The following is a 57671-nucleotide window of genomic DNA, read 5'->3' as shown; positions in this document are numbered from 1 at the left end:
AACTTGCGATCAGCCAATAAGCGATTGACCCACAGATTAGCAACTTTGATGGTTAATTTGTTTTTACCCGCTTGTACAAAGTTAGAAATATCAATTCTATAAGGTGCATGCCAAGCGCTACCTGCTAATTTGTCATTAAGGTAAACATTAGCTGCGACCTTAACTTTACCAAGGTCTAAGAATATTTGTTTGTTGTCAGCTAACAACTCGGCTGGTACATCAATGGTTTTTTGATATGTTGCTGTGCCGGAGTAATCTTGAATGGTTTGTTCTGGATGTAATTTCCAATCAATTAGTTGCTCAAAGGTAAAGCTTTTGTCTAAGCCATAAAACTTATCAAACTCAACCTGCCAAGCGCCTGTAATTTCAATCGCTTCATGAGTGGTTTTAATCACTTTTGGTTGCTGTTGTGCATCTAATACAACGTCTAGTTCAGGTTGTGACAAAACAAACTCAGGCTTTAGCGCGGTAACGGCTTTTGATGATTTTTCAAATACCACAAACACCGAATCATAAGCGCCGAGTTTTAGTGGAACACGGGTAATTTGCCCATTGTCTGAAAAAGCGCCTAACTGGGTGATATTTCCGGTGTCGGCATCCCAAAGCTCTGGTATTTTGCCGCTGATGTTAAATCGAGCATCAAATACTTGCGCTTGTGCTGAGTCATTGAAGATAAAATAAATATCATATTGTGCAGAGCGGCGATGGGTGAAATAGAATTTGTCTGCGTTTTTTATGGCTAAATCTAACGGCCAGTTTTGTTCGTTGTAAATCTTTTGCCAATCAATTTTACTGGTTTTTGCGATTTCATGAGTTGGAAATACACCCGTATGACCATGACTGGTTTTGGCTTTGGTCGAAATATTATAAGTGGTTGGTTGCGACCAAATATAATCGACCATCATTTTCAGTTCTTGCCTTTGTTGTTCTGAAACAAATCGTCCTGCTAACTGCTCTACAGGCGTGCCAACAATTACTGCCCCTTGTTGAGCTAGTTGATAAATTTTCTTCAGTGATTTAAGCGTTAAGGTTTGATGGTTGTTTAAAACCAATATTTTATATTGGCTACCGTGTGGTAATGTTACTTTGCCATCTTCAACACTAAGCCGTTGTAAAACTTCGCTATTTAAACAGTCGTAATTAATATTTAGTGGCAGCACAGCACTGATGGGGTCTTTTTCAGGGCAGGTGGTCGGTGTCGCATCACCTAAAAACCACAGTACATCAGCAACGTTATGACCTGTGCGCAATAATTGTTGTCCGCGGGCGACATATTTAAACCAAGGTTTGCCAGCAACTGTCCACCAAGTTTGCGTTCTATCCATGTGTGCGCCCCAGCGGTTCATGGTCATACCTGGCATTACATGAGTATTCGCTTGGTGGGCAAAACGATGAAATACATGCTGATTTACACCGAGCGCCCAGCTTTTATCACTGTCTGCTTTGCCTTCGGCTGGATGAAATAACCAGTTATTGCGTGGAAATTGGGTAAAAGCTTCGGCTGCAACAATGGGTTTGTTATAAATATGCGCGGCAGATGCTGAGGCTGAAAGTCTAAAGTTATTGTTATCAAGCCAGAATTCACCCATAGGTAAATCAGCTTTGCTGGCAACGTCTAGCTCATTAAATGGCCCTGAGCCGTATGGTTCTAAATAGGTTTTAATGCCATCTTGGTGTGCTAGTTCGCGAAAATAACCATAATAATTTTCTGTGATTAATTTATTGTTTAAATCACGAGTGTCCCATAAAACGGCTTCTGCTACGGTTGGCGATTCGACAAATTTACCTGCAAATAATGGTAAAAATGGTACCAGATCATAACCAAATTGCGCTTGGAATAGCTGTTCGTAATTGTGTGTCCAGTTTTGCGCACCCACTTCATAACTGTCAATTTCGATAGAATATAAAGCGTTTGGCGCAACAACTTTTAGTTTATCAATCACGTTAGTGATATAGGCATCGTAATGGCTTTTAAACGCAGCTTTACTGAATTTATCGACTTCTAACCCTGTGCCTTCTCGTGAAGCTGGAATGTTAACTGCACCCGTTGAGGTATAACCGAAACGCATAATAGTCCATTTGCCTGCGGGTAAGGTCGTGATTAGTTGCCCTTCAGAATTTAAACTAGCGGTTAAATTAATGACTGATTCTGGATCTATTACTAATTCAGCCGAGGGCTTTCCAATATCTTCAAATTCTTGGTAATCACTACGGCTTGCTGCGGTGCGGCCTGAAAAATTATCTAGCGATGGCGTCGACGATAAACGCAGTTCCTTAATGTGCATAACTTTGTTGCTGACTAAACGAAAATGTTTGGCGGTGTAACCAGCAAAAGCTTCATCAAACGCGTAAGTTGATTTACCTGGACGTCTTAAGGTTAGATTATCAACTTGTTTGAAATTTTTCCCATCATCAGAAATGTGCAGTGAAACATTCAATCCGCGGCCGCTGTGCAGCAGCATATCTATCAACCTAAGTGTATAGGGTTGTTGATAAGAAAATTGTAGCCATCCAGGTTGTTCGTTACTTGGGGTAATGCTGCTGTAATCGGTTAAATTATTGTTTTGCACAATTTGCGCATCAAAATTAGCATCAGATGCGGTTATCTTGGGTTTGACGGTGAAATCGGTTATTTCAGTTGCCAGCGAGGGGTAGGCTATCACGGCAATATCTTGATAATAATCTAGCATAGTCGCGGGTTGCGCCAACTTGATGTTGACATTACCACCGTCAACAATGGTTTCATTGTAGGTGATTTGTTTCATCGAGTGCTCAGGTGTGACCCAAGGGCCACCACTTGATGTCCAACCATCACAGTTGTGCATACCAAATGACAAACCTAATCTTTGTGATTCAGCTGCTAAATGCCCAATTAAATCAATATGTTCAGTAGAATTAAATTTTACCTTACCAAGCGGAATACCTTGGGTGACATTAAAGAGCATAGTGCCACCCAGGCCAGCTTCAGCAATTGCTTCTAAATCTTTGGTTAAACCGGCTTTGGACATATTGCCGCTCATAGCGTGTAACCAAGTCAGAGGTTTGGCTTCATGTGGCGGGTGTTTAAAGCTTGTCGCTAAACTTGTTTGTGCCTCTTGTTCGACTGGTGATGGTTCAGCCTCTACATTTTGCAGCTGCGCAATATCTTGCTCAGCACAAGCGGTTATACCTCCTAAGGTAAGGCCCGACAGTAGTATAATACTGGTGAATTTTAGTTGTTTTTGCCAGTACTGCATGTTTGTTTCCTTGGGTATATATCTTATAAAGTAGAGTCGCTAAATTCGGAAATTGATACCCTAAAGTGACAAAAAACCTTGGCCTTTTATCTCCAACGCACTTGATACTTTTGCACTGTAAATGAAGGTAGTTGATTATATATTTTTATCAACGAGCCTTTTCCTGAACCAGCTTGAAGTTTTGCATTTACTTGCGATTCTGCACTTACTTGCGTTGTTGCTTCTTGCCATTCACTCCACTTTAGCTGGTTGATCTTGCCGTATTTAGCTTTTGTTAGTTGAAACACTTTTAAGCCAGTTTTATTCAGTGCATGAGTTATTGAGGCGGTTGGGTGAGCATCGTCTTTACGCCAACCGCCTTGGCTTTGTGGTATGTTCGCTTTAGGAAACTCAGCCATAAACAGTTGATCTAGGTTGCTGGTTTGGTCGATTTGCGCGACACGATAGCTAAATTGGCTGCCTGCTGGTTTGTTTGTTGTTAACTCAAGTGCTATTGGCTCCGGTTTTTGGTAGCTCATGTTTTCTTTATTAAAGTTAAAGGTGAGTATGTCAAAACCTGATTTATCTGCTTTTTGGCTAAAAATGCCATCAATAATGTTGCCCTCAATATTGGGCGCACCGCTTATCGCATTTTTATATAGTTTATTTCCGACCATGCGGTGTAGCGCTAGTTGAGTCATGGCTTCTGGGCTATACGAACCTGCACGCATATTGCCCCATTGAAATACTTCTTGGATGTTATTTTCTAACATCATTTTTGACAGCATGGCGAAAAATGCAGAGTTGTGTGATGTGGCAACACTGACAAAACCCGCACGAAGCATTTTCACAATAAATTTGTATTCGTGAATTTCAAAACTTGCATTTGGGTTGTAATCAGGGTGTTCCAATATTGGCGCTATTTGTGTTTGATAAACTTGCTGCATATCCATTTCGTGCGGGTGGGTGATATGCGGGTAGTAAGATATGGCTAAAAAGTCGTATGGCACTTGGTTCTGTTTTGCCCATTCTACAAAATAAGGCGCGTATGCATCTTCTTTGTTGCCCGTGTAATCCACGTATTGGCTTTTATGTGTTGCTTCACGAAAGTGGGCGCCAACTGTGGCGTTTGGCAATACGGCTTTGACTGCGTTTACCGTGTTTTTGTAGTGGTCAAAAAACGCTTGTCGCGTCGCGGCCCAATGTTGCGGTCGGGTGTCTATTTCTGAGCCAATGCGAAAGCGCCAAGATAATACGGTTTCTTTACCGTATTTAGTCACTAAATGTTGAATAAATGCTTGAATGTATTGATTCCAAGCTTGTGCATCTTTTGGTGGTAACCCATTGCCATAAACGCCTACGCGGTCTTTGGCTAGGTAATGTTTACCGTCTGGTTCAGTCACAAATTTATAGCCACGTTGAAATGCCCAAGGTGGGTTGTCTAAAACAATTTGAAAAATATCCCAATCATTGTCGAGCCAAGCATCTATGCGTTTGGTTGCGGCTGCAAAGTTATAAATATATTTTTCGCCATCCCATTGGTAGGTATCACCAGATATATCTTGGTTATACCAACCGCCTAACATACGCACTGTATTCACTTTAGCTTTGCGGCCAAAAGTAGCAGGTTTGCCTTTCGGATTGCCGCGTTCAGTTCGCACCGCGACATCAAAAAAGTCGTAAATAGTACCAATTTGCGCTTGTTTGCTAGTGAAATCAGCAAACAGTTGTGTCGACGCTTGGGCGCTTTGGCTGTTATCTGCTTTTGGTTGAAAGGGGGCTGTGCTGCACCCGGCTGCAAGTAACAGCAGGGGCAGTAACATTTTATGTAGTAGTTTTAAGTTTGCTATCTTCATTGATTTAACAACTGATTATTTTTAATTTGGCGTTTTTGATAGAACGAGGGTGCATTCAATGGAAACTTTGCATGCAACAAAGTTTTCAGCTTATGTTCAATTGTGCGGTATTGCGAATGGCCTGATACATTGGCTTTGGCAACATCACTGTTAACGTGGTCGTATAGTTCGGTGAACTTAACTTGTTGGGTGGCGGCATCTCGCCACTCAGTATAACGCCACTCTCCGTCAGTCACAGTGACCCCCATGGTTTTTCCGCGGGTAAATAAGCTATAGGCTGCTTCTTTCCATGGCATGTGGGGATTATCGAGCAAGGGGATTAAGCTTTTTCCTTCTACCTTTGGCATGGGTAGGCCAGTTGCTTCAACAATCGTTGAAAAGATATCGACATTTTCAACTAATGCGTTTGAAGTGACACCAGCTTGTCTATTTTTATATGACAATTCTCGGCTGATAATCATAGGGACTCGAGTGTCTAATTCCATATTGGTATGTTTGTTCCACGCGCCATATTCGCCAAGTTTGTAACCATGGTCGCTAATAAACACCACCATGGTATTTTCTCTAAGGCCGGTTTCTTCTAAGGCTTGCATCACTCGGCCTACTTGTGCATCCATATAGCTAACGGTTGCGTAGTAAGCATGAATCAGCGTTTTAGTCAGTTCGTCATCCACGTCCCCTTCTTTTGGAATACCGCCATACATACGAAGCTCACCCCATTTGGTAAGGGCGAGTCGGTACATGTCATTTGGTTTTTTGCGACTCGGTACGGCAAATTGCTCTCTGTCGTACAGATCCCAGTACTTTTTCGGTGCGTTAAAAGGCAAATGGGGTTTGCTAAAACCAACGAACATTAAAAATGGATCGTCTTCTAGCTGTTTTAAAGTATTGATTGCATCTGTGGCAACCTTGCCATCTTTATAGAAATTGTCGTCAACATCACCTGCTTCGTAGGCAAATCTTTTTTCTTTATTGCCAGGTATCGAATAAAAGTTATCGAGCTTTTTTATGTGCGTGGTCCAGCTTTCTTGATCATCGGTAACGTGATGGTAAACCTTGCCAATACTAATGGTTTGGTAGCCATTGGCTTTAAATAATTGTGGCATGGAGACCACATCGGGTTGGTTAAGGCGTAAGCGACCATTTTTAAAAATGGTATATAAACCTGTTGTTTCAGGTCTTAACCCTGTCATTATGCTCACCCGAGAAGGTCCACAAATAGCTTGCTGGGCATACGCATGGTTAAATTTTACTCCTTCGGCTGCGAGTTTATCTATATTTGGACTAATCACACCTGGGTGACCGTAGGTGCCTAAATCAGCTCTTAAATCGTCAATGAAAAACACCAATACATTTGGAGGTGTTTTTGTTTGCTGTTTAGTTACTTGAGTTGATTGGTTGCTACTAATATGTGATTGAGTGCAGCCTGTAAAGAGTGCTGCTATTAGCATGAGTGGTACTACTTTCATAAATGTCATAAATTGAAATTTCATATAAAAATCTATTGTTAATAAGTTAGCTTAAACGACGAATGTCTATAGCTAAAATGGCGGCTAACTTTTCAAGTTTGTCAGCAATATGGCCAACACCAATGGCACAATGATGTGATGGGCCGCCGCGTGACCATTCATTCATAAATTCGCGCGCACCCATAGGGAATTTGTAGCGGCTGTTGGTATTGCCGATATGTAAAACAGGGCCTGCAACTGACTCACCTTCACACACTTGCAAAAACACACTGCCATCGCGCCGTGTGACCACAGATAAAACCGTTACTGGGCCATGTTTAACAGTCATTTGAATAGACAAACCTTTGCCGGGTTTGCCGTGATAAACTGGCAGTGGCACTAAGCCAACACGACCTTCGGCTATTGCAAAGTGGGCTGGGCCGTCATGGCCGAGGTAAACGACATCGTCTTTAAAATCAGCTAAGTAGAACTCAGAGAACGAGCCACCAACACCAAATAAGTCCATAATTTTCATCGCTTGCACGTTTTTAATTTCGCACTCACCGGCTATCGGCGTATTATCTCCAGTTAAAAGCGTGTTACCTGCGATTACTGAGGTAACGATATTTTCATACTCGCCTGAGCCTTCGTAGTAATAGGCCATTGAGCCGAGTTTATGTTTGGCGATTAGCTTATCCAGCGCAACTGAAGTTTGTGCTGCACGCTCAAGCTCTGATTGCTCACATTCGTCAGATACATCAAATTTCTCATGGAATTGGTTAATTTTGGCAGCGATTTCTTCGGCAGTTACTGCTTGGCGCAAATCAAACAGTTCGCACATTTCTAATATTTCGAAATGGTTACCAAAAGCGGCAGCTTGTTGAGTTAAGTCGCTATAAACATCTAACATGCCATTGTAATAATGGCCTAAAATACCAACGCGGTTTTGGCGCATACCCATCGAAACTTTTGCTGCATCTACCCAGTCGTTAATTTCTTGCCATACGTAGTCTTCTTGCATATAGCCAGACACTACATGGTAATCAACCCCTGCGCGGTTAAATACGCAAGCAAGTTCGGGTAATGAACACGACTGACAATGTTCTAACCACACGCCTGTCATTTTGCCGCGATCGCCCATGGCGTTGAATTTTTCATAGTCTAGCTGAGCTACAGGCTGAATATTGAGCATTACAATTGGTACTTTAGCTTTTTGCACTACAGGTAAAACTGTCGATGACAAAGCATAGGTAGAGATAAACAAAAAGATGATTTCTACATCTTCAGTTTTAAATAATTTTGCCGCATCTTGCGCTTTTTCTGGGGTATCCACCATGCCAGCATCCACTAGATCGGCGCCCATGCCTTTTATTTGCTCACTGATGTGATTGTGGTAACCATTTAAGTTATCTAATAAGCCGTCAAATTGCGGCCAGTAGGTGTCTAAACCTATTGAAAATAAACCTGTTTTCATATTTAACCCTTTATCTTGTTTGTTGTTTTATTTGAACGAGAATTTTGGTTCGAAATCGAGGCACAAGCGCGGAGTTTGTATGTACAAATGAGCACTTCCAACAAAGAGTTCGAAACAAAAGGCCGTTCAGGTTTAGTGAGCGGCAGCTGATCCTGCTAGTGTGTTCCCCCAACCAATCACGACCATGCTTAAAATAAGCACGGCTAATCCGGCTAAATTCCAACGCTGTGTCGCCGCACTAACGCCTTGCCATTCTTTTAATGCTAAGCCCCATAGTGTGCTAAAAACTATGATGCTGGCCATATGCAGCGTCCAACTTGAGAATTCGTATTCGCCCATCATGGTGGTGCCCATGCCATAAAAGAAAAACTGCATATACCAAGTGACACCCGCGAGCGCACAAAATAAAATATTGACTAGTCTTGGGTTGTGAACCGTTGCAGAAGATAATTGTGACCACGCTTTATTTTTAGTGGCTAAATAGGCGCACCAAATAAAGTTAGTTACAAAACCGCCCGCTAAAATAACAATTAATACTGGTAAGTTTTGCCATAAACTCGGTGAACCTTGAGCAACTGCAATATCAGCAATGGGTTTACCAGCGGCAAAGGCGTATGCCATAAACGAGCTCATTACGCCTGAAAAAAGTGCTAACGCTAAACCTTTGCCAAAATGAAATTCACTAACACTTTGTTTTTTGTCCTCATCGGATAATTCATTTTGTTTATTGGTACCCGCTTTACCGCCTAGCGCAATGCCCGCTAAACAAATAAACACCCCGAGTAACATCACTTGGCCGGATTGAGTCGCAGCAATAGATAACAACTTGCCTTCAAACAAAGGCGGCACCAGTGTGCCGATAACTGCGCTTATGCCCAGTGCAATTGAATACCCTAGCGCTATGCCCAAATAACGCATGGTTAAACCAAAAGTGAGACCACCCACACCCCAGAGCAATCCAAAACTAAAGGTCCAAACTAAACTGGAGGTTGACGCTTGCGCGAGTATTTGTGGGGTTTGTGGCAAAATCAGCATAGCCAAAGCCCAAGGGGCGATAATCCAGCTAAAAAAGCCGCCTATCATCCAATAAATTTCCCACGACCAAGCTTTGACTTTTTTATACGGAATATAAAAACTCGCCGCCGCTAAACCACCAACGGCGTGAAACAATACGCCGGTAAATGGGTTTTCTTGTACTTGAAATAAATCAAACATCTGGTTACCTGTTATTTGTGTTGTGTGTTTTCGAGCTTAATAAGGTTTGCTCTATGTACGGAATCAGCTTTACCGGACCTATTAATCCTGATGGCTGGAGCGGATCGTTTATCTGGTATGGGTGATAAGTACTAAAGGTGGTGCGGCCTGTTTCTGGCACTGGTTCACCGTTTAACAACCAGTCAGGAAAACCTTTTGAGCCGCCCATAGGTGTGCGTTCAAATAAATCAGGATAGGCGGCATCGCCTATCATGCGGTTGATCCAAAGGTTGGTTACGCGCACTTCTAGCTGGTTTTTTCCTGGTTTTAAAACCTCGGATACATCCACGCGATACGGTGGTTTCCACAAGGTCGCTAGTTCAACGCCATTAACTATTACTTCGGCAATCACTTGCACATTACCTAAATCAAGCAAGTGTTTTTGCTCTTTGGAAAATGAGTCGATTGTAAATGTGGTGGTGTAAACGCCTGTACCTGAAAAATATTTAACTTTGTTATCGTTAAATTCAGGCCATGATTTTAGTGTTTTAACCGTCTGGGTTTGTGGTAACTGTTGTTTGTAGGCGAATTGGTTAGGGAAGGACAATTGCCAAGGTGTATTGATATTAATTGGTGCTGGCACTTTTGCATTGATAGTTGTACTGACAGGTGTTTGTTGCTGGCCTTCTGCCAAATTAATTTGGTATGAGCCCGACTTGAATATTTGAGCCGTCACAGAAGTTTTATGATCAGTACCTTTAATAATGGTTTTGATGCCTGTTTGTGGTTGCACACTGACCACAGGTGGTTTTTCACCGCCCTGAGCATGGGCAATTTTGTGGTTATGTTTAGGAAAAACCACAAAAATAGAACCGCTTGGTTCTAAGTCAAAAAACACTGTGGTTGTGCCGTTGTCATTGGCGCGCCATTTTGCAGGTTTAACTATGTCACCTGTGTACGCATCCCAAAATTCTGGTTGGCGGCCACTGATACGAAATGTGGCTTCAACTCCTTTTGCTTGTGCTTTAAACAAACTTAAAAAGTACACGTCCGCATCTTTAGTTTGGCGGTGCAGCCATTCAATATTTTGTCCGGCTTGGTTAAATGCGACATCTGGGGTTAAGTTAAGTTGCTGAATAACTTGGCTTATGTCTGTATGCCAAAACACTTTGCCTTTACCGTAAGTATTAGATCCAGCTTGGCCTTGTTGGTAATTTGCCCAAAGTTTATTTGCAATGTTTTGTACATTTACATCAGATTGCGGGTAGTTAACTAAGGTGGGTGAACCTTGCGGTTTTTCACCCAAAATAACAGCGCCTTGTTTAACCAGCTCTGCCAGTTTTTTAATGGTTTTTTCTGTCATCACTGAGCTATTTTTAAGCACCAACAACTTATATTGCATGCCAGTTGGCAACACTAATTGGCCATCTTTAAACTGCAGTTGACGAATAATTTCTTGATTGAGGTAATCGTAGTTATAACCTTTAACTTTGACCTTGTCGTGAAACGAGGCGATATCGTATGGGGCTGATTCGCCAACAAACACCGCATAGTCCGCTTGAAATTGACCACTTTGTAATAATGCTTGTGACCGGCTTAAATAAGTTAACCAAGCTTTACTTTGTTCAAACCAAGTTAAGGTGCGCTCGTAATTAAAGCCATAAGGGCCAAAGGTTATGCCTGGCCAGCGATCTGTCCAAGGTTGCATTGCCCAACGATGGAAGACTAATCGGTTGGTGCCGCGGGCAAACATGCGATCGCCCAAGCCTTTTAAAGTGTATGGATGATTACTCCAGCTGGCACTAAATGGCACAGCTGTGAAAGCTTCAGCGGCAACAATTTTTTTGCCATAAGTATGGGCAGCTGATGCCGCTTGACGCGCACTATAACCAGGTTTTTCGTAACCATCGTCGGTTGTCCAAAACTCGTTCATTGGAATGTCAGTACGGCCAGCCGCTTGCAGGCTATCAAGTGGCCCATATAAATAGGCTTCTGATGACAATTGCATACCATGCTCAGCGGCTAATGTGCGCATTTTCCCATAGTAGTTATCTGCGACTACGTCCGCCATCACGCGGCGTAAATCCCATAAAAACCGTTCGGTTATTTCTTCGCTTTTAACGATATGACCGACTGTGGCTGGTAAAAACGGTATCATGTCGTAGCCAGTGCGCTGTTTAAATTCAGCTGGCAGGGTGTCATCCCAGTTATCAAACTTAACTTCCCAACTATCTATGTGAGTGCCCATTAGTGTGTCACCAGCCAGCGGACCGACATCTTTAACTAATTTTCCTATCAGATTGTCGAAATGAAATTTAAGTTTTTGTGGGTTGAGTTTGCTAATTTCTAACCCTTCACCAGCTTTGGGTGGTGGATTATTTTTTTGTCCGCTTGAGGTATGGCCAATACGCAAAATATTCCAATAGCCTTTAGGTAAGCTAACCTGTAAACGGCCATCTTGGGTTAGGTGTTGGGTTATATTTATAAATTCAGGCGCTTTGTTTGTTTGACCAAATTCAGGTGCTTTGGCATTGGAGTAGACAAACAGCGCCTTTTCATCCCATGAGTCTAATCTTGGCGTATTGTGAAAGAGAATTTCAGAAATATGTAGATGCACTTCTGGGAAATCTTCAACTTTCCAAAAGTTAAATTTGGGCTTTTTCGGTTGGGGATCTAACCCTTGACCACGTAAGTTAATTCGAAAGTAGCGTGCGGTAACAGGTGCAAAAGTTAACGCTTCGCGCTCACTTTTATGCGCGATATAAAAGTCTTTTACTTTGGTAAAATTTTTATTGTCGTTCGACACTAATAGTTCACCAAATACTTCGCCACGGCTTTGTATTTTCGGCACTATGGTCATGGCTTGAATTTCGACTGGCTGTTTGTAATCAAACAAAATCCAATGTTTTTTGGTTTTAATGTCGTTTGCAGTAACGGCTTTTGCAAACTTATTATCGATTAAGCTAGCGCCAGGGTAGGTTATACCACTGGTGGTAATTTCTAACAGCTTGGTTGGTAAAGCCGGTTTGGCTGGTACTGCAAAAACCGCAATGTCTTGATAGTGATTTAAATTGTGTGGCGGCATCGGCAAACTTAAATCAAATTTGCCACCTCCTTCTACAACCATTTCGCTAAAGGTGAGCTGTTGCATCGATTTGTCTGGCGTAACCCAAGGGCCGCCGCTGCCTGTCCAACCTGCATCATTGTTTTTGATTATTTTTAGCTTTAGGCGTTTGGCTTCACTCATGGCAAATTTGAATAGCTCGCGCCATTCATCGCTTAAATAAGCGTATTTGCCTGCGGGGGTGCGAAAATTCACTTCCATTATCAAGGCACCACCAATGCCAACTCGGCTCATGGCTTCTAAATCGGCGGTTATGCCTTCTTTAGATAAATTGCCGTTCATCCAAAACCAATAGACCCAAGGTTTAGCTTGATCAGCTGGGTTTTTAAAGGCTTGCTCTAGCTCAGTCGCACCACTTTGGTTTTGCGCCATTGCCACACTAGGTACAGTATTTAATAAACCCGCGATAGCCGTGGATATGATTAAAGATTTGAACTTTTTCATTGTTATTTCCCTCATTCGCGCGTCAATATTTGTACTGGGCCAATCAGGCCTGATGGCATTAATGGGTCGTCTTTGTCCCAGTGTTTCCAAGTCGCAAACGTGTTGCGCTCACCTGGTTGTTGTGGTGTTGCGCCTGTTAACCAGTTAGGAAATTCAAGCAGTTGCCAGCCTTGATAACCATTTTGTTTCCATTTAGCTGAATCAGAATATTGGCGCTCATCACCAATTAAACGGTTTGGCCAAAGGTTGGTGACTTCTACTATTAGTTGATTTGTTCCGGTTGTTAGGTATTGGCTGATATCAAACTGATACGGTGCCCACATTTGCACGCCTAGGTTGTAGCCGTTGATATATACGCGGGCAAACTGATGAGCTTGACCTAAATCTAAGAAATATTGTGCTTGTGGATTAACACTACCTTTAAAAGTGAATTCGGTTTGGTAGCGAGCTGTACCGGCAAAGTATTTAACATCGTCAGTTGGATGCTCGGTTAAGTCGATAAGTTGCTTTAACACAACTGATTCGGGCTGCTGCGCACCTTTGATAAAGTCTAACTGCCAAGGTGTTTGAATATTCTGAACTGGTGCGAGCGGCGCTTGCTGATATGTTTCAATGGTGCTTGCTGTGTCGCTAAACACGACAAAAAATGATTGTGCTTGTTCAAAAGTAAACTCAATTTGCGTGCGGCCATTGCTAACGGAATAATCAGTTAAACGTTGGCGTTTACCCGACATGGCATCCCACAATTCAACCACTTTACCTGTTGTTCTAAAGTCTAGCTTGGCTGTGGTTTTTGATTGCTCAAGATTGCTGACAAAATAGAAATGGCTGTTCTGCTCTTTAAGCTGATGATGGCGCCAAATAATGCGATTATCTGTGCCTGTTATACGCACGTCTGGCTGAATGTTTAACTGGGCAAAAGCCTCTGGTAGGCTGGCAAATACTTGCTGGTTATATTGACCACCCCAAATTTGGTTGGCGAGTTGCTTAACTTGTTGGTCTGCTTGCTGTGCATTGGCTAAGCTGGGTGAAAATTGCGGTGCTTTACCAACAATAACTGCGCCTTGCTCAAGCAACTGTTTAAGTTTTAGTAACACTTGTGGGCGCATGCTGATGTCATCAGCTAACGACAATATTTGATATTCTCGACCTGTGGCGAAGCTCAATTTTTTATTGTTGTTAACGTACAACACATTCAACAACCCATGAGTCGAAATAAACTCAAAGTCGTGGCCTTTAGGGAGGGTGTTATAAACAAACTCGCGGTCGAATTTAGTGGAAGAGTCATCACCTAATAAATGCAGCACATCAAACACAGGTTGGCCTTGGCTTAATAGTGCTTGGCTGCGCTGTACATAGCTATTCCAAGCATTAATTTCATGCCACCAAGTTTGGGTACGTTCAAAATGCAATCCCCAATAGCCTAAGGTCATGCCAGGTTGTAAATTGGTCCAAGGTTGATGGGTAAATAAATGGTGAGTAACTAAAGTGACGCCACCCACAAAGTCGGTGTCGGCTTGTGATTTATAGGTGAGTGGATGACTTAACCAGCGGTTGGCTTCTGGCAAAGAGGTAAAGGATTCAGAGCGTACAGGTTTGCCATAAATTGAGCCAGCTGATGCGGTCATTTTGGCAGTTAAATAAGCAAACTCTTGGTTTTTAATATTGTCTTTTGGATTAAGCGATCTAAATGCACTGTTGGCATAAATGATGTCGGCTTGGCCAAGCGCATATAGGTTATCAATAAAAGGTTTCATCGATTGCGCTGAAAATTTAATGCCCATCGCATTGGCGCGTTTAGTCATACCGCCATAAAAACGCTCGGCAATTAAGTCTGCCATGGTTTTGCGCATGTCCCATAAAAAACGCTCGCTGGTTTGTTCGCCAGCTTGTGAGCTGGTTATTTGGTAACCCAAAGTCGCTGGTAAATATTTAATCGGCGAATACCCACGTTTTTGGCTAAACTCGTTGGCAAAATTTTGTGTCCAGTTTTGTCGGCCAACTTCCCAACTATCGGCATGGGTGCTGGCAAATGCTTTACCTACTTGATCGCCTGCTAGTTTTTTGGCGGTTGCTAAGTAGTTAGCAAAATGCACATCAAGCGCGCGCTCATCCATTTTGTCTACTTCTAAACCTTCACCACCTTTTGAGCCTGGACGGTTGATTGCCTCGGTGGATGACATGCCAAAACGCACAATTGTCCAGTTGTCTACTTTCTCTGAATTAGCAGAGCTAGTTGGTGGTGTCCAATTAAGTTTGCCATCCGCGGTTAAATATTCACTGACATCAATGATTGAGTTGAAATCTATACTGCTGTTGTTATTGCCGTGCTTTTTGCTGAGATTAGCGAGTGTTGGTTGTGCAATTTGTCTTTCAGCTTCAGGCATAAAAAATGGAAACGCATGCGCGGCTTTTTGGCACCAATTATCAATACGTGGGCGGTTGTCTAGGGCTATTTCGCGTACCGACACCTTAACTTTGGGCATGGCGGTATATAACAATTTATTGTCAGTTGGTTTAAAAACAATTTTGGCATGGCGGGTGGTAACAGGCTCAAATTGAAAACAGCTAATATCATCGTAAATTTGACCACGTTTACTAAACGCCACTTCGCGATAGTTTTCGCCATCGTCCGATACCATTAAGTAATTGCGCCCCATCATGCCGTAGGCGGCAAACTTCACAAATGCGTTGCTGAAGGTGTAGTCTTGTTTGAAATCTAGCTTGATAAAAGTTTCGCCTGTGTCGGCATCTACAGTTGGCTTAACATCCGTATTCCAGTCGCCATCAATCACTTTGTCGGTTTGGCTAAATTGATACCATTTTTCGCCAGAAACCGTCACTTTATTCACTAAATCGACAAAGTTGGGCTCAATAAAACCTTTGGGGGTTGGGAAAGCTAGAGTGGCAATATCTTGATAAAAGCCAAGTGGTGCATGCGGTTTAGGAAATTGAATGCGCTTGGTGTTTGCTGTGATATTCAACTCGCTCCACGCTAGTTCTTTCATGCCAAGCTCTGGTGTTATCCAAGGGCCGCCCGCAACCGACCAACCTTCACCATTGTATAAATTAACTTGTAAACCCAGCTCTGCGGCGGTTTCAAAGGTGAGTTTTAACAAAGCTTGATATTCGTCGGATAAAAAACGTACAGGCCCTGCGGGTATCACTTCATGTTCGTTAATGTGCATTAGCAACACACCGCCTAAACCTGCATCGGCCATGGCTTGTAGGTCAGCTTTTATGCCTTCAGCTGTGACATTGCCATTTATCCAATACCAAAATACCCAAGGTTTATGTTGTGCACTGGGCTGCTCAAATTGCTGTTGCAATGAGTTTGCGGCAACTGCGTACGAGCATATACACAACAAAAAAATAATTAGGCGTTTTATTAACACATCAACTCCGCTTTTAACGTTTCTATCGGTTTTGCTAAGAAAAGGCTGATGAGTAAAAGATTGATACCTAAAATTTATTAAGTTGCGGAGGCTGAGATTTAGGGCGTTGGTATCTATTAGCTGAATATAAATTGATCTATATTGTAGGGTGGCCTTACCTGTGTTTGTTTTTTACTTGCTTAAACCTTCATTTTAAATTTTTTCTAATCACATTGTTGCTTTAGTAGTTCATTATTTTCTTTTTTTTAATTTTAATGTTGTTATATGTTGTTTATTTGTTATATTGGTAAGGCCACCTGCCATTAAGTGGGTAATTAACAACACAGGTACTACACATGAACGAAGCAATTAAATTTTCCAAACAAAAATTTATCAGCAAAAAAACAGTGCTTGCGAGCATGTTAAGCATGTTGCTGACACCCGTTGCGGTGGCAGCTGAGAGCGAGCAAACAGAAGAAATTGAAACTATCTCTGTGAGCGGTATCGCTCAGTCTTATCGTAATGCAATTAACGAAAAACGTGCTGCACCAACAATTGTCGATTCTTTATCAACCGCAGACATCGGAGCCTTGCCTGATTTATCGGTTGCCGAAACACTTGAGCGTATTACCGGGGTTACCGGCGATCGTTTTAAAGGTAACGCCAGTGAAATTTCAATTCGTGGTTTAGGTCCATTTTTAGGGATGTCAACGGTTAATGGCCGTGCAATTTCTTCAGGTAGCGGCAATCGCTCGGTTGCGTTTAGCCAATTCCCATCAGAGTTGGTCAACGGTGTAACAGTGTATAAAGCACAAACTGCTGATTTATTAGAGGGCGGTGTATCTGGCTTAATTGATTTAGCGACTATTAAACCGTTAGATTATGGTAAAGACAGATTACAAGCTGAAATTAAACTGAACTACAATCCTTACCAAGCAAAATTTAACGATGATAATGGCATTGGCCAACGTAATTCCATTTCATACACCAAAAATTTTGAAGGTACGAGTTTAGGTAATTTTGGTTTTGCAATTGGTTATGCAGGTGCACGAACAAGTTCGCCAGAAGAAAGCTATAACACTAGCTCAACCTTACGTAACTGTAACTCTGATTATTTAAAAGATGGTGGAAGTAACTGTTCTTTTAAAGATAGCAATGCAGCGGCCAATGGCGGCGCAGCGGTTGATGGCGACTACTATTTTATCCCAAATTTATTCTATTATCGTCAAATGGAGTCTGAAGAAAAACGTGATGCGGCCATTGTTGCATTGCAGTGGCAGCCGAATGACTCGTTAGATATTAATGTTGATGGCCAATGGTCTGATCGAAATTACTACGAAGACAGACATGATTTGTACTTTGATGATGGTCGTCGTCGAATTCACGATTGGCAAACAAACGACCAACATGCATTAACCCAATATAGTGGTGAGTCGCGGATTAGCAGTTATGGTGATTATCGAGTTCGTGATGAACAGTATAAAGGTGCGGGCATTAATGTTGAATGGCAAGCTACAGACAATTTAAAAGTTATTGCCGATGCTGCTTATTCAGGTACGCACAGATGGCAAACTATGCACTTTGTGCGTTTTAGAAGCGATAGACATTTCTTTCAATGGCAAGTGATGGGTAGCGAAGCTTTCCCTGATATTGCGCGTGTTTACACTGATAAAGACGACCCTGAAGGTAGTCAGGTTGACTGGTTAAGTGAAATCCAAGATTTGAGCTTCTTTGACGCAAACTATGAAGCTAGAACTGAACGCTACGACATTAAAGACTCTATTAACAGCCATAGGTTAGACGGTATCTATACCTTTGATGAAGGCTTCTTTACCTCGGTGAAGTTCGGTTTAGCAGGTTCAAGTCACAAGCATAAAAACTATGCAGCACATAGAGTTACGCACAAGAATGCGCTGAATACAGACACGCCGATTTTGGAGCAAGTTAAAGCGTCATGCCAAACTGATTGGGCGCAAAAAGATTATGGTGATGACGCTAATAGTCCAGTCACTTCGTGGGCAACGTTTGATACCCATTGTGCACATGCTCTATTTGATACAAGCACTCAACCAGATCCACAAGCACCGGATGCGGCTGATATTAACTTGACTGAGGATATCCGTTCAATTTACGCGCTTGCAAATTTCGCAACAGAATTAGGTGATAAATATTTAACTGGTAATGTTGGTTTGCGTCATGTTAAGACTGATGTGAGTTCACTTGGTATTAGCAATGGCTACAATGTTGTGACCGATCCAGTAACTGGCTTTGTTTCGTTTGAATCAAACGATAACCTTGAATACACCCCTTACACAAACTCTTATAGCAATGTGCTACCTAGCTTAAATTTATCATTAGAGTTAGCTGATGATTTAATTTTACGCGGTGCGGCTTTTGTTGGTATATCAAGACCTGACATGTGGTACATGGGGGCAGGGCGAGATATTGGTAGTGCAAGTAGCGAAGAAGAGTTCACTACGGTTGAGCAAGCATTAGAAAATAAAGTCAAAGCAAAAGGTAATCCGTACATTGAAGCGATTGAGTCAAACAACTACGATATTAACTTAAGTTGGTATCATGAATCTGACACTATGCTCTCAGCCGCTTTATATTACAAAACCTTCAATGCGAAATTTGGTAACAAGGCAGAAGAAGAAACCATTACGGTTGATGGTCAGCAATACAATACTTTGGTACAAGGTATTCCTGAAGTACAAAGCGAAGAATCGTCTATCAAGGGGGTTGAGCTAACCGTGATGCATAAGTTTGATTTCGGTTTCGGTTTATCAACAACTTATAACTATGCAGATTCTGATTTTGAAACACCTGAGTCTGGATCTAACGTTACACAAGATGTCCGTGATAATACAGTACCTGCAAACTTAGCTGGCTTGTCTAAGCACAACTTTACCAACCAGTTTTATTGGGAAAATGACGATATTTCAGTTCGTTTATCTTATAAATATCGTTCTGAGTACTTAAAACCATTTGGTAATAATTTGGCGCAAACTAATCGTATAGTCGATGACACGAAATCGGTTGATTTAAGTGCATCATACAAAATTAACAAGAACTTTAAACTGAAGTTTCAAGCGTTAAATTTAACCAACGAACCATATGTTGAACAACGTGTGGTAAGTGAAGCGTATAACCGAATTGAATATTCGGGCACGCGATATTTCGTTGGTGTGCAATACAGAATGTAAGTAAGTGTGTCCCTGTGCCAAAGCCTCTAGCTATATGCTAGGGGCTTTATTGTTTCTGCCCCACTCAAAATTATGGGTAGGGTTAAATAACATATGTTAGGTATAATAAATCATACTCAGTCATTTGTATTCATAACTGTACAAAATTGTTTATGTTCGATATTATTTAGCATCTTCTTAACATATGGGATATTCACAATGAAGTTGTCTAAAAAATTTTTAGGACTTTCAATTGCCGCAGTTTTAGCGGGTTGTAACTCCGAAACTAAAGTCGAGTCTCAACAGCCAGTGGCGTCTGAACAAGCATCAGAAACCATCATTCCAGCGCAAACAGGTAGTTTTGGTGATCAAGGTGATGGTACCTATATAAACCCAATTTTAAATGCCGATTATCCAGATTCAGATATCGAGCAAGTGGGTGATACTTATTACATGATCACGTCTAAACAACATATGTCGCCAGGCATGCCAATATTAAAATCAAAAGATATGGTTAACTGGGAAAATGTTGGTCATGCATTCCCCAAATTATCTTGGGCACCTGAATACGACTGGGATCGTATGAATGGCTATTCTTTTGGTACCTGGGCGGGTGATCTCGTTTATCATGAAGGTAAATGGTACGTTTATCAAATTGATTACCAAAATGGTTTGATGGTGACCATGGCTGACAACATTGAAGGCCCATGGAGCGAGCCAATTATGATGTTGCCGCATGAAGAAGTATTAGATGATCCAGGTGTGTATTTTGACTATGACACCAAAAAAGCTTATGTGATCATCAACACGGGTTTAAAGCATAAGAGCCCAGAAAATAAAATTGAAGGTAATGAAAACTATATTTATGAAATGAGCTGGGACGGTACTAAGATCCTAGATGAAGGTAAATTAGTTTACACAGGTATGGGTGCCGAAGCGGCTAAAATATACAAGATTGATGGCACTTGGTATATCACTATGGCGCAATGGACTATGGGTGATTATTCAACCAAACCTGGTGTTAAAAACCCGAAAAATGACCGAAAACAGTTAATACTTCGTTCAAAAGAAAGTATATATGGCCCTTACGAAGTAAAAACCATAATGGAAAAAGGCAAAGAGTTTGGCCATCGTAGTGCTAGCCAAGGTGGCTTTATGACTGCGCCTGATGGCTCTTGGTGGTATATGCATCAGCTGATTCAAAATGACGATATTCCATTCCAAGGACGCCCACAAAACTTACAACCTGTTACTTGGGTTGATGGTTGGCCAATTATAGGATTTGACGAAGATGGTGATGGCATAGGTGAACCTGTTAAGCGTCATAGAAAGCCAATTGATGGTTACCCAATAACAGCACCATCGTCAGACGATGATTTTTCTTCTGACAAGTTAGGTGCGCAGTGGGAGTGGAATCATAACCCACGTGATACGCACTGGTCGTTAACAGAGCGCCCAGGTTGGTTGCGTTTGAAGGCTAGCAAGGTTTTACCAAACAACAATAACCATGGTCCAAAAATTAATGAATGGACTAATAACGATGGTTCAGATTCAGATTTCTGGCGCGCGCCAAATACCTTAAGCCAACGTATGATGGGTATTACCACAGGTACAGCCATAGCCAAGTTTGATATCTCAGGTATGAAACCAAATCAGTTAGCTGGTTTTGTTCGCTACGGTGGTGTTTTCAACCTACTCGGCGTGGAAATGAAAGAAGACGGTAGCAAACACTTATTCTACATGGATAAGATGAGCAACAAGACCATGGGACCTGAATTAAACGGTAATGATTTGTATGTGCGTACTTCAAATGCTCGTAACAAAGCAACTTATGAGTATAGCTTTGATGGTAAAAACTATTATGCATTTGGCCCTGTATTTACAATTGCCTTCGGTAAATGGACTGGTGACCGTTTAGGTTTCTTCAGTTGGAATGAAAAAACCGATGAAGATGCGGGTTACATAGATGTTGATTGGTTTACTTACGATTATGATGGCCCAAAAGCGGCACGAGTTGTAAAAAATTAATCAATAGCTTATACAAAGCATTATGTATACTTACTGTTATTTGAAGATACATATTCAAATAGCTTAGGTGAAAAGCCTTGAATTGGACATGTTTCATTCAAGGCTTTTTTGCAGAGCAAAATAACCAAATGACGGTATGTAGCAATTATTTACATTAGTTGTTATAAATACTGAAGTTGTCGATTAATAGATGCAGTGATGAATAAACCCGCGTTATGTTCAACACAAATTGCCGAAAACAATAATGGCACAGAGCTAGTGGATAACTCTGCTCAGTTTTTAGCCTTGTTTGAAGCTGAGCGCAAACGTATTTATGCCTACATTTATGCTTTTGTTGGCGACAAAGCTGCTGCTGATGATATTTTTCAAGAAACCAGCACTATATTGTGGCGTGAATTTGACAAGTTTACCCTTGGCACTAGCTTTACCAAATGGTCAAACGCAATTGTATTTAATTGCGTACGTACTTATAGACGCAATAATAAATCATTAGTCGGGTTGAGTGATGAGGTGTTAAACGAGCTTGTTGCCAATGCAGACTATTCACAAAGTTCAGAACAAAGATGGAATGTACTACAAAGCTGTCGTGCCCAGTTATCAGAGTCAGATCAGCGTTTGTATCAAGGTTTTTATGTTGAAAACCAAAATGCGCAACAAATAGCAGACAACACTGGTCGGTCTATTTTTGGTGTGCGAAAATCAATTCATAAATTACGTAAAAAACTGTTTGATTGTGTTGATCGCAAAAAGCGTGAGGGAATGTTTTGAATAGAACCGATGAATTTTCTGATATACGCGACATAGCAGACAGTGTTTGTAATCAAAGTGCTACGCCAGAGCAAATGGCAAAACTAGATGTATTACTAAAAGGTAATCCACAGGCACAGCGCTTTTATCAAGAATACATCGAACTACATGTGCAAATGTCGTCCGAAGTTGTCCCTAATTTTGAAGTCGTTCGGCGACGCATGATGGTCGATGAAGTTATCGTGCGTCCAACCAATAGTGGCGCACAACCACCACTTGAGAATAGTCCGGCTAGTACAAATCAACCAACGGCATTCAATCAATCATCAAGCAGTAAATCAGATAACAGTATATGGCCCATTATTATTGCGGCGCTTATTATTATCCCTTTATCCGTTGTTGTTTTGCTGCAGTTTCTAAAAAACGACAACTATAATAATGCCCCAGCGCATATTTTATCTGGCCAGTTACAAATTAATGGGTTAGGCAAAATAGAAAACGGCCATCTTGCACCTGGCGATTATCAAAATATTCAAGCAACCCAAGTAAAGTTGTTGTCTGGCGACATTTTACACTTTGCAGAGCAATCAAGTTTTAAGCTTTACAATGCAACTGAAATTGAATTAAAAGCGGGCAGTGTTGTTATAGAAGCTAATTCCAAAAATAATATTATTGTGCTTGCTGATGGTTTTACCATTCATAGTAACGGCGATAATGTGGAAATAGACTTGGCAAACTACCAGCCAACTATTCAGGCGCAAGGCAGGGCTGTATTGATACCAAAACGCTGGCGACCAAAACATTATTGGTCATTTGACGGTAGTAATGACAGAGCGATCGATTTTTCTGGTGACGCAACGGGGATCGTCAGCAAGGGCGCAAAACGAATTAAAGGCTTAGTTGGTGCGGGCGCATTTGAGTTTGACAATAGTAAAGATGCACGGATAAACGTAGGTAGCGGCGGCGGTACTGTGCCAGCTTCGGGCAGTTTTGCAGTAACGGATGGCGTAACCATTGAAGCACTGATTATCCCTGAATATAGCGGCGAAGGGCCGAAAAATGGCCGTTTTGGTGAAATGGACGAGATATTTCGTAAAGACCAAACTGACAAAGACCACAGAATGCTGTTGAGTTTTCAAAACGATCACGGCAAAACTAATTTAAGACCAGCAGGGGAGTTTGATGAGTCACTTAGTTTTGGTTTGTATATTCTTGGCCAGGGCTATCACGAACTTAAATTGCCGCTGGATGGGGTAGATGGCAGGCCAACTTTAGCCCAGCTTAAAGACGGAAAAATGCATCACGTAGTTGCAACATATGATGTTAAATCGGGCCTGAAAGCCATATATTTAGATGGAAAAATGTTAGCCAGCTACCAGTATCCAGCTGGTTCGAAAATGCTTAGTGGTGGCTCAGGATTAGCCAATATTGGTAACTCACCTAACCAACCAAATAGTGCAAAGGAGGCTTATGCAGGTGTGATTGACGAAGTTGCTTTTTACGATTTTGCGTTGCCTGCCAAACGGGTTTATCAACATTATCAAAATACAAAAAAAGGCCGAAACTATTTTGGCTTAACACCAAGTGCTCAGCCTCTGCCAGAAACAATTCAAATTCGGCTTCTATCGGAGCAGATAATTAAACTAGATCCTTCCACAGGGTTGCCTGTTGACTAATGGGCTACGCAAAGCAGTTGCGGCTCTGCGTAGCTCAACACTAATTAAATGAGATAGTGACTGATTCTATGTCAACCCAACCTGACTCGCCAGTTTGGTCGTTTAAATCATCTTGATAAACACTTGCTGTAAAATCTGCATAACCCTCGCTTGGGTAGCTATCCGTATGTTTTATGCTTGACTCTGCCCATAACCAAGGGCCTTCATCTTGCATTGTCATATTTGGATACGGTGTTCTTTCCGGTGATGGGTAATCCAAGCTTGCTGTTACTTTGAAAGGTGTCGTCGTAGACAAGTACTGCAATAAAGCCGCTTGTTTTGTATTTGCTTGTAAAGACAATCGATTGCCGGAAATTAACGCGGGGATAGCATTGTTAGGGGTAGAGCGGCTGGATAAGCGGTCCGAAAATTCATTTACAATAGAAACGGTAGCGCTTAAGTCACTTGGAACTTGTAAATAAGTACTAGTTGAACGGGACGATGAACGCTTGACAAAAATTAGGTTAAAATCACCTACATCAAATTTATCATTTCGATTTACATCAAAAAAGACCACTATCCTGTATGTCGTATCTGAGTTACGAATGGATTGTGGTAAGGCTCTAAAGTCAATATCTACCAACACCGAATTTGTATTTGAACAGCCAATCATGCCATGTGGGATAGCTGAAACAGATGAGTAAGTTTGCGTCCCTGCACCCGGCAGTTCGGCTAATATAGATGCACCGTCTAGGGCAAAAGCTGCTGAGCTTACAGTATCATCTACAACTGATTCAAGTGACAATTGTCCTGATTGATTCGCCAAAACATTGTATGGCTTTGCTTGGTAACATCCGCCAATGTCTACATATTCGACTAGAGAGGAATTACCGACAACTAGATATCTGTCCCGCGTTTCATTTTGCCAATAACCGAATAAATTGGGTTCGATAACATCAGTTACGTAAGCCTTATCACTTTCTTGTTCATCTGCCTGTGTACCTACATTTAAAGCAACAAACAGTTTATCTATTTCGGAAGAGTTAAAGCCTTGATTTTGCAGAGCGGTTTGCAATTGCTCTACTTGCTGCTGGGTAAGATTAGAAAAGTCGGTGTATCCCAAGCTTGCTAGTTCAGCTTTAACCTGCTGAATATCTGAATTTGACAACTTGCTCTCATCAGAGCTCCCTGAACCTCCGCATGATACGATAGAACATGCTAATAAAGTACTTAATGTACATTTCCAAAACTTCACAAAAATTTCCTTAATAATAACAATTGGAGTCATTATTTTAACTTTTGTGATCATATTTGGTCAATATTAATCTATTGGCTTGATAGGATGATAACTAGGCTGTTTTAGAATAACTATATCGCTGCAATGGCTAAATATGAGATTCACCGTTAATTACCATGTGTTAGCAAAATTAGGTACAAGCATTTGAGCCTATTGAACTAAAAAAGCCCAACTATTGGGGATCTCATCCGCAAGCTAGTTGGGCTTTTGCTAAATCACAGTGTCGGCTGAAATTAGAATTTCAAACTAAAACCTGCTTTTAATACACGGCCTTCGTATTGCAAGCTATGTATCGCGCGCTCGTCATATCCGTAGTAGTCGGTACCTACCTCATCTGTTAAGTTAAACGCTTGTAAGTTAACACTGAATTTATTGCTAACTTTGTACGAGCCTGAAAAGTCTAAACGGCTTCTTTCAGAGCGGGTTCTAGTACCTGTGCCCAAGAAAGAGTTCGCGCCAGCTAATTTCTGCTCGTCACGCCAGTTATAAGCCAAACGTAAACTTAAACCATCGTTTTCCCAATAACCAATTAAGTTATATGATTTTGGTGAAACGCGCGGAAGTTCATTTTCGTCACCACTTTGTCTAAGTTTAGTAAAGTTAAATACACCACCGAAACCATTCCAAGGGTAAGGTAAAAAGTCGAGTTTTTGTTGAATAGATAATTCAAAACCTTCAACTTTTAACTCACCGTCGGTGTTAATAAGTCTATCAATATTAACTTCTCTTTGTTCTGAATCAGTTACTTCGCCTGTTGTAGGGTCTATGATATTGGTAAACGCGACCTGCTTACATTTTCCATTCGCTTCATCAAAGTATATTTCCCCTGCAAATTGACTAACGATAGGGTCTGAATTGTTTTCTGGGCAATAAAGATTTAAGTCACTCTCAAACAAGTTGGTAATGTTTTTTTGGAAAAAACCAACTGATATAGCACTACCTTCACGGTTATACCATTCTAAAGACAAGTCATAATTGTCAGCTTCATAAGGTCTAACTGTGGCTGAAGGTAAGTCAATCTCTACTCTGTTTGTATATTGACCTACTTTAGGGCTAGGCAATTGCGCAACTAAGTTTGGTCTAACCATGCTCTCGTAATAAGCAGCACGTAATATCACATCATCAGATAATTCAAACGATATATTCGCCATAGGTAAAGTAACGTTGTAGTCGTCTTTAATGATAAAAGGTTCAACTGCATAAGTTGCTATTTCATTACCTTTTGCGTCCAATACTGCTTGACCATTTTCGTCCTTTAAAAAGTCTTGCGCGATATTAACCGCATCAAATTTATTAGCCGTTTCGACATAACGCACACCTAAATTACCTGTGTATGCTATATCAAGTGGTAATTCACCTGAAAAATCAGTTGTCACATAAAACGCACTAACATCTTGCTCAACTTCAAAATTCTGGTTTGCTTGACTGGCGAAACCAGTATTATTGATTCGATCCCAGAAACCTGAACGATTTCTTTGTAAATTAGGGTCAATAGTTGTAACACCGTTTGGTAAAACAAGGTCATTTCTATCTGTTACTATATTTGTTTGTAAAATTTCAATGGCTTGCTCATTGTTAATTGTCACCCACCCATTTGTGTGGTCAAAAGAGCCAGGAATTTTGCCATTAAAAAATGGTGCTTGCTGAGCAGATAATACGTTTTCTGTGGATAAATATGCGCTGCCAACATTAGCTGTATCAATACCACCAAAACCTTGTAGCTGGTCTAGGTTGCTAATGGTTTCTTGAGAAAAACGTGCACCAAATTTAATTGCATCAAAACGTAATGCATCACCTAAACCTAGTTCAATAAAACGTTTAGCGTTTGCTTCAACAGCTGTATATTTGCTATCTAAATCACGCACACGACCATTAATATTAGCTTGTAATGTTCGCCCTTGGTTTAACTCATCACGAGAAGTAATGTTCGAGCTACTTGCTGTTGGTACTGACCACTCAAGTTTGTCGTAAACATAAGGCACGGCTAAACCACCTGACACTTCAATTGAAGCTAGGTCACCATTACCGGTATTTATCGTACCGTTAAAGCCTGTTGGTGCAAATTTAGCGTTGTTACTGCCCACATGAGAGAAGTTAAGTCCAATATTTTCAAATTGGTTAGAAGCTTCTGAGTGCGTTAATTTACCGTCAATTACCCAGTCGTCTTTGGTGTAATCAGCATATAAAATCACTCCAGCTGTTTTTTCGACAAAGGTCGTTTTACGGTTTTCAATTTGGTAACGGCCATTGCTAAAGTCGATGTTAGATACCACAAATGCTTGTCCGCCAGCGCAGTCTTCTGTTACACAAGTGTAAGCAAATGGTGCTGTGTCTAAATCTAAGGTTACTTGGCTGTCAATCCAATCGCTGGTTGCAGGGTTAGATTTATGTAAACCAAGCTCATAGTTAGTGGTTTCTTTCGTACCATTATCTAGTTTGCGTTGTGACGCTAAAATATGTGCACCAACTTTTAAGTTATCAGTCGCTTTTAACTCAATATTACCTGAAAAAGACGCACGATTACCGTCGCTATATTGAGTAACGTTACGGCCTCTATGTGGTACTCGAATTTCAGCATTGTCACCTAATACATCTGCCCACTTAGTTTTATATTCTGCTAAGTTAGTTGCTCGTGTGTATAGTGTTGGAACTTTAACTTTTTGACCATCGACTGTTTTTGTAATGTCGATTATTTGATCTTCTACATTTACGTAATCAATAACGTCAAAAGTATCGCGTCTAAATTCTTGCTCTGAAGCACTAAATTTAAATGCAACTGCTAGTTTGTCTTCAATTAGGTGTTTGACACCATATAATTTGATTTCTGGCGAGACTGCATCAGCTAATTCTTCATAAATAGCTCCGATACTAAAGCCTGCAGTGCCATCTTTTTTGGCTAATGCACGTTGTAATTTTTTATCAACAATACCTGCCATACCACCTTCTTGCAGGTCAGCTGTTGGAGATTTAACAACGGTGACACCGTCAAACACGCCAGCTTCGAATGAAGAAAATGGATTTGCTGCACCCACTTTATCAGGGCCGCCTGCTGCAGAAGGTACAGCAAAAGATTGACCAAAAGCAGTTGTTTTAACAAAACCACTGCCTAAACCACGCAAACTAATGGTTGATTGACGGCCTTCGTCACCTGAGTTTAATTGCACACCTGGCAAAGCTTGTAGTGCTTCACCTAAGTCCAATGCGGGTAATGCGTCGATATCTGATGCTGAAATCGCATCGACAATTGAAACTGCTTCACGCTTGGTATTCAATGCGGCTTCCAATGAACTACGAACACCAGTAACCGCGATTACTTCCGTGTCTTCTTCTTGTGCAGTTTGCGCTAAAGCCGAACTACTAATTGACAACAACCCAACTGTACCGAACGCAACAGCAATTTGATTCAGTTTGAATGTGCACAAGTTTACTTTTTTTATCATTTTTATGACCTCGAAATAAAGAGGGGTGGTTGTTAACATTTTGTTGGCAAAATGTTTGTTGGTTTTCGATCGCGATTTTAGGTCAAAAAATGCTTTTGGCAATCAATTTAGATCAATTTTTAGGAATATAAAAGCATATAAAACACGTTTATAATAACTGAAAGATCGATTGTGTGATTAAAGTGATTTGTTATGGTTGAATTTGCTGGTTGGGTGATTGGCTGTTTAGTCGGCTTTTTTACCCGATAAACAGCCAATTTGTTACAAATTAAATAGAAGTGAGCTGGATATTGCGAAATCTAATTGCGCCACTACGGTCACCACTTTTACTGTAAAGCTTGCTACCGTGGTGTTGTATACCAATATGGCCTTTTGACTCTTTTAAATCGATAACATGTGTGGTCAAAACTCCGTTGACGAATATTTTGATTTCAGTACCGATTGCTTCGATGCGGTACTTGTTCCATTGCAGGTGCTTGTATGCATTTGCTTTTTCATCCGTCCAGGTCGGTGATTTGTTTAGTTTAAAATCACTATCTGGATGTGAGCGTTCAGGGTGAATTGGATGTAACCACTTTCTTCGACCCTGATCATACAAACCGCCGCTCCATTTTCGATCGCTTGGATCAACTTCTGCTTGGTATCCGTATGCTTCTAAGCCTTTGCCACTTTTGTGCGGACGAGTCTGAGCTCTAAATATAAAACCAGAGTTTGAGTACTCTTCAACATCAGGCATGAGTATTTCGGCTTCTAACACAAAGTCGGAATATTGTTCTTTTGTTAAAAAGAACCAGTTGCCATGTGAAATTAGGTGTATTTCGTTATCAACGATTTTTGCTTCACCATCGGCATAAACATTATGCCAATGGGTTAAACTTTCACTCAGCAATACGTTTGGTTTTTTCTGTGACGTATTTAGGCTGCAACTTGCCAGCAATATAAACAGGCTTGTAAAGGTCAATTTTTTAAGCATATAAGTTGTGTCCTATGATTATTTATAGTTTTCCAATCGTTGTTTATCTTTTAGGGTTAACACGTCAGCTTGGCTTTTGTCGCGCATGATCGGCCCATTGTCACCTATCAGGTATACTTTATTCCAACTCGAACCCTGTGGTTTTTCAGCGACTATCATGCGAGCATCAGGGTGAGCATTTTCAATGAGTGCGGTGAGCGCCCAGCCTGCTTTTTGCTTGCGGAGTAATTCTTGTCCTTTTACAAAAGTATTACCGCCATCCGTGCTATTAAAGTAGCTGAGTATGGCTTGCTCTTGTTCTTTGTACCCTAATATAAAACTAACTTCATTGGACGATTTAATCATAAAATCACCGCGTGTGTCTGTGTTGTCAAGCCGAGCTTGTGTATTGACCGGCTTGCCGCCAACCCACTGACTGCCTGTCCACTTAAAATAGCTGGTTTGTTTTGGCCCACCTGTTTTGGCGCCTAAATCTTTACCGATATTGATGCCAATATGCGGATAACCATTTTCATCTAAATGTGCAGAGCCGTTAAAAGTCCAATCTTTGCCAGTACTGGCAACGAGCGTATGTATATCCGCAGCTTCCTTTGTTACTGGTAACTGTAACGCTTTGCCATTAACGTTTTTCCACTCACCGGTTTTGGTATTAAACACCATATAATAAACATTATGTCTTTCGGTAGTATGGCCGCGACCATTATTTGCTTTATGGTTCCAGCAAACGTGGTAGTCGTACGAGATAATAATGTCGTCGCCATGGCCTTTTGTTACCCAAGCATACCAGCTGTCATCTGCTGCAATATCCTTGCGTTTCTTATGTTTTAAAAATGATACGGCTGGACCAAAAGTTCGTCCATGGTCGGTTGATTTTTGATAAACCCAATCACTGCGATGTGCACCGTGGCGATAGAACAGGTAAATATCACCATTGTCCATTTTGACTGCTTGGTTATAAGTACCAAACGGGGTGATGTTGTCTAATTCTTCCCACTCAGTGATATCGTAAGGACGTTTGCTCACTGCGTGTTTATTACCACCATAATGTATATTGCCTAAGGGGTTTTTCCCATGACGTTTGTCGCCGCCATGCCCACCAAAAAACACATGTATATAGCCCAAGTCATCAATAATCATGGTTGGTTTTCCATGGTTATCTATTTTTTTAGGTTGTTCTGCATCTTTACCTAGTTCACTTATACCTGCTTTAAATGGACCAAGCCATTGACCGCTATCGTGATTGTAGGAAGCCACATATGGGTCTTCTAAAGGCCCTTGATAAGACACATAAGTAATGCCGTTTTTGTGAATTCCCGCTGGATGTTGCACCACGGCTAGTGAGTTGCCAAGTGCATTGTTGGCAAAATATTCGACTTTTACCTTGGTATTTTCGGCTTGGCTGAGAGTATTTGCTGTACCTCCGCAGCCAAACAATAAAATGCTTGTCGCAAAAAGAGAAGCAAGTGGGATGAGTGAACGTTTGATACGTGGATTTTTCATATTAATTCTGTCAATCAAAGTTTGTCAATATTAATCAAATATAACATACTGTAACTCATTAAATAGAGTGGTTGTAACAAAAAAATTAGTAAAATGTTGTTCAGATTGCTGAGTTTTATTTCTGAAGCGGCAAAATATAATTTGTGAACTATAATTTAAAAGAATTTTTATCATTGAACTCGGAGCGAGCGAGTATATGTTTGGTTGGCTTAAATCGAGTATTATGCTTTTACTAGCAAGCTTGAATGTTTGTTATGCGCAAGATGTGGTCTATCGCGGTCTGGGTGTATACAGAGATGCTTATCATACAGAATTGTTACAAGCCATTTTAAATACGGCAGAATCTGACCAATATACTGCAAAAAGTTATCCACTTTCTATACCCCATCAGCGCGCCTTTGAATTATTAGTCGCACGAACTGATATCGATATTATGATTGGCTATGCGACTCAAGAAAGATTAGATGCATACCAAGCCATTCAATACCCGATAATGAAGGGACTAAGTGGTTGGCGAGTGGCCTTAGTACATGAAAACCAATTGGATACCTTAAAAGCAGTCAAAACGCTTGAACAGTTAAAAGCCTTTAAACCAGGGATGTTTCATACTTGGACTGACAATCGAATTTTTGAGCATAATGGCATTAGTCCGGTAAAAGGTGCACATTTTATCGGTTTGTTCCGCATGCTGCACAAACAGCGCTTTGATTATTTTCCAATGTCTATTCTAGAAGCAGCTCGTGAGGCTGAGTTATACAAACAAGAATATAAGTTATCAATTGCTGTAGATCCGCATGTATTAATTACTTACCCAGTGTGTTTTTACTTTTATGTGGAAAAAAACAACCATAAATTGGCCAGACTACTTAACAGTGGCTTTGAACAAATTATTCAAACAGGTGAATTTGATAAAATTTTTGAAAAACATCACAGCCAGCTAATTAAGAAGTTTTTAACCGGTGATCGTAACATTATTCGCCTAGTGAACCCCCTATTGCCTAATAGTGTACCCTTAAACCGACCTGAGCTTTGGGTGCATTATCAATACACTGATTCCCGCCCAACAACCCTATATTAACTTTATAAAATCTCTGCTGAAGTATTGAAATAATTTAGTTTTTTATTTTATTGGTAAAATTGCCTGACAATTTGTTGCGTATATGAACATTTTGGACTAATTTTGTTATTTGGTGGTTGAATGTGATTTGTTTTGTGATTAGATCAAACTGCTGGATCACAATTTAAAACATGGGAATAACATTATGAATAAAATATTTAACAAAAGAGCAAGTGTGGCGGTTGCTATTACTGCTGCATTAAATGGATACACTGGTTTAGCTATGGCCCAATCAAGCACGGGCGCCGAAGAATCTACCGAAGTTATTGAAGTCCAGGGTATTCGCAGTGCCCTTGCCAGTGCCCTCAATCAAAAACGTGATACCACAAATATCACTGAAATTATCAAAGCTGAAGATATAGGTAAGTTACCTGATAACAACTTAGCTGAAGTACTTGAGAATGTTACAGGCGTACAAATAGACCGAACAAATGGTGTTGGTACAAGTGTGCAAATTCGTGGTACCGATGCGAACCGAGTTGAAATTAATGGCGTATCAACGGTAAGTTCGGGCAGTGGCAGAACAGGCATTAGCTTTGAAGATTTACCTGCAGCTCTTATTGCTGCGGTTGAGGTTACAAAAGCGCCTACTGCCAAAACAGTTGAGGGCTCTGTTGGGGGGACAATCAACTTAAAAACTTTACGGGGCAATAGCTTAAGAGAACGTTTGACTCAAGTTAAAGTACAAATGGAAAATAGTGACTTAGCTGACTCAACAACTCCAAAAATCTCCGCAACCTATGGTGATAATTGGGAAACTGGATTGGGTAAGCTGGGTCTTGTTGTTACAGGTAGTTACGCAGAGCAAGACGTTGCATCAGCAAACCCTCGTTTTGACCGAGACAGAGTTGTAATGCCAAATTCAGGCAGAGCAAGTGCACGATCTGAACCATTTCTTCGTACACAATTCTTAGATCAGCCTCTGAACGCGAAAAACTATGAAACGAAAAATTTGACAACCTCTATTGAATTGAAACCCACAGATAATTTCAAAATCTACCTTGACGCTACTATCAACGATCAAGAAAGTGTAAATACTAACTCTAGAGCATACTTTTCAGGTACTGGCGCAAACCCAGTAATTGACAACACTAACAATACTGGCTTTGAAAAAATTGATTTGGGTTCGTTAGACGGTGCGTACGGTCCAATTGATTTAGGGGAGGTTGAGGTTGTTACTAGCGGTATTTTGGGCGTAGGTGTATCTGATGATGGCGAGGTTATAGACCCTAACTTACGCGTTGGTAATAACAGTTCAGCTCGGGTCACAGAAAGTCGTGTGTTTGCCTTTGGTAGTGAGTACAGAGCAGAGTTATTAACTGTTTCAGCCGAAGTTTCATATTCCGACTCAGAATCGAATAACCCCTCTTTAAATTCTGAATTAGACTTCGTTAACCCAAGGGGGCCGCAGGTTTCTGCCGATACACGTAATGATAACGGTACGCCCGCTGAATTTAGAATTGCAAACAACCGTTTTGAATTTGGTATTGCTCAGGGGTTGCCAGAAACACCAACTACTGAACAATTGTTGAACCCTGCCAATTATGCATTACGCTCTGTAAATGAAGGGTTTCGATATAGAGAAGGCGCAGAAACAGCCGCGCGTTTAGACTTGAAATACGACATTGCAGACACGAACCCTATTTTCACTGAAATTCATGCTGGTGTGCGTTGGAACAAAAGCACTAACATGACAAGAAGCGAAACATCTCGAAACAGTTTTGGTAACTGGAATCGTCCTAGAGCGAATTTATTCTCTGAAATCGTTGTTCCTGGAGCCAGCAACTTCAACGGTGCTGACGGGCGTGAGCTATATGTTAAAGACTATTTAATAATAGACAATGGAGTTTCATTCAATAATCCAGCTTACACTAAGCAGGTAATTAATTCTGCCATCACCGCAAACAATAAACTCATTGACCCAGATTTCGATGAAAGTCAGTACAACACCATGAGTAAAGATGAACTCGAAGCTGAAGGGTTCAACGCATTATTGGTACCAATGGCAGCTGAAGATACTCAGTTTTTTGATATAGAAGAAGAAACTACGGCATTTTATATCCAAAGTAACTATGATTTTGAGTTAGGTAGTATGCCATTTATGGGTAATTTAGGGGTTAGGTACGTATCTACAGAAATTAATTCTTTAGGTAATGAATTAAGTGATGGCGCTATAAAACCTAGAGTTGGTACATCAAGTTATGACTTCGTGTTACCACGTTTTAATTTAACCGCAGAAGTCGCTGATGATATGTTGGTTAGACTTGGTATTGGTAAAGACTTACGTAGACCTGACTTTGACGACTTGTCTACATCTGCTTCGTTTGGTGGCAGCGCTTCAGCACCTGTGAATGTAGGTAATCCCGATTTGAAACCAGAGCAAGTATGGTCATATGACTTGTCGTGGGAATACTATTTGTCACCTTCCGCTTTGGTTAGTGTAGGTTTATTCCATAAAGAGAGAACAGATTTACACGTAACAATTGAAGAGTCTCCTGAAGAACCAATAGGGTCAACGGGACAAATAGAACGTGACACGACTGCACCATGTGAGGGCGGCGGTATTTATAATCCTGTTGTACCTTGGGAAAACTTCAATGTATTCTCTAGCGTTCAAGGTGAAGACGGTATCTGTGTAGCCAAGCGTAGTAAGTTTAACGCAAATGGCACGCAAACTCAGTCTGGTGCTGAGCTTGCCGTTCAATATGACTTATCTGATTTTGAAGGTTCATTGGGCTGGGCTTCTGGTTTCGGTATTATCGCAAACTACACTTACCAAGAAGCTGGTGAGGGGTTAACTGACTTTTATCGCGCAACCAGTATTGAGAACCCGGACAAAATTTCACCTAATGCTATCGACACTATGTTAGGGCGAGATGACTGGTTTGGTGCAACTGAAACGACTGAAGATGATCCTGTTACTTCGCGTGTTCAGCCGCATAAATTGTCTAAGCACTCGTACAACTTTACATTATTTTATGATAAGCATGACTTAAGTGTACGTATGCGATATACATGGCGTGATGCGTTCACAGAAGAATTGAGCAGAATGCGTTTCAACATCCCTCCTGTCGTTGGGGCTCGTGGTCAGCTGAACATGAGCGTTAACTATAAGATTAACGACACATTTAGCTTTGGTATTGATGGGGTTAACCTAACTCAGGAAGATAGAACACGATGGTGTTTCAATGAAAACACTTTGTTGTGTGAACAAAGTTTGACAGACCGCAGGGTAACAGCAAGTTTGTCTGCTAAGTTCTAACCTTTAGTTTAGCTGTATAAACCACAAAAGGCGTTGCTACAAGCAACGCCTTTTTCTTATCTAAGGGCTAGAGCCTGAATTCACAACTAAACCATTAGACAAAAAATAATTTGTCAGAAGGTTTGACAAAAAAATATTTTGTCACCTAACTTAACAAATAATAATTTGTCAAGTTAGGTGGGTTATGAAAAATGTCGTTGGTCAAGTTGTTCGTAAAGCTGATTTTTGGAGCGCAAATTCGAACTGGAAGATATGTGGCATAAAAATAACCTCTATATCCATAGAAGGTGTTGAGTTTGGCGATGGTGATGTGCTCGATTACAAAGTCGCGTTTAAACGCCTTATAAAGGACTTAGATCAGGATAAAAAACTGATCATTATGATAGACGAATTTGCCCAAACCATTGAAAACATCATTCAATATCAAGACGTACAGAATGCTTTATCGCTGTTAAAAGCACATAGAGAATTAAGGCAAGATACTGAGTTGTCGACCAAGCAATCAATAATGCGTTAGATAACCGCAATCATTTTGAAAGTTGGCAAAGCAAACTGAAAACAGGTTTAGAGAAAGATGAATACCTGTTTGCGAAAGAAGTGCTGAACACAATTTCTAACGACACTTATATCAACTCGCTCGACATCAGCAACATGGCGAGTAAACATAAGTTAGATGAAAACAACGCGCTCGAGAACATACAATCGCTGGTGTATGACGGCTATTAATAATAACGACGACAGCAGAATTTATAAATTTAACTCTCCAATTTTAAGAATGTGGTGGAATAAAAATGTCGCTAACTAATCAGTATTCCAGATTTAAATACAGCCCTGATCAAATCGACGAGCAAGAGTTTTTAGCCAAATTTGTAGTACGTAATCACGACTTTGATGAAATATTTGAAGACATTCAGCAAACTGATTTTAGCGTACCGAGTCAGCACTTTATTATTATTGGTCAACGTGGGCAGGGTAAAACCACCATGTTGCGTAAAATACAATTATCGGTGCAAGCTGACGGAGAGCTTGCAAAGTTCCTATTACCAGTAAAATTTACTGAAGAACAATATCAAATTCGTTCACTCAGCCGTTTATGGGAAGAAATAGCCGACTATTTACAATGCTTATATCCAAGCGAATTTCCGCATATTTTGGATGATAGGGAAGAGTTGTTTGATGATGCTGACTATGACGATAAAAGTTTCAGTTACCTAGAAAACGCGATAAACCAACAAGATAAAAAGATATTGTTGTTAATAGATAATATTGATGAATTACTCGGTAAGTTAAAAGAGAAAGAGCAGCGCCGGTTACTAGAAATTTTATTGTCGTCAGCCACGTTTAAAATTGTCGGCGGCTCAACCAAAATGCTTGAGCAACAGTTTGATTATGGCAAACCTTTTTATGAATTTTTCAAATTAGTCAAACTAGTGGGTTTAACTAAACAAGAGTGTTTTGATTTTCTAGCGTGTTTAGGTAATGAACAACAGCAACAAAAAATTGCGCACATAATTAAAAATAATCCAGAGCGCATTGAAACATTACGCGGATTAACCGGCGGTGTTCCGCGCACTATGGAAATGCCTGAGTATAATTTAAAAGATAAATACAAACCTGTTTGGTATGCACTCATGACGCTAATGCAAGATGAATTTCCACATGAGATAACTAAGATGGGATCTGAACTCGAAGAAAGCGTCAATGAAGTTTTGCAAACGGTTGAAGAGTATAAACACAAGTATAAATTGCAGGTTGAACGCTTGTGATTATAAATACTTTGTGTGTGATTAAAGTTGATTGTTATAATGTTTGGTGAAAGCATAAAAGAACTATGCTGATCTAATTATTATTGTGTGCAGGGCTGAGCTTTGTGTATGACTTTTCAAGTTTTTAGAGGTGATATGTGGAAAAACTAGCGTTTACAATGAAAATTTATCCTGGCCAAGCGGCTGAATATAAAAAGCGCCATGATGAAATTTGGCCTGAACTGTCAAATGTGCTCAAAGATGCTGGCATTAGCGACTACTCAATTTTTTTAGATGAAGAAACCTGTGTATTGTTTGCTGTTTTATATTGTGAATCAAAACAAAAGGTTGACGCATTACCCTCGAATCCTGTAGTACAAAAATGGTGGGCTTTTATGGCGGAGATTATGCAGACGAATGACGATAATTCTCCTGTCAGCAAACCGCTTAAACAGGTTTTCCATTTAGACTAAAATAAAAGCAAATAGACATATTTTGACTTGACGTGATTGTTTTTGATGGTATTATCCTCGCCAGACTTGCTACTCTGTCGTGTCATCAACAAGCGAGCCTGCTTTTTGTTTGTTGATGTTGTAGCTGTCTTCAGGGATTCAGTGGTTCTGGAACAGTTTAGTCCCTGAATGAAGGTGATTGGATAGCCTTCATACTATGTGTGTGTGAGGCATGGACGCTTCTTTTTTTCCTTCCTTTATTAGTCGCTTGGCAAATTTAGTCTAAACTTCTTCTTTTGAAATTTGCGTTCTTTAATCATAAAGACATATTTTTTAATTTAATGGTCAAAATAAATCACTAGCAATCAATTTTTATCTTTAAATTTGGTTGAATTAATGTAATATTAGTTAACATAAGCTAGTTATTGTTTGGTTGGGTTGAGCATTTTGTAAACACTTTGTCTGTTCGCAATGATGCTTCAATTTAAGTTAAATCAAAGAGGTATTGGATGAAATTGTATCGTGGCAAAGGCCGTTTATTCGCCTTATGTATGGCTGTGCTTTTGGCTGCACCAGCTGTTTTACAAGCAGCAACAGCAGAGAAGCCAAATATTATATTTATTTTGACGGATGATTTGGGGTTTAACCAAATTGGCGCCTATGGTGACACACCAATTAAAACCCCAAATTTAGACAAAATGGCTAAAAACGGTATTCGTTTTGACAACGCTTATGCAGGTAACACTGTTTGCTCTCCTTCGCGCGTTGCACTGTTTACCGGAAGAGATGGACGTTATATGACCAACAACTCAAACACGGTTGAGTTGAATCATAAAGACATCACAATTGCACACGTTTTGAAATATGCTGACTACGATACAACGTTAATCGGTAAATATTCTATCGGCCAGCAAATGGGTGTAACTGATCCACTGGCTATGGGTTTTGACACTTGGTTTGGTATGTATTCAATTTTAGAAGGGCATAGACAATATCCACAAATTTTGTGGCGCGATGGTCAAAAAATTCGTGTAAAAGAAAACGAAGGTGGCCGCAAAGGTGTTTATGCACAAAAAATCTTTACTGAAGAAGCAATCAAATATATTGAAGCGCCTCGTGAAAATCCATTTTTCATGATGTTAACTTACACATCGCCTCATGCTGAGTTGGGTGTACCAGAAGAGTATAGCAACCAGTATCGCTTTGCTGAAAAAGAATATACAGGGATGAAAGGTGGTAAGCCTGCAGACAAATATGCCGCTTATTATCCAGAGCCAGTTGAAAAGCCAAATGCTGTTTTAGCCGGTATGGTGAGCGCACTTGACGACTATGTTGGTAAAATACTCCGTACGTTGGAAAAAGAAGGTAAATTAGAAAATACTTTAATTGTATTTACGTCTGACAATGGCCCGCATGACGAAGGTGGAGCTTCACCTGAATTTTTCAAAGCTTCAGCGCCGTATAAAGGTCAAAAACGTGACTTATATGACGGTGGGATACACGTACCTATGATCGTTCAATGGCCAGCTCAAATTAAACAAGGCCGTGTTGATAAGACACCGTGGATTTTTGCTGATGTTCTACCGACATTTGCAGATATCGCTGATGTTGATTTAAATATTGTGCCACGAGTGCATACAAATGGTGTATCTATTCGCGGATTATTAAATGACTCGCCAATCGAAATGGAAGAGCGCGTTTTATATTGGGAATTTGCTAAGCAAGTAGGTGATCCTAACTCGGGCATCATTGGTGATACTTATCAAGCTGCTCGTAAGGGTGACTGGAAAGCTGTCCGTTACGGCTTTGATGCCGAACTAGAGTTGTACAACATTGTTAAAGACCCATCTGAGTCTAGAAACTTGGCATCTAAATATCCAAGTACTGCAAAAGAGTTTTTCGATTTATTCGAAGAATATAAGTAATTTGCCAGTTAGATGACGCAGTATAAGGAGATGCTGCCTCACAGATATATGTTGAATGTGAAGGTAAAGTATTATGAAGTTTAATTTAAAAAAATCACTTATCCCAGTTGCTGCTACGCTCGCTTTATTGGGCTGTGGTGCTACTAGTCAATCAAATGACACCAATTCAGTTGCTCCGATTGCAACTGCAAAACAAACTGAAAAACAAATTCATGCTGTTGCTTACGATGTCGCTACACGTGCTGCAAACTGGCAAATGCGCCAATTAGACAATTTATACTATATTCCAGAGTCACATAAGGCGAAATCTGAAAACCCTAAGTTCTGGATTCAAGCTTCGTTTTTTATTGGTTTGACCCGTTGGATTGATACATCAAACGACCAAGCTTTGTTTAAACAAGTTAAAGAAATTGCTGAAGGTGAGAATTACGAATTATTGTTAGACCGTCCTTACCATGCGGATGACCATACGATAGGTCAAACCTACATTTGGTTAGCCGAAAAAACGGGCGAGAAGAAAGCTTACGCAGAAGTGCAAAAATTGTTTGATTGGATTCTAGAGAATAAACCTACCGTCGGTTTAGAAATGCGTGACGAAACTGCTTCTGGACATGGCACGGTTCACCTTGAAGGTAACTGTCAAACTCGTTGGTGCTGGGCAGACGCATTATATATGGCACCGCGTACTTGGATTATGTTGAGCAATATAACAGGCGATCCTAAATATTTAGAATACGCAGACCAAGAGTACTGGGCTGCGGCGGATTATTTATTCTCGGACAAGTACGGCATGTTTTTCCGTGATAGCCGATACTTCGATATGAAGAGTGACAATGGTCAACCTGTTTTCTGGGGCCGTGGTAATGGTTGGGTATTTGCAGCATTACCTCTGATTATTGAAGCGCTACCTAAAGATCATCCGTCACGAGATCGCTACATTGAACTATACAAGAAAAATGCAGCTGGTTTAGTTGGTTTACAAACGGAAGAAGGTTATTGGCCTGCTTCGTTATTAGACCCGAACAAAGTAAAAACCCCTGAAGTAAGTGGTACTGGTTTCATTACCTTTGGTTTAGCTTGGGGTGTTAACAACGGCATACTAACGGATGCAAACACCAAAAAGGTTGTTGAAAAAGGTTGGGATGCGTTAGTCCGTGCTGTTGAGCCTAATGGACGAGTAAATTGGGTTCAGCATGTTGGAAAATCCCCAGATCCTGTTAAGAAAACTGACTCACAGTTATATGGTGTTGGCGCTGTATTACTGGCAGCAAGTGAAATGGCCAAGTGGTCCAAGTAATTAAACAGGTGTATTTGTGGATAGGTTGCGTGTTTTAAGCCGTACATACAAACTGTATGTGATGCTTGTAGGGTTTTGCTGGTTATTGGCCTCTTGTTCATTTAGTTTTGAGCAATTTTCCAATAATGATGCACCGGTAGAACTTAAAGTTGGCGAAGGCTTTGTTAATCCAATTGGCTATTACGAAGCTAAGCCTAGGTTCTCGTGGAAAATTGCCAGTAGCTCGGTACAAAACACGCAAAGCGCCTATCAAATCCAAGTTGGTTCAGCTGTGGAGCAAGGTGAGTCTTTCAAGGCTAACTTGTGGGATTCAGGCAAAGTTGCAAGTGCTGACAATGCTTGGATCCGCTATGCTGGTCAACCATTAGTATCGCGCCAACAACTGTTGTGGCGCGTTCGTATTTGGGATGAGAACAAGCAAGCCTCGAACTGGAGTGAGTTAAACCGTGTTGAACTTGGTTTGTTGTCTAACCAAGATTGGCAGGCCGAATGGATTGCACATCCTGATACATTACAAGTTAATAAACCCTCACAAAAAACGATCGCGACAGCGCAATATTTTAGAAAGCGTTTTTCTGCTGAAAATTCTATTCAGCAAGCTAGACTATATGTAACCGCTAAAGGTTTGTTCAAAGCATTTATCAACGGTCAAATGGTTGCGCCCGATGATGCTATGACCCCCGGCTGGACGCCTTATGCAAAAAGAATCGAAACCCTCACTTATGATGTGACTGACTTGCTTTCGCAAGGTGAAAACGTATTGGCTGCAAACCTAGCTGGTGGCTGGTATGCAGGCCGAGTGTTTAAATTTACTGACAAAGAGCATAAAGTCACACCTGAGTTTTTAGCTCAATTGGAAATTATTGATGAAAATGGTCTGCGGCAGGTCATTACAACAGATAACAGTTGGCGTGTAACCCAACAAGGGCCCATTCGGTTTTCAAGTATTTACGATGGCGAACTTTATGACCAAAACAAGCAAATGTCGTCCTGGGCTCAAGTGCAGTTTGACGATAGTGCTTGGCAAACTGCTGCGGCAAATCAACTCGATTTTAAAGTTCAATTGGCACCTAAACGCCATGCCCCCATTCGAAACGTTGCAAGTTTAGAGCCTGTTTCGATTATTACCAACAACAATAAAGCCGTAATATTTGATTTTGGTCAGAATATGGTGGGCGTACCCAAAATTAACGTGCCGGCGTTGGCAAACCAAGCCATAACCATAAGGTTTGCCGAAGCCCTACATAAAGGCGAATTTTACACAGAGAATTATCGCAGCGCTAAATCGACCGATATTTTTATTCCTGCTGCGGATGGGATTGCTGAATATCAACCAAGGTTTACTTACCATGGTTATCGATACGTTGAAATTTCGGGGTTTGATCCCAATGCAGCACCGAGCAAATCATGGGTAACCGCAGTTGTTCAACATTCTGATGTAGAGGTCGAGCAAAACTTTGTAACGTCTCATGCCAAGTTAAATAAACTTGCTCAAAATATTCGCTGGGGCTTAAAAAGTAATTTTTATGATATTCCATTAGACTGTCCGCAACGTGACGAGCGTTTAGGCTGGACTGGCGATGCTCAAGTATTCACAACTCCTTCAATGTATATGGCTGATGTTTACGCATTCTGGGCGGCATGGCTACAGAGTGTGCGCGAAGAGCAATTTGAAGATGGTGGTGTGCCGCTTTATATTCCGTTTGTTGAATGGATAAATTGGCCTTCATCGGGTTGGGGTGATGCAGCGACCATAATTCCATGGGAGCTTTATCAAATGACGGGTGATACCAGTATTTTAGCCGACAACTATACAATGATGACGCGTTGGTTAGACTATCACAAAAGCCAAAGCGATGAATTGATATCTTCAATGAAAACCTTTGGCGATTGGTTGCAGCCTTATCCAGATCCTGCTGCGAAAAACCCGAATCGTGGTGACACTCGTTTTGACTTAATTTCGACTGCTTACTTTGCGCGCTCGGTTTATTTAACCGCACAAACGGCCAGTGTGCTTGATAAAAGTGCAGATGCGACACGTTATCTGGCATTGTTTGAGCGCATCAAGCATGCGTTTGTCCATCACTTTTTTGACGAGAAGTTGAATGTTAAACAGGGCCAATCGACACAGACCACTTATTTATTGGGGTTGGCGTTTGACTTGTTTACAGGTGAGCAAGTTGCAATCGCGCAACACAAACTAATTGAATTAATCGAACAAGCTGACGGTCATTTGCGTACTGGGTTTTTAGGTACACCATTATTAGCACAAGTATTACAAGAAGCAGGCCGTAGCGACATTGTTTACGATTTGATATTTAAAGAAACTTATCCTTCTTGGTTTTATTCCATTAACAATGGAGCGACTACAACTTGGGAAAGGTGGAATTCTTACTCAATCAAAGATGGTTTTAACCCAGAAGGGATGAACTCATTAAACCACTATGCATATGGCAGCATTGCTCAATGGTTTTATCAAGGGATTTTAGGTATTCGAGCCAAAGTTGCTGGGTTCAAGCAGGTTGAAATTAAACCTCAAGTGTTAGGTCAGTTAGATAGTGCTGAAGGATTTTACGATACGCCAGCTGGCAGAATTAAAGTCAGTTGGCAGTTGAATCTGCAGCAGTTCACTATGAATGTATCTATCCCGAAAAACACGAGCGCAGACGTTGTAATACCAGCGTTTCGAGCGAACACTTTAATGATTAATCAACAATCTGGCAAGTCGGCTGACTTGAGCAATCTTCAGCCCGGTGAATATCAAATCTCAGCGGCATTGACTAGACAGGCACCTTAGGGGTCGTGTCGCATTCTGCTATTTGGGATGAAGCAAAATTAACCTGAACTCGGGATAACAAGTTCAGGTTAATTTAATAGGGGAGCGTGTTTGTGGTATATCGTTTAACCATATACCACAAAAAAATTCAGTTAGTCGTCTGCAGCTTCTACTACAATAACCTGAATATCATGTTTTTCGAAGTGGCGGATGGTTTCGGCATCTGCATTTGAATCAGTGATTAAGATGTCAACATCTTCTAGCGGGCATAAAATGAAATTACTGCGTTTTCCTAACTTAGTGCTATCAGCCAAAATAACCAATTTTTCAGTTTGTTTCATTAAACGCTGCTCTGAGCGGATGAGTAACGGGTCTGATTCCATTACGCCAAACTGACCAATGCCCGGTGTGCCCATAAACATCATAGTGCTGTGGTAGTATTCTGTGTTGTCTCTTTCATAAGAGCTCAAAATAATCCCTTGCTCGCGGTAAACTTCACCGCCAGGTAGTGTGACCTGAATATCGCTGTTTTCGCTAATATAAGCGGCTAATACAAAAGAATTGGTTAACATGTTCAATTGTTTATCACGCAGGTATTCACCCATCATATAAGTAGAGCTACCACCATTGACAATAATTGAGTCGCCATCTTTACATAAATCAGCCGCGCGCTGAGCAATGCGCTTTTTGGTTTCTGTGTGTTTCTCTTTATCAACAAAAAATGCTGAACTGGAGATGTGTTTCTTACTTGGCGCTGGGTTTATTGATTGAGCGCCGCCGCGAATCTTTTGGATCTCCCCACGCTTTGACATCTTTAGAATGTCCCTGCGTATTGTTGCTTCAGACGCATTCAGTTTTTCGGTTAAACTTCTAACGCTTGCGAATTGTTCTTGGTCTAGGATATCTTTTATTAGTTGTTGTCTATGTCTTTCTAGCATTGGAAGCCCCTTCCCATTCATACTATTTTGTGTGTTGTCTAAATCATTATCCATATTCTATTCGCAAAACCTCAAAGTTAACAGTCTATTGGCTATTATAACACAAAATGACGTAAAAAGAAATTTATGGATTGTTGTTGACTGTTATGTGTCTATTCGTGATTGACGTGTGGTGTTTTTGTAAAATTTTTGGTTTTTTTAATTCGTATTTGAACTAAAATTAATCATTGTGCTTGATTTTTATTGCTTATGTTGTCAATAATAATCACTTGTGTATCTTACTCAAACAAATTTAAGCAACTTTTTTATTACTTTCTGTACACGGAACACAATTAAACGGTTGCTTTTGCTGTTTTAATGCTGAATTTTGAGGTGAGGATGAGTCGCTTTTCTAAATTTATAATCCTATTAACCGCTATCGTGGTAGTCGTGCCAGTAATTTATTGGCAAGAGCGGGCAAGAGATGTCATAGATATTCGCTTAGCTCATGGACTTGACCAGCAGCATCCGGTGCATCTGGCTTTAGTATTCATGGATAAGCGATTGCAAGATATTTCAGGTGGGCAGATGCGCTTGGATATTTTTCCAGCGGGGCAACTTGGTTCAGAGCGGGAAATTATCGAGCTAATCCAAATCGGTACCCTAGGTATGACTAAGGTGTCGGCAAGCTCTCTTGAACCATTTGTTCCCGAAATGAAGGTGTTTAGTCTGCCATACTTGTTTAATGATCACGACCATTACTGGAAAGTTCTCGAAAGTGATTTAGGGCAGCAATTGTTAGACTCTGGCAGTCGATATCGAGTGAAGGGCCTGGGATATTTCGATGCTGGCAGTCGTAGCTTTTATACAACCTCTAAAAAGGTAGAAAAGCCAAGCGATTTAAATGGGTTGAAGATCCGTGTAATGAACAGCCAATCTGCGGTAAATATGGTTAACACCATCGGCGGCGCTGCAACACCTGTTAGCTGGGGTGAATTATATACGGCGCTACAGCAAGGCATAGTTCAAGGTGCCGAGAATAACCCACCTAGTTTCTATTATTCTAAGCACTATGAGGTGAGCAAATTCTATTTGTTAGATGAACACACCTCGATTCCGGATGTCATTATTGTTGGTACTCATTTGTGGGACAGTTTGTCGACGCAACAACAAGATTGGCTGCAACAAGCCATGCATGAAGCAACTCAATACCAAAAGAAGATTTGGGCTGAGTCTACGCAAATGTCTTTGCAAAAAGTAGCTGAAGCTGGTGTGACTATTTTGCAAGCAGACAAAGCAATATTTCAGCAAAGTGTTCAACCGATTTACCGAGCTATCCGCGATGAAAACATTAATAGCCTGATTCAAAAAATTAAATTGATTGGAGAAGATGTCGATGCAATTACATCTAATCATGAATAAATTCGACCGAATATTACGCGTATTTTTAGCGGTTTTAATGGGGTTGCTAGTGATTGATGTCACATGGCAAGTGCTTACCCGATTTATTTTACCCCAGCCAAGCTCTTTTACCGAAGAGGTTGCACGATTCTTGTTAATTTGGGTCAGCCTGTTAGGCGCAGCGTATGCCTATCGTCTCAGTAGTCATCTTGGTTTTGATTTAATGGTTAAAAAACTAGCTGCCAAAGAAGCTGTTTTTTTCGTCCGCTTGTGTTCAGTCTTGGTCGCTATTTTTGCGATTGCAGTGTTGATTGTTGGTGGTGGAAACCTAGTCCTTTTAACCTGGTCGTTGGGGCAGTTCTCACCTGTGCTAAACGTACCAATGGCGTTTGTTTATGCTGTGGTGCCGCTTAGCGGCATATTGTTTTTAATTTATAGCTGTTTGTTTTTTATGGATGCAGAAACTTTCGTTAAAAATGACCAGTTACCATTGGAAGAAGAGGCGTAAGCAATTATGACAAGTTTAATTCTATTTGGTGTATTTGCGATTTTATTGCTTATCAATTTGCCAATTGCGTTAGCAATCATTTTTGCTACGCTGGTTACTATGTTGGCAACGGTAGATACTCTACCGGCACTCACGACAATTGCCCAGCGATTAACGGCTGGGATAGACAGTTTTGCCTTGTTGGCAATTCCTTACTTTATTTTATCTGGTTATTTGATGGGGCAAGGTGGGATTGCGCACCGCTTAATTGCTTTTTCTAAAGTGTTGGTTGGTCGCTTACCAGGCGGGCTTGCAATTGTAAATGTTATTTCATGTGCGTTATTTGGATCTATTTCTGGTTCAGCTGTCGCTGCTACTTCGGCGATCGGTGGTTTCATGATCCCAGCAATGGAAAAAGAAGGCTATAAAAAACCTTTCAGTACCTCTGTTACAGTAACTGCCGCCACTACTGGTATGTTGATACCACCGAGCAACATTCTGATTATTTATTCACTTGCTAGTGGTGGAGTGTCGATCGCCGCATTGTTTATCGCTGGGTATTTACCAGGTTTGTTGGTCACGCTGGCGCTCATCTTGGCTGCTGTTCTATATGTTAAGCGCAACAATGTTCAACCTTTAGCTACTGAATCAATTGAACCATTCTGGCCAGCGTTTATCGGCGCGATTCCAAGTTTATTGCTTATTTTCTTAATTATTGGCGGCATTATTGGTGGTGTTTTTACCCCAACTGAAGCTGGCGCCGTTGCTGTGCTGTATTCTTTAGCGTTATCAGTCGGTATTTATCGAGAAATTTCCACTAAAGATTTGTATCCAATTTTACTTAAAACGGTTAATACCACTTCAATCGTTATGTTGCTAATTGGTGCTTCTTCAGCAATGTCATGGTTAATGTCTTATGAGTCGATTCCACAAACAATCAGTCAGATATTGTTAACTTTGTCGGAAAATCCGCTGCTCATTCTGCTAATTATCAATATTACTTTGTTGGTGGTCGGCACCTTTATGGATATGACACCAGCAGTATTGATTTTTACGCCAATTTTTCTACCAGTGGCAGAGTCGTTGGGCTTATCACCATTGCATTTTGGCATCATGATGATCCTTAACTTGTCTATTGGTTTATGTACGCCGCCTGTTGGCAGTGTGCTGTTTGTTGGATGCAGCATCGGTAAGGTGAGTATTAGCGATATTATCAAACCCATTTTACCGTTGTACATTGCTATGTTTATCGCATTGATTTTGGTCACAATTTTTCCTGCGATAAGTGAATTTTTACCAAGCGCGTTTGGCCTTATTTAAGGTCGATAATTGTAACTTCTTAATAGGAAAACATTATGCAAGCATATTTAACTCAACAATTCGGTCTTAAAGATAAAGTTGCCGTAGTCACAGGTGCAAGCCGTGGTTTAGGGCAAGCCATGGCAATTGCACTTGGTGAAGCGGGTGCAACTGTCGTTGCTGTTGGTTCAAAACCTGAAAACGTGGCAAAAACCATCGATATTTTGCAAGAAAAAAACATTAACTGTTTAGCGTTAGGCTGTGACCAAAGTGACGGTGAGCAAATTAAAGCGGTTATTGATGATACTATCGCGAAATTCGGCCGCATTGATATTTTGGTAAACAATGCAGGCACAATTAAACGTGCTCCAGCACATGAGTTTTCAGATGATGACTGGAACGAAGTGATCAATGTTAATTTAAATGGTGTGTTTAAGTTTTGCCGTGAAGCAGGCAAACATATGTTGAAACAAGGCTCAGGCAAAATTATCAACATTGCATCATTGTTGAGCTTCTCTGGTGGTATCACAGTGCCTGCATACGCTGCTAGTAAAGGTGGTGTGGCGCAAATTACTAAAGCTTTGGCGAATGAATGGGCTCAGTCGAATATTCAAGTTAATGCCATCGCACCAGGGTATTTCGAAACCGACAATACTTATAACCTGCGTCAAGACGCTGAACGTTTCGCGAGTATTTCTGCGCGTATTCCTGCAGGCGAGTGGGGGAAACCAGAAGACTTAGCTGGCGCGACGGTATTTTTATCCAGCAATGCGTCAAACTATATGAATGGTCATGTCATGTTAGTTGATGGTGGTTGGATGGCTCGATAAGCCATTAGTCATTATTTTTCATTATTAAGCGAGAGTTATTATGGATTTTTTATTTGCAGCTGACATTCGCAGCTATAAAGATATGCGCAATCAAGAATTGCGTGATGCATTTGTTACCCAGCAGTTGTTTGCGTTAGGTGAGGTTAAATTAACCTATACTGATGTTGATCGTGGCGTAGTGGGTGGCATTACACCAACAACTGATGCACTGGAGCTACCAACGCACAAAGAATTAGCGGCTGATTATTTTTGTCAACGTCGTGAAGCAGGCGTTATTAACATTGGTGGTAAAGGTTCTATTGTGGCCGATGGTGTAACTTACCAAATGGAAAACAAAGACAGCTTATATCTGGCTAAAGAAACTAAGTCTGTCCAGTTTGTGTCTGACGATGCAAGCAACCCAGCTAAATTTTACTTGGTGTCTTACCCCGCACATAGAGTGACTAAAACAGTTCATGTGCCAAAAAGTGCTGCCAATAAATTAGAGTTAGGTTCACCAGAAACTTCGAATGAACGTACAATCCACCAATCAATTCGTCCAGGTATTGTTGATAGCTGTCAGTTGGTTATGGGCATCACAGAACTAAAATCTGGTAGTGTGTGGAACACTAAACCACCACATACACATTTCCGCCGTACTGAAATTTATATGTACTTTGATTTACCAGAAGATGAGCGTGTGTTCCATTTAATGGGTGAGCCCGCAGAAGTTCGTTCACTTTCACTAGAAAGCGGCGTTGCTGTTGCATCTCCTAGCTGGTCTATTCACAGTGGGGTTGGAACAACTAACTATACCTTTATCTGGGCGATGGGTGGTGAGAACCAAGAGTTCGATGATATGGACCACTTAAAAGTAACAGACCTTAAATAGTCATTTTCAGCCAAAAGCTTGAACGCTCAATGTTTATTCTTGGGCGTTTAAGCTTATCCCCTACCTATCCAGTCAATTTTTTTGCAAGTAATCTATCAGTTTTGATTATATTCGATATTTTGCTACACTCTAATTTAACAAGTGTTAAAGAAATTTGTTTTTTAAATTTGAACTTCACCTTGATCTTATCGAGTGATTATACACTAGTTAGCCTATACACCCCTGTTTTTATGTACTTTTATTTAATTTCTTTTGACAGATTTATTGAAATTGTATGTAAGCTTTTGTTTACTAAATGTTATTTAATGTGATTGAAAGTGATTGAATGTGCTTGACTGTGTGTGTTTGTGGTGTATTATATTTGGATGATTTAGTAGTAGTAAGTATTCATGACATTGGGAGCACACAGATGCCTATAAACAAAGATGAATTTCGCCATGTAGATTACAGTTGGGATGATGCTGCAGTAGAAGGCTTATCGCCAGTAGAAGCATTAGTATATCGTTCAAACATTCTAGGTGACGACCAACGTATTACCAATACGGGTGGTGGTAACACATCAGCAAAATCAACCGAGATTGACCCATTAACAGGGAAGGAAGTAGAAGTTTTATGGGTAAAAGGTTCTGGTGGTGACTTAAGAACATCTAAGCCTGAGAATTTTTCATCTTTATACATGGAAAAGTTAATTGCACTGCAAGATATTTATAACAGTGCGGATGAAGTGGGTGTAAAAACTCAAATTGAAGACGATATGGTTGCTATGTATCGCCACGCGACGTTTAATTTGAACCCTCGTGCAACTTCAATTGATACTCCTTTACATGCTTTTATCCCATATAAGCATGTTGATCATATGCACCCAAATTCAGTTATTGCTGTTGCAGCAAGCAAAAACTCTAAAGAATTAACTCAAAAAATTTGGGGCGACGAGTTAGTTTGGACTGAATGGCAACGTCCTGGTTTTGATTTAGGTTTAAAATTGCAACAGATCTGTCGCGACTACCCTAACGCAAAAGGTGCAATTTTAGCGGGCCACGGTGTAATTAACTGGGCGAATGATAACAAAGAATGTTATGACCTAAGCTTAGACATTATTGAAAAAGCTGCGCGTTATATTGAAGAGCATGACAAAGGTGAAATGACCTTTGGTGGTCAAAAGTACGCAACTTTAGCGGAAGACAAGCGTCACGCTGTATTAGCTGAAGTATTACCTTTCTTACGTGGTTTAGTGTCTGGTGAGAAGAAATTAATTGGTACAGTTCAAGAAGACGATACAATTTTACGTTTCGTAAACAGTGCAGACGCGCCTCGTTTAGCTGATTTAGGTACGTCATGTCCTGACCACTTCTTACGTACTAAGATCAAGCCATTGTATGTAGATTGGAACCCAGAAACTGATTCTGTTGAGAAATTAAAAGAGTTATTAACTGAAGGTGTTGCTAAATATAAAGCAGACTACAGTGAGTACTACGAAAAATGTAAGCATGACAACTCTCCAGCACAGCGTGCTTCGTCTCCTTCAATTTGTTTGATTCCTGGCGTTGGTATGGTTGCTTGGGGTAAAAACAAATCTGAGTCTCGTGTGACTGCAGAATTTTATAACTGTGCTGTTGAAGTAATGCGCGGTGCTGAAGCAATCGACGAGTATGCTGCACTTCCTCAACAAGAAGCGTTTGATATTGAATATTGGTTATTAGAAGAAGCTAAATTACAACGTATGCCAAAAGAAGCGCCATTAGCGCGTGACATCGTAGTTGTAATTGGTGCTGGCGACGGCATTGGTAAAGAAACTGCTTTCCGTGTTGCTAAAGAAGGCGCACACGTTGTTTGTGCTGATTTACGTGGTGAAGCTGCACAAAAAACCGCAGACGAATTAACAGCTATCTACGGCCAAGGTATTGGTGTAGCTGGTTCTGGTATTTCTGGTTGTGGCCCAGCAATTGCGGCTGAAGTAAACATTACTGATCGTGAAAGCGTGAAGAAAATGTTTGAAAAAGTAACTTTAGCTTATGGCGGTATCGACAAAGTTATCGTAACTGCGGGTGTATTCTTAGCACCGGGTCAAGCTGGTATGAGCAACGATCAACAATTTGACGTAAGCTTCGCTGTTAACGTAAAAGGTGGCTATATTGTTGGTACTGAAGCAAACGAACTTTGGAAAGCTCAAGGCTTAAAAGGTGCGTTAGTATTAACAACTAGTGTAAATGCTGCCGTGTCTAAGAAAGGTTCATTAGCTTACGATACTTCAAAAGCGGCTGCTAACCACTTAGTTCGTGAATTAGCGGTTGAGTTAGCGCCACTTGTTAATGTAAATGGTTTAGCACCTGCTACAGTTGTTAAAGGTAGTACCATGTTCCCACGTGACCGTGTAATCGCTTCTTTAACCAAATATAACGTAGAGTTTTCTGAAGCGGATTCTGATGACGATTTACGTGACAAGCTAGCAAACTTCTATGCTCAGCGTACGCTAACTAAGTCGCCAATTACACCAGCTGACCAAGCTGAAGCGGCTTACTTAATGGTTTCTGGCCAATTAAGCAAAACAACTGGCCAAATAATTAGTGTAGACGGTGGTTTACACGAAGCCTTCTTGCGTTAAGCACGAAGTGAGTATTCGAGAGGATAATTAATATGACAACACGTATAGATAAAGCTTTAATCGCTGAACAAAACGCTAAGTTAGAAGGTTTCGTTAAAGAAGATTATGAAGCATTGGGTAATAAATTAGCGCGTGAAGACATCAATATTGATGACATCACTGCTATGGCTGAAGAGTTTCAAATCGCTGTACCTTCATGGGGTACAGGAACAGGTGGAACGCGTTTTGCGCGTTTCCCTGGCATAGGCGAACCTAGAAACATTTTCGAGAAATTAGAAGATAGCGCTGTTATCAACGATTTATCTCAAGCAACTGAACGTGTATCTCCGCATTTCCCATGGGACAAAGTGGATGACTTTAAAGAATTAAAAGAGTTTTCTGATAGCTTGAGCTTAAAGTGGGATTCTATTAACTCTAACACATTTCAAGACCAAGCTGGTCAAGAGCATAGCTTCAAATACGGCTCTTTAAGCAATACGTCTAAAGAATCTCGCGATTTAGCAATTCAACACAACCTAGATTGTATTGAATGGGGTAAAACTTTAGGTTCTAAAACTTTGACTGTTTGGGTTGGTGACGGTTCTAACCACCCAGGTCAACAACACTTCCAAAGTGCTTTTGAGCGTTATTTAGAAAGCATGAAAGAAATTTATGCTGGTTTACCAAGTGATTGGGAATTGCACATCGAACACAAAATGTTCGAGCCTGCGTTCTATTCAACCATCATCCAAGATTGGGGTTCAAACATCTTGGCTGCAATGGAGTTAGGTCCTCAAGCTAAATCTTTAGTTGATTTAGGCCACCATGCACCAAACGTTAACATTGAAATGATTGTTTCTCGCTTAATTCAATTCAAGAAATTAGGTGGTTTCCACTTCAATGACTCTAAATACGGTGATGACGATTTAGATAGCGGTAGCTTACACCCGTATCAACAATTCCTGATTTTCAATGAATTAGTTGATGCAGAATACCGTAAGCAAGAAGGTTTTGGCCCTAACTACATGTTAGACCAATCTCATAACGTTACTGACCCAATTGAGAGTTTGATGAATTCTGCTGCAAGTGTTCAACGTTCATACGTTGCAGCGCTTTTAGTTAACAGACCACTACTAACTCAATACCAAAACGATAACGATGCATTAATGGCTAGCAATACGTTGAAACACGCGTTTAATATCGATGTTTCTCCTATCTTAGCGATGGCTCGTTTACGTAAAGGTGGCGCAATTGACCCTGTAGCAACTTACCGTGCTTCGGGTTATCGCCAAGCGGTAGCGAAAGATCGTCCGTCAAACGGACAAAGTGGCTCTGGTATCGTGTAGTCCCTGGTGAAGGAACAGGAAAACTTCCTTCATTTATGTGTGTGTAGTTGAGGCAGGGACGCCTTTTTTCTTTTTAGTAGCTGTCTTCAATTTAATAAAATTCAAAGAAGAGGGCTCGGAGGTCTAACATGGCAACAGCCGAAGAATTTGAAACTCAAGCCGTTTCACCCAATAAGCTTCAAGGAGCTAAAACATTTGCAGCAAGCTATGCAGGCGAGCACGTTGCAGGTACAGAATTTGTTATTGGTGCATTATTCGTTTCATGGGGTGTAAGCGCCAACGACGTTTTATTAGGTTTAATTTTAGGTAACCTATTTGCAGTATTAACTTGGGGTTTAATTACTGCGCCTATCGCAACAGACACGCGTTTAACTTTATACGCTTATCTAGAGAAAATTGCTGGTCCTGGCACCATCAAAGTCTATAGCGTAATTAACGGTATTTTATTCTGCGTACTCGCAGGGGCTATGATCACTGTTTCCGCTTCAGCCGTACAGGTTTTATTTAACATACCACCACAAACCAATTGGTATCCAACTAATCTGGGATTTGTTGGTGTTGTATTAGGCGTAGGTGCAATTGTTGTTTATATGGCGGTGAAAGGTTTTAAGAAATTAGCCGCTTTTGCGGAAATTTGTGCACCTTGGATGATATTAATGTTTTTTGTTGGCGCGTTAGTATTATTGCCAACAATAGTTGACGGCACAGCAGGTGTTGCGTCTTTATCTAGTTTTGATGATTTCTTAAATATTGCGAACAACACCATTTGGGTACAACAACCTGACGCAGGTGTTGGTTTTTGGCATGTTGCTGCATTTGCTTGGATTGCTAACTTAGCTATGCACGGCAGTTTAGGCGATATGACCTTATTACGTTTTGCTAAAAGTTCTCGTTATGGTTACTTCTCAGCTTTAGGTATGTTTATTGGCCATTACATGGCTTGGGTTTGTGCAGGTATTATGGGCGCAGGCGCAGCTATTTTAATGGGCACAACCATTACTCAGTTAGACCCAGGTTCTGTTGCTTTCCAAGCTTTAGGTTCCTCCGGTATTTTAGCGGTAATTATTGCTGGTTGGACAACCTCTAACCCAACTATTTACCGTGCTGGTTTAGCCTTCAGTTCACTTAACTCAAAATGGGGCCGTACAAAAGTAACCGTTGTTGTTGGTGTGGTCACTACTATTGTTGCTTGTTTCCCATTTGTATTTTCTCAGTTGTTAGGTTTTGTTGGCATCATGGGCATTATGTTGGCTCCTGTTGGCGCAATTATCGTAACTGAACACTGGATTTTCCCAAAAATCGGTTTCACGCGTTATTGGTCTAAATACAAAAACAACACAACTAATTTTGCAGCATTGGCAACTTGGTTGGTTTCGTTAGCTGTGGCTTATTGGTTAGAAAGCAGCGGTACTTTGCATCTATTCTTTATCTTGATCCCAATTTGGTTATTTGCGACTGCTTTATACATAGGCTTAGCAGGTGCTATGGGCGCTAAAGCTAGTTACAAAGAATCTAAAATTGCCGAAGTTGCTGAGTTAAAACGTAAAAAAGCCGAAGCTGAGTATTTAGCCAATGAATCACAAGCTAGTGCATCCGCAAGCCCAGTTCAGTTGCCTGTATTGGCTTCTTTAGCAAAATATGTATCTTACGCTTCACTAATAGCTTGTTTGGCAATTGGTTTAGCTGCTTATATTAACAATGATATGGAATCTGCACGCTCTTGGTTAATTGTGCCGACTATCATTTATTTTATAACAGCAACGTACGCTTATATTGCGACTCAATCTTCGGCTGAAGATGAGTCTGATAGCGTTGATACTAAGCCTATTCAAGCTAGTTAATTTTAAGCGGTATACATTCCTAGAGTGTGAAAACTCAACACGTTTTAATCATAAGGCTCTAATAAATTAGGGCCTTATTATTTAACCAGGACTCTAGCTTTCTAGAGGCTATTTATCCTTATTACCGCGTTGAATTTAAAAGAGTTAAATCAATATAAATTGTGATGATCGCTATTTATACTGATTTAGCTTTATATTCAATTGTGACAATTACAGAAGTATTCCTATGCAGAAAAATGACCAAAAATACACCTTAGTTATGGATATAGGCAAAACCCACGTCAAAATACATGTGCTAGACGCAAGTTATACGTCGGTTTTTTCTCAGCATATAAGTAATAAAGTGGTAGATACGCCTGAGTATCCAAGCTCTGATGTGGCTACTATTTGGCAATTTTTTCAGTCTGCAATTAAACAAGCTGCAGAGCAATATTTGATTACAAGCTTGAGTATTACCACACATGGCGCGACAGCCGCGTTAATTAACCGGAATGCTGAGCCAGAAAACGCTCTGGTATTACCTGTGTTAGATTACGAATACGAAACAATTTATACTGACAGTACAGGTTATGAGGCAGTTAGACCTGACTTTAAACAAACGTGTTCACCAAGTTTGCCAGCCGGTTTAAACTTAGGCAGACAACTTTATTGGCAGCAACAAAACTTCCCTGAGCAATTTAGCCAAGCAACCGATATTTTAATGTACCCGCAGTATTGGATTTGGTTGTTTACCGGGCACTTATCATCTGAGATCACTTCATTAGGTTGTCACACAGATTTATGGGACATAGAGCAAAACCAATTGTCTAGCTTAGTTGATGCGCTTGACTGTAAAAACAAATTCCCACCGTTAGAGCCAGCTTGGCAAAATTGTGGCACAGTAAAAGCCGAACTGGCTGCTGAACTAGGTTTGCCGGCAGACTGCGCTGTATTTAATGGTTTGCACGATAGCAACGCAAGCTTTTTACGTTATCGTTTAACTCAAGGCTCACAACCATTTACTGTTATATCAACTGGTACTTGGACCATTACTATGGCGTCACAAGTTTCAGTCAGTAATTTAAATCCAGCTAAAGACATGTTGGCAAATATAGATGCGTTAGGTACACCTATTGCCTGTGCTCGTTTTATGGGTGGACGTGAATTTGGCGAAATTTGTCAACAAACAGGCTGTGATGTGGCAGACGCTTTTACCGCTGAAGATTTGCAAGCGGTTATCAACAGCAAAGTGTTTGCATTACCTAATTTTGCGGGCGGCAGTGGACCATTTGGTGATGCTAAAGCAAGTTTTGTTGGTGATTATAAAAACCACAAAGGGGTAGCGATAGCAACCTTGTACACAGCATTATTGGTAGATTACCAATTAAGCCAATTAGATGCCCAAGGTGACATTTATATTGAAGGTGCGTTTTTGAAAAATCCATTATTGTGTGGATTAATCGGGCAACTACGCCCTGAGCAAACCGTCTACTTGTCGATGGACGACACAGGTACAGTGGCCGGAACAGCTGCTCTAACAAATTGGGGCGCGGTTGACCTGCAAGTTAACACCAGTATCGCTAGCGTTAGTAAACTGAATGACATACAGGCATACAAGCAAGCATGGTTAGAGCAAATTTCTGCTAATTGTTAACTAAAAAGCCAGTTAAATAATACTTTTGTAATTAATTGGCAAATTGGTAAAATAGCTTAACTGAGTAACAATTGATAGTTTGGCCAAGGCCGGCTAGCTAAGATAGAGATTTGTAAGTATGTCGAAATTTGACGCATTTAAGGTAATAACCACCGAGAGACTTTATATTAAAGTTGCAGGCCAATTAAAAGAGCTTATTGAGCAAGGTGTATTTAAACCAGGCGAAAGATTTCCGGCTGAAAGAGCGTTGGCAGAAAAGCTAGGCGTAAGCCGCCCAACTATTCGTGAAGCGATGATTGCGTTAGAGTTAGCTGGTTTAATCGAAATTCGTACAGGCTCTGGCATTTATGTCGCGACTGCGCCAGTAAAGAAAGACTTAGACGCATCAGATGATGAAATTGGCCCGTTTGAAAACCTAGAAATGCGTTACATTTTGGAATCTGAGATGTGTGCGATCGCGGCTCAGCGTATATCAGATGAACAGTTAGATAGACTTGAAGCTGCTTTGATCAAAATGGAAAACTCTAAAGATAGCCCAAGCGCTTGTGAAGAAGCAGATAGTGAATTCCACTTAATTATTGCCGAAGCGACTCAAAACACCGCAATGTATAAAACGGTTAAATGGTTATGGGAAGCTCGTAATCAAGCTTATCGTAGTACTGCGTTTTTTGAAAAAATTCGTCAAGAAGGTATTCACCCGTCAATTGAAGCTCACAGAAAAATATATCAAGCCTTGGCAAATCGTGACAGTGAGCGTGCACGACTTGCAATGAAAAACCATATAGATGGTGCAACCGAAAACGCAGCGAAGCATTTTGAAGACTAGGCCTAACTTATCTCAATTGATTTAAATAAAAACCCTAGGTTAGTTAACTAACCTAGGGTTTTGTTTATTTGAGATTATAAGGGTAGTGTTTAGAAATCTGTGTCACTCAAT

General features: G+C 40.7%; 34 protein-coding genes (1 of these 34 running past the window's edge). 22 read left to right on the top strand and 12 right to left on the bottom strand.

Translation table 11 applies throughout. The features are described from left to right. From DS2_RS07770 to DS2_RS07740, 7 genes are all read right to left on the bottom strand, one after another. Positions 1–3236, bottom strand: the 5' portion of a protein-coding gene (locus tag DS2_RS07770; protein ID WP_035014150.1) for a glycosyl hydrolase. Its footprint begins 205 nt before the window's first position; the window shows 3236 of its 3441 coding nt (coding positions 1–3236); it begins with the start codon at positions 3234–3236; its stop codon lies beyond the left edge, outside the window. An 86-nt stretch (positions 3237–3322) separates the two neighbouring features. Next, positions 3323–5071 carry a GH39 family glycosyl hydrolase gene (locus DS2_RS07765; RefSeq protein ID WP_235188564.1) on the bottom strand — a complete coding sequence of 583 codons (1749 nt, stop codon included), beginning with the start codon at positions 5069–5071 and terminating at the stop codon, positions 3323–3325. After that, positions 5068–6564 carry a sulfatase gene (locus DS2_RS07760; RefSeq protein ID WP_235188563.1) on the bottom strand — a complete coding sequence of 499 codons (1497 nt, stop codon included), beginning with the start codon at positions 6562–6564 and terminating at the stop codon, positions 5068–5070. Before DS2_RS07760 ends, DS2_RS07765 begins: the two co-directional genes overlap by 4 nt. A 22-nt stretch (positions 6565–6586) precedes the next feature. Beyond that, positions 6587–7993, bottom strand: coding sequence for an L-fucose/L-arabinose isomerase family protein (locus tag DS2_RS07755; protein ID WP_035014149.1), 1407 nt, complete (start codon positions 7991–7993; stop codon positions 6587–6589). Positions 7994–8125: 132 nt separating this feature from the next. Continuing rightward, the gene (rhaT, locus tag DS2_RS07750; RefSeq protein WP_035014148.1) at positions 8126–9208 is read right to left on the bottom strand and encodes an L-rhamnose/proton symporter RhaT; all 1083 of its coding nucleotides are present in this window, start codon (positions 9206–9208) and stop codon (positions 8126–8128) included. Positions 9209–9212: 4 nt separating this feature from the next. After that, positions 9213–12755, bottom strand: coding sequence for a glycosyl hydrolase (locus tag DS2_RS07745; protein ID WP_035014147.1), 3543 nt, complete (start codon positions 12753–12755; stop codon positions 9213–9215). Between the two features lie 11 nt (positions 12756–12766). Continuing rightward, positions 12767–16150, bottom strand: coding sequence for a glycosyl hydrolase (locus DS2_RS07740; RefSeq protein WP_035014146.1), 3384 nt, complete (start codon positions 16148–16150; stop codon positions 12767–12769). A gap of 335 nt (positions 16151–16485) precedes the next feature. Between DS2_RS07740 and DS2_RS07735 the strand changes: the two genes are divergently transcribed. The 4 genes from DS2_RS07735 (at position 16486) to DS2_RS07720 (ending at position 23765) form a co-directional block, all read left to right on the top strand. After that, complete coding sequence (locus DS2_RS07735) at positions 16486–19335, top strand: TonB-dependent receptor (protein WP_035014144.1); 2850 nt, start codon at positions 16486–16488, stop codon at positions 19333–19335. A 198-nt stretch (positions 19336–19533) separates the two neighbouring features. Then, positions 19534–21342 carry a glycoside hydrolase 43 family protein gene (locus DS2_RS07730; protein ID WP_035014142.1) on the top strand — a complete coding sequence of 603 codons (1809 nt, stop codon included), beginning with the start codon at positions 19534–19536 and terminating at the stop codon, positions 21340–21342. A 198-nt stretch (positions 21343–21540) separates the two neighbouring features. Further along, the gene (locus DS2_RS07725) at positions 21541–22110 is read left to right on the top strand and encodes a sigma-70 family RNA polymerase sigma factor (protein WP_035014140.1); all 570 of its coding nucleotides are present in this window, start codon (positions 21541–21543) and stop codon (positions 22108–22110) included. Continuing rightward, positions 22107–23765, top strand: coding sequence for a LamG-like jellyroll fold domain-containing protein (locus tag DS2_RS07720; protein WP_035014138.1), 1659 nt, complete (start codon positions 22107–22109; stop codon positions 23763–23765). The genes DS2_RS07725 and DS2_RS07720 overlap by 4 nt, the downstream gene beginning before the upstream one ends. A 40-nt stretch (positions 23766–23805) precedes the next feature. On the opposite strand, the gene DS2_RS07715 is transcribed toward DS2_RS07720, so the two are convergent. From DS2_RS07715 to DS2_RS07700, 4 genes are all read right to left on the bottom strand, one after another. Continuing rightward, positions 23806–24999, bottom strand: coding sequence for a hypothetical protein (locus DS2_RS07715; protein ID WP_152537565.1), 1194 nt, complete (start codon positions 24997–24999; stop codon positions 23806–23808). Positions 25000–25274: 275 nt separating this feature from the next. Further along, positions 25275–28481: a TonB-dependent receptor gene (locus DS2_RS07710; RefSeq protein WP_051479721.1), complete on the bottom strand. Its 3207-nt coding sequence runs from the start codon at positions 28479–28481 to the stop codon at positions 25275–25277. Between the two features lie 268 nt (positions 28482–28749). Beyond that, a complete protein-coding gene (locus tag DS2_RS07705; RefSeq protein ID WP_035014133.1) occupies positions 28750–29454 on the bottom strand; it encodes a 3-keto-disaccharide hydrolase in 705 nt (234 codons plus the stop codon). 18 nt (positions 29455–29472) lie between these two features. Further along, a complete protein-coding gene (locus DS2_RS07700) occupies positions 29473–30954 on the bottom strand; it encodes a BNR-4 repeat-containing protein (RefSeq protein ID WP_051479720.1) in 1482 nt (493 codons plus the stop codon). Positions 30955–31150: 196 nt separating this feature from the next. On the opposite strand from DS2_RS07700, the gene DS2_RS07695 reads away from it, so the two are divergent. The 8 genes from DS2_RS07695 to DS2_RS07660 all read left to right on the top strand — a co-directional run bounded on the left by DS2_RS07695 (position 31151) and on the right by DS2_RS07660 (position 43549). Then, positions 31151–32032 carry a hypothetical protein gene (locus DS2_RS07695; RefSeq protein ID WP_035014131.1) on the top strand — a complete coding sequence of 294 codons (882 nt, stop codon included), beginning with the start codon at positions 31151–31153 and terminating at the stop codon, positions 32030–32032. Between the two features lie 184 nt (positions 32033–32216). Next, complete coding sequence (locus DS2_RS07690; protein WP_035014129.1) at positions 32217–35333, top strand: TonB-dependent receptor; 3117 nt, start codon at positions 32217–32219, stop codon at positions 35331–35333. Between the two features lie 184 nt (positions 35334–35517). Continuing rightward, the gene (locus tag DS2_RS20815; RefSeq protein WP_035014127.1) at positions 35518–35850 is read left to right on the top strand and encodes a hypothetical protein; all 333 of its coding nucleotides are present in this window, start codon (positions 35518–35520) and stop codon (positions 35848–35850) included. A 274-nt stretch (positions 35851–36124) separates the two neighbouring features. Beyond that, the gene (locus tag DS2_RS07680) at positions 36125–37099 is read left to right on the top strand and encodes an NACHT domain-containing protein (protein WP_035014125.1); all 975 of its coding nucleotides are present in this window, start codon (positions 36125–36127) and stop codon (positions 37097–37099) included. Between the two features lie 137 nt (positions 37100–37236). Then, positions 37237–37551, top strand: a complete 315-nt coding sequence (gene rhaM, locus DS2_RS07675; protein WP_035014123.1) for an L-rhamnose mutarotase — start codon at positions 37237–37239, stop codon at positions 37549–37551. Between the two features lie 488 nt (positions 37552–38039). Then, a complete protein-coding gene (locus DS2_RS07670) occupies positions 38040–39455 on the top strand; it encodes a sulfatase-like hydrolase/transferase (RefSeq protein WP_235188561.1) in 1416 nt (471 codons plus the stop codon). A gap of 73 nt (positions 39456–39528) precedes the next feature. Continuing rightward, positions 39529–40752: a glycoside hydrolase family 88/105 protein gene (locus DS2_RS07665; protein WP_035014122.1), complete on the top strand. Its 1224-nt coding sequence runs from the start codon at positions 39529–39531 to the stop codon at positions 40750–40752. Between the two features lie 16 nt (positions 40753–40768). Next, a complete protein-coding gene (locus DS2_RS07660) occupies positions 40769–43549 on the top strand; it encodes an alpha-L-rhamnosidase (protein WP_035014121.1) in 2781 nt (926 codons plus the stop codon). Positions 43550–43680: 131 nt separating this feature from the next. Here the strand turns inward: DS2_RS07660 and DS2_RS07655 are convergent, their stop codons facing one another. Continuing rightward, positions 43681–44466, bottom strand: a complete 786-nt coding sequence (locus tag DS2_RS07655; RefSeq protein WP_035014180.1) for a DeoR/GlpR family DNA-binding transcription regulator — start codon at positions 44464–44466, stop codon at positions 43681–43683. Positions 44467–44844: 378 nt separating this feature from the next. Here DS2_RS07655 and DS2_RS07650 point away from each other — a divergent pair, with 378 nt between their 5' ends. The 10 genes from DS2_RS07650 to DS2_RS07605 all read left to right on the top strand — a co-directional run bounded on the left by DS2_RS07650 (position 44845) and on the right by DS2_RS07605 (position 57560). Next, on the top strand, positions 44845–45867 hold the full coding sequence (locus DS2_RS07650) for a TRAP transporter substrate-binding protein (RefSeq protein WP_035014120.1): 1023 nt from the start codon (positions 44845–44847) through the stop codon (positions 45865–45867). Further along, complete coding sequence (locus DS2_RS07645) at positions 45836–46354, top strand: TRAP transporter small permease (protein WP_035014119.1); 519 nt, start codon at positions 45836–45838, stop codon at positions 46352–46354. The genes DS2_RS07650 and DS2_RS07645 overlap by 32 nt, the downstream gene beginning before the upstream one ends. Before the next feature lie 6 nt (positions 46355–46360). Further along, positions 46361–47653: a TRAP transporter large permease gene (locus DS2_RS07640; protein WP_035014118.1), complete on the top strand. Its 1293-nt coding sequence runs from the start codon at positions 46361–46363 to the stop codon at positions 47651–47653. Between the two features lie 35 nt (positions 47654–47688). Then, positions 47689–48462, top strand: a complete 774-nt coding sequence (gene kduD, locus DS2_RS07635; RefSeq protein WP_035014117.1) for a 2-dehydro-3-deoxy-D-gluconate 5-dehydrogenase KduD — start codon at positions 47689–47691, stop codon at positions 48460–48462. Positions 48463–48502: 40 nt separating this feature from the next. Then, positions 48503–49333, top strand: a complete 831-nt coding sequence (gene kduI / locus DS2_RS07630) for a 5-dehydro-4-deoxy-D-glucuronate isomerase (RefSeq protein ID WP_035014116.1) — start codon at positions 48503–48505, stop codon at positions 49331–49333. A gap of 409 nt (positions 49334–49742) precedes the next feature. Next, positions 49743–51935, top strand: coding sequence for a bifunctional rhamnulose-1-phosphate aldolase/short-chain dehydrogenase (locus DS2_RS07625; RefSeq protein ID WP_035014179.1), 2193 nt, complete (start codon positions 49743–49745; stop codon positions 51933–51935). A gap of 32 nt (positions 51936–51967) precedes the next feature. Next, the gene (gene rhaI / locus DS2_RS07620) at positions 51968–53260 is read left to right on the top strand and encodes an L-rhamnose catabolism isomerase (RefSeq protein WP_035014115.1); all 1293 of its coding nucleotides are present in this window, start codon (positions 51968–51970) and stop codon (positions 53258–53260) included. 128 nt (positions 53261–53388) lie between these two features. Then, entirely contained in the window at positions 53389–55101 is a 1713-nt protein-coding gene (locus tag DS2_RS07615) for a nucleoside transporter (RefSeq protein ID WP_035014114.1), read from the top strand. Positions 55102–55327: 226 nt separating this feature from the next. Beyond that, a complete protein-coding gene (locus DS2_RS07610) occupies positions 55328–56734 on the top strand; it encodes an FGGY-family carbohydrate kinase (protein ID WP_035014113.1) in 1407 nt (468 codons plus the stop codon). A gap of 118 nt (positions 56735–56852) precedes the next feature. Further along, complete coding sequence (locus DS2_RS07605) at positions 56853–57560, top strand: FadR/GntR family transcriptional regulator (RefSeq protein ID WP_051479719.1); 708 nt, start codon at positions 56853–56855, stop codon at positions 57558–57560. The last annotated feature ends 111 nt before the right edge of the window (positions 57561–57671 follow it).

The sequence above is a fragment of the Catenovulum agarivorans DS-2 genome, from assembly GCF_000568405.1.
Taxonomy (GTDB): domain Bacteria; phylum Pseudomonadota; class Gammaproteobacteria; order Enterobacterales; family Alteromonadaceae; genus Catenovulum; species Catenovulum agarivorans_A.
The sequence above is the reverse complement of the archived record's forward strand: the minus strand, read 5'-3'. Positions and strand labels throughout refer to the sequence as shown.

Coding starts and splice junctions, on each gene's coding strand:
- DS2_RS07610 (WP_035014113.1), top strand. CDS start 55,328: ATGCAGAAAAATGACCAAAAATACACCTTAGTTATGGATATAGGCAAA.
- DS2_RS20815 (WP_035014127.1), top strand. CDS start 35,518: ATGAAAAATGTCGTTGGTCAAGTTGTTCGTAAAGCTGATTTTTGGAGC.
- DS2_RS07640 (WP_035014118.1), top strand. CDS start 46,361: ATGACAAGTTTAATTCTATTTGGTGTATTTGCGATTTTATTGCTTATC.
- DS2_RS07745 (WP_035014147.1), bottom strand. CDS start 12,755: ATGAAAAAGTTCAAATCTTTAATCATATCCACGGCTATCGCGGGTTTA.
- DS2_RS07735 (WP_035014144.1), top strand. CDS start 16,486: ATGAACGAAGCAATTAAATTTTCCAAACAAAAATTTATCAGCAAAAAA.
- DS2_RS07670 (WP_235188561.1), top strand. CDS start 38,040: ATGAAATTGTATCGTGGCAAAGGCCGTTTATTCGCCTTATGTATGGCT.
- DS2_RS07690 (WP_035014129.1), top strand. CDS start 32,217: ATGAATAAAATATTTAACAAAAGAGCAAGTGTGGCGGTTGCTATTACT.
- DS2_RS07705 (WP_035014133.1), bottom strand. CDS start 29,454: ATGCTTAAAAAATTGACCTTTACAAGCCTGTTTATATTGCTGGCAAGT.
- DS2_RS07760 (WP_235188563.1), bottom strand. CDS start 6,564: ATGAAATTTCAATTTATGACATTTATGAAAGTAGTACCACTCATGCTA.
- DS2_RS07765 (WP_235188564.1), bottom strand. CDS start 5,071: ATGAAGATAGCAAACTTAAAACTACTACATAAAATGTTACTGCCCCTG.
- DS2_RS07645 (WP_035014119.1), top strand. CDS start 45,836: ATGTCGATGCAATTACATCTAATCATGAATAAATTCGACCGAATATTA.
- DS2_RS07710 (WP_051479721.1), bottom strand. CDS start 28,481: ATGATAAAAAAAGTAAACTTGTGCACATTCAAACTGAATCAAATTGCT.
- DS2_RS07625 (WP_035014179.1), top strand. CDS start 49,743: ATGCCTATAAACAAAGATGAATTTCGCCATGTAGATTACAGTTGGGAT.
- DS2_RS07700 (WP_051479720.1), bottom strand. CDS start 30,954: ATGAAAAATCCACGTATCAAACGTTCACTCATCCCACTTGCTTCTCTT.
- DS2_RS07655 (WP_035014180.1), bottom strand. CDS start 44,466: ATGCTAGAAAGACATAGACAACAACTAATAAAAGATATCCTAGACCAA.
- DS2_RS07650 (WP_035014120.1), top strand. CDS start 44,845: ATGAGTCGCTTTTCTAAATTTATAATCCTATTAACCGCTATCGTGGTA.
- rhaT (WP_035014148.1), bottom strand. CDS start 9,208: ATGTTTGATTTATTTCAAGTACAAGAAAACCCATTTACCGGCGTATTG.
- DS2_RS07605 (WP_051479719.1), top strand. CDS start 56,853: ATGTCGAAATTTGACGCATTTAAGGTAATAACCACCGAGAGACTTTAT.
- DS2_RS07755 (WP_035014149.1), bottom strand. CDS start 7,993: ATGAAAACAGGTTTATTTTCAATAGGTTTAGACACCTACTGGCCGCAA.
- DS2_RS07730 (WP_035014142.1), top strand. CDS start 19,534: ATGAAGTTGTCTAAAAAATTTTTAGGACTTTCAATTGCCGCAGTTTTA.
- DS2_RS07695 (WP_035014131.1), top strand. CDS start 31,151: ATGTTTGGTTGGCTTAAATCGAGTATTATGCTTTTACTAGCAAGCTTG.
- DS2_RS07615 (WP_035014114.1), top strand. CDS start 53,389: ATGGCAACAGCCGAAGAATTTGAAACTCAAGCCGTTTCACCCAATAAG.
- rhaI (WP_035014115.1), top strand. CDS start 51,968: ATGACAACACGTATAGATAAAGCTTTAATCGCTGAACAAAACGCTAAG.
- DS2_RS07725 (WP_035014140.1), top strand. CDS start 21,541: ATGAATAAACCCGCGTTATGTTCAACACAAATTGCCGAAAACAATAAT.
- DS2_RS07665 (WP_035014122.1), top strand. CDS start 39,529: ATGAAGTTTAATTTAAAAAAATCACTTATCCCAGTTGCTGCTACGCTC.
- DS2_RS07680 (WP_035014125.1), top strand. CDS start 36,125: ATGTCGCTAACTAATCAGTATTCCAGATTTAAATACAGCCCTGATCAA.
- kduI (WP_035014116.1), top strand. CDS start 48,503: ATGGATTTTTTATTTGCAGCTGACATTCGCAGCTATAAAGATATGCGC.
- kduD (WP_035014117.1), top strand. CDS start 47,689: ATGCAAGCATATTTAACTCAACAATTCGGTCTTAAAGATAAAGTTGCC.